Genomic DNA, 57671 nt, shown 5'->3' with positions numbered 1-57671 from the left:
GCCTAATACCCGCCGCCGCCGACTCCGATAATCGACCCCGTCGAAGGGCGGCATGCCGCTTCGCCACGGAGCGGCCATGTCCGAAGAAAGCGATCTCGAAAAAACCGAACCCGCCTCACCCCGGCGCCTGGAAAAGGCGCGCGAGGAGGGGCAGGTGGTGCGTTCGCGCGAGCTCGGCACCTTCGTGATGCTGATGGCCGGCGTGGCCGGCCTGTGGGGGCTCGGCGGCATGCTGGGCCGCAAGCTCGATACCGTGATGCGCGCCGCGCTGTCCTTCGAGCCCGCCGTGGCCCACGATCCGGCCCGCATGCTGGCCGGCTTCGCGCAGCTGGTCTGGGAATCGCTGCTGGGCGTGCTGCCCCTGCTGCTGCTGTTTGCCGCCGCGGCGCTGCTGGCGCCGATGGTGCTGGGCGGCTGGCTGTTCTCGACCAAGTCGCTGCTGCCCGATTTCTCCCGGCTGTCTCCGTTCAAGGGGCTGGGCCGGCTGTTCTCGGCGCAGTCGCTGGTCGAGCTGACCAAGGCCGTCGCCAAGTCGCTGCTGGTGGGCGGCGTGGGTTTCTGGGTGCTGTGGCGCCATCTGCCGGATGCCGTGGCGCTGATGAACGCGCCGGTGCAGGAGGCGCTGCTGCGCCTGCTCGAACTGGTGCTGCTGTGCTGCGCGCTGGCCGCCGGTTCGCTGCTGCTGGTGGCGGGCATCGACGTGCCCTGGCAATTCTGGGACTACTTCAAGAAGCTGCGCATGACCAAGGAAGAGGTCAAGCAGGAGCACAAGGAAAGCGAGGGCAACCCGCACGTCAAGGGCCGCATCCGCCAGCTGCAACGCCAGATGGCGCGGCGCCGGATGATGGCCGAAGTGCCGAAGGCCGACGTGGTGGTCACCAACCCGACCCATTTCGCCGTGGCGCTGCGCTACGAGGAAGGCCGCATGGGCGCGCCCCGCGTGGTCGCCAAGGGCACCGAGGAGGTGGCCGCGCGCATTCGCGAGCTGGCCGCCGAGCATCGCGTGCCGATCCTGTCGGCGCCGCCGCTGGCGCGCGCGCTGCACCGCCATGTCGAACTGGGCCACGAGATCCCGTCCGGGCTGTACACCGCCGTGGCGGAAGTGCTGGCCTGGGTCTACCAACTGAAACACTGGCACCACGCCAACGGGCCGCTGCCCGAGGCCCCGACCGGCCTGCCGGTGCCCGATGAACTTGCCGTACCGGAAAGCCGCGCATGAATGCATTGAACTCGCTGTTCCGACTGACGGGCGGGCAGTCCGCCGGCCAGCTGAAGGCACTGGCCGGGCCGCTGCTGATCGTGATGATCCTCGGCATGATGGTGCTGCCGCTGCCGCCGTTCCTGCTCGATCTGCTGTTCACCTTCAATATCGCGCTGTCGATCATGGTGCTGCTGGTCGGCATGTACACGCAGCGTCCGCTGGACTTCGCCGCGTTTCCGGCCGTGCTGCTGTTCTCGACGCTGCTGCGGCTGTCGCTGAACGTCGCCTCCACGCGCGTGGTGCTGCTCGAGGGCCATACCGGCCCCGACGCGGCCGGCAAGGTCATCGAGGCCTTCGGCCACTTCCTGGTCGGCGGCAATTTCGCGGTCGGCATCGTGGTCTTCGCGATCCTGGTGGTGATCAACTTCATGGTGATCACCAAGGGCGCGGGCCGTATCGCCGAGGTCGGCGCACGCTTCATGCTGGACGCGATGCCCGGCAAGCAGATGGCGATCGACGCGGACCTGAACGCGGGCCTGATCAACGAGGAAGGCGCGCGCAAGCGCCGCGCCGAGGTCGCGCAGGAATCGGACTTCTACGGCGCGATGGACGGTGCCAGCAAGTTCGTGCGCGGCGATGCGATCGCCGGCCTGCTGATCATGTTCATCAATGTCTTTGCCGGCATGGTCGTCGGCATGGTGCAGCACGACCTGGACTTCTCGACGGCGGTGCGCAACTACACGCTGCTGACCATTGGCGACGGCCTGGTCGCGCAGATTCCGGCGCTGGTGATCTCGACCGCCGCCGGTGTCATCGTCTCGCGCGTGTCGAACAACCAGGACGTCGGCGAGCAACTGACCGGCCAGCTGTTTTCCGATCCGCGCGTGCTGTACATCACCGGCGGCATCATCGGTTTGCTCGGCATCATCCCCGGCATGCCGCACATCGCCTTCCTGCTGCTGGCGGGTGCGCTGATCTGGTTCGGCACCTATGTCGGCAAGCGCCAGCAGGCGGCCAGGCAGACCGCCAAGCGCGAAGAACGTGCGCCGGCACTGGCCAACGAGAACACCGAGGCCACCTGGGACGACGTCACGCTGGTCGATCCGCTGGGCATGGAAGTCGGCTACCGGCTGATTCCGCTGGTCGATCGCGCGCAGAACGGCGAACTGCTGGGCCGCATCAAGAGCATCCGCAAGAAGGTGGCGCAGGAGATCGGCTTCCTGGTGCCGGTGGTCCATATCCGCGACAACCTGGAACTGAAGCCCAACGCCTACCGCATCACGCTCAAGGGCGTGGAGATCGGCTACGGCGAGGCCGTGCCCGGCCAGTGGATGGCGATCGACCCGGGCCAGGTCAGCGGCACGCTGCCCGGCACGCCGACGCGCGATCCGGCCTTCGGCCTGCCGGCGGTCTGGATCGACAGCGGCATCAAGGAACAGGCGCAGGCGCTCGGCTACACCGTGGTCGACGCCAGCACCGTGGTGGCCACGCACCTGAACCATCTGATCCATCAGCACGCGGCCGAACTGCTGGGCCGCCAGGAAGTGCAGCAGCTGCTGGACCGCATCGCCAAGGAATCGCCGAAGCTGACCGAGGACCTGGTGCCCAAGACGATCACGCTGACGGCGCTGCAGAAGGTGCTGCAGAACCTGCTGGACGAAAGCGTGCCGATCCGCGACATGCGCACCATCCTCGATGTGATCGCCGAGCATGCGCCGAAGATCAGCGACCCGAACGAGCTGACCGCGCTGGTGCGCATGGCGCTGGGCCGCGCGATCACGCAGCAGTGGTTCCCGAACGGCGCCGACCTGCAGGTGATCGGCCTGGATGCGGGCCTGGAGCGCGTGCTGTCGCAGGCTTTGAACTCGGGCGGCAGCATCGAGCCGGGCCTGGCCGATGCGCTGCTGCAGCAGGCGCAGGGGGCGGTGGCACGTCAGGAGCAGATGGGTCTCGATCCGGTGCTGCTGGTTCCGCATGCGCTGCGGCCGCTGCTGTCCCGCTTCCTGCGGCGGACCATGCCGCAATTGCGGGTGCTGTCGCATTCCGAGGTGCCGGACAACCGCAATATCCGCATCACCGCGATGATCGGCGGCGCGGGCTGAGTCCGCCCGGTTTCGCGTTTCGCGGCGGTACCGATCAAGGCGAGGGCGCGCTCACCGTAGCGTTCACAGCGGCGTTCACAGCGGCGCTCACTGCGGCGCCCCCTTCCGTTTGCGCGAGCCCGTCGCAACGGCGACGTCCTCGGCGGGCAACGCCCACATCTCGGCGAGCGACCGATCGCGCGATGGCTGGTCCTTCAGCAGGCGCTCGATCAGCGAACTGAGCATGAACGAAGACGAGGCGCGTGCATCGGCCGGCAGTGCCCGCACCGCGCTCTCCAGCAGCGGCAGCAGCGCGCGGGCGTCTGCTTCGTTGCGGCATCGCAATGCCACCGCGCGCAACACGTTGGCCACGATGCCGATGCCATGGTGCTGAAGCGGGGCAAGCTTCAAGGCCTCTTCCAGCAACCAGCGCGCACGCGGGACGCTCCACTGTTCGGCGCCCCAACGGCCCTGCATCGGTGACAGCGACAGCAGCACGGCGCCGCGATGGGCCAGCGGCAGCAGGGTCAGCATTTCCGACAGCGCGTTGAGCGCCTCGGCGAGCGTGCGAGGCATCCTCGCGCAGAGCAGCTCGCCCGGATCCGCGGCAACGTCATCCGATGCCTGCACAAAGACCCCCTGCGCCGGGTAGTCGAACAGCACGGTGGCCAGCTTGCTTGCAAGCATTCGCCGGGCGGCACGCGGCAGATCCTCCAGCTCGGCGATCTGCATGCGCCACCTGTGCGGCGTGATGTCGCGCGTGGTGGCCATCGCGGCGGACAGGCGGCCGCGCTCCTCCACAGGCAGCCGTACACCGATCCGGACCAGCGCGGCATGGCGCTGGGGCGGCAGCGGCGCCAGGCCGTGGCTGGCCAGTTCCAACAGGACCGGCAGCATGGCCCCCGGGTTCACGGCCGTCTCGGCGCAATGCGCCAGCGCATGCCAGCGGTTCTCCTGGATGTCGATGGGCAGGCAGGCGACCACGTTGGCCAGGTCGCTGTACACGGCCACGGCGTGCTCCGGCGGCACGGCCGCGGCGGCGACGAACACCTGATCCCATCGCGCGGCCATTCCCGGGTCGTCGGGCGGGGTGTAGCGCAGCACCCGCGCCAGCAACGTCACGCGCCATTCCCCGGGGAGCGCCTGGGCAGCCTGCGCGATCGCCTCGCGGATCGGTCTTTCCAGTTGGTTCGCTTCCGCCTCGTCGTCGTCGTCCAGGCCGTAGTCTTCCAGGCGGTTATGCTCGGCGAGCCGGCCGAGGATCATGGCGACGTCGGCCGGCGGCAGGTGCGAGCCCACGTAGCCGATGAACGCCTGCCAACGCGGGGCAAGCTGCGCCGGCCTGTCCGCCGGATCGGCATCGTCGCGATGCACGAATTCGGTGAGCTCGGCAAGGACGTTTCGCTGCGCGGGCAGCGGAAGGCGGCGCGTCAGCGATTCGATCTCGTCCCAGGCCTGCGCGAGCCGGGCGGCCTGATCGCGGGGCGCGTCCCAGACCAGCCGTTTGGCCAGGTTCGCCAGCACGTTGGCGTGGTCCTCCGGCAAGGGCATGCCGGCAGCAGCCGAGTTGCGCACCGCTGCCAGCACAATGGCCTGCGCGTGCGCGTATTCGGCTTCCTGCTTCGGTATGCCATTGGCCATCAGGGCCAGCATCCGGCCGCGCGCGTTCGGCGGCAAGGCGGACACGATACGGCTCCATTGATCGACCGTCGGCAACGGCGTGCCTGCCGTGCCGAACCACCGCAACAGCAGGCGTACCCGTGTCTCCGGCGGCGAGGCGAGCACCCTCTCGAGTAATTCGCCATGGGCCTCCGTGCAGCTGCGCGCCTGGGCGAGACGCTCCCGCGCCGGGTCCTCGGCCGCATAGAGCTCGTCCCACCAAGGCCTGGCGCACGCCTGCAGTTGGCGCGCCAGCAGCTCGCCCGACGGTTCCGTCAGCAGGGGGTGCAAGGCTTGCGCGCGCTGGGCAACGGCATGGAACAAGGCGGGGCGGCTTTCCGCCGGCGCCGCCAGCACGCCGCGAATCGCGCCCTGGACGCCGGTCAGGCTGTTGATCCATCGGATCCGCTCGCCAAGGCGCAGCGGCTCGATGACGTCGCGGCGCAACGCCTCGAATATCGGCCAGCAGGCGCGGCCAAGGGCCAGCGCCGCATTCGGCCGCAGGTAGCCGGCGATGCGTACAAGGATCTCGGTGGGCAGCAACACCAGCCGCAGATCGTCGGCGCCACGCCTGTGGGCCCGCATGACCCCGGATGGCGCGGTGGCAGTCGGGAGGCAGTCGCGCGGTGTCGAATCGCTGGGGCGGACGGACAAGGGGGGCGAGGTATCGAGCGGCATGGCGGGCTGGTCGCGATCGAGCGGTCGATCGGCGGGAATCGTGAAAAAGCAGCGAGTCTGTCAGGCACGAACGGTCCCCACTTCCAAAAAGATCCGCGCTGTCGACGCAACGGAGAGCCTTCCTTGCCGCCTGCCAGCCATCGTGGGCGAAATAAAACCGCATGGCTGCCGTTAACCGGTAATCAGACCGTGCTGCCGCGATTCGCCCGGCCGGCGGCACCGTCATCGTCCAAATAGCGCCGCAATCCCCCGCCTAATCGCCCTAATAGCGCCATGCCCCCGCTCGGATAATCGAGACGTCGAAGGGGCAGGCTGCCGCTTCGCCGAGCGGCGCGCGGCGACCACACGAGAGTCGCCCCACGGCCGCCGATTCGCCGGTGCACCGAAACACCGGCGCAGGGAAAGCGGGACGGCCGACCTTTCACCTCGATCCGAACCGCTTGCTTGCCGGCGGGCACATGGCCGCCGCGCAAGACGTTGTTCCGGCCCACCGTACCGGAGCCGGACCACCGGAAGATCGGAATCGTTGCCATACCGGCGTTGCCGCGGGAACCCACTGAATCAAGGGTCGCAAGACATGAGCGTAGCCAAATTTGTGGCGGCCACCGGCCGCGAAGCCTTGCGCCAGGTGCGCGAAGCCATGGGGCCGGACGCCGTGGTGCTGTCCAACCGCACCGTCGACGGCGGCGTGGAAATCGTGGCGATGCGCGATACCGATCTCGGTGCGATCTCCGACAGCGCGCCCCGGTTCCAGCCGCCGGTGCGCGAGCCGATCCAGGTCGCGGCCGCGGAAGACATCGACGGCATCCGCGGCGAATTGCAATCGATGCGCGCGCTGATCGAGCGGCAACTGTCGGGCATCGCGGTTTCCGCCGTGCCGGCCGCCGCCGCCGATCCGCTGCGCGAGTCGCTGTTCGAATGGCTGGTCGGCGCGGGCTTTTCCGCGCAACTGGCGCGCACGCTGCTGGCGCGGCTGCCGGCCGGCTACGACCGTCCGGCCGCGATGGGCTGGATCCGCCAGGAGATCGCCAGCAAGGTGCCGGTACTGGCCGACGAGGACGCGCTGTTCGGCCAGGGCGGCGTGCTGGCGCTGGTCGGGCCCACCGGGGTCGGCAAGACCACCACCACCGCCAAGCTGGCCGCGCGCTTCGTGCTCAAGCACGGCGCCGACAAGCTGGCGCTGCTGACCACCGACACCTTCCGTATCGGCGCGCACGAGCAGCTGCGCATCTATGGCGACATCCTTGGCGTGCCGGTGCATGCGGTCAAGGACGCGTCCGACCTGCGCCTCGCGCTGGGCGCGCTGTCGCAGAAGCATCTGGTCATCATCGATACCGTCGGCATGAGCCAGCGCGACCGCAATCTGTCCGAGCAGATCGCGATGCTGGCGGGCGCGCCCGCGCCGGTGCAGCGCGTGCTGCTGCTCAACGGCGCCAGCCACGGCGATACGCTCAACGAGGTGGTGCACGCCTACCGCCACGACGCCGCGCCGGGCGCCGGCATCGACGGCTGCATCATCAGCAAGCTCGACGAGGCCACCCATCTCGGTTCGGTGCTCGATGTCGTGATCCGGCATCGGCTGCCGGTGTTCTACGCCTCGACCGGCCAGCGCGTGCCCGAACATTTGGAACTGGCGCGCGGCGACGCGCTGGTTGAGCGCGCCTTCCTGATGCCGCGGCGCGGTTCGGTGTTCGCCGACGCGCAGGCCGCACGGCGTGCGCTGGCTGCCCAAGGTGCGGACGACGCCGCCGATGCGGGCCGGGGCGCGAGCAACGAAGCGCACGACGTGCTGCGCTCGATCGCCGACAGCGGCCATGCCGTGGGCGCCTGCGTCAACGCGCTGCGCGACGGCTCCTATGGCTTTGCGCTGCTGCGCGAGCTGTGGGCGAGCCGCGCCGCGCAGGCCGAGCTGCGTCCGCTGGTACGCCAGGTCCGCGATGCGATCTGCCAGGACGCAAGCCGGCATTGCGAACACTTCGTGCTGTCCGCCTCGGTGACGCTGCCCTGTGCGGTGCCGGGCCGGCGCGCGCCGCAGCCGTGGCAGCACACGCTGTGGCTCGGCGATCGCGACGGCATGCCGCTGATGGCCACCGTGACGCCGCTGGCGCGCGCGCAGCAGGCCGGCGGCTGGGATGCCGAGATGGCCGACTGGCGCGCCGCGCTGGCCGCGCGCCGTACCGTCGTCCATCTGCTCGACACGATACCGGCCGGCGCCACGCTGCAACGCTGGCAGTCGAGCGGCGAGCGCTGGCTGGCGTCCGCGCGCAAGAGCGCGCGCGTGCTGTGCGATGGCACGGCATGGAAGCTGGACGCGCTGGCCGACACGCTGACCTTCCACGCGCAGGCCGAACTGCGCTGGCGCGACCGCGACGCGGTGCAATGGATGGCGCAGACCCGCGTGCGCGTGGTCGAAGGGCAGGCGCGCGCGGCGCGCGGCGCCACCAGCGAAGGCGGCATCGATGCCGTGCTGCTGGCAGTGCGTACCATCGAGCGCGACAGCGGGCAGACGCTGGCCGTCGACTATCTGCTGGCCGATCCGGCGCTGGCCGGGGCCGGCGCGCAGCTCGCCCAGTGGGCGCGCTGGGGCGATGCCGCGGCGCTGCAATGCCGCACGCTGCGCCATGCGCTGGACCACCTCGGCCGCCCGGCCGGCACCTCGCCGCAAGTGTTCGACGTCGACGCGCTGGTCGCGCTGCAGGCCGGCATGACCGCCTTGCGGCTGGCCCATGCGCCGGCCGCGGCGGCGATCGATTGCCTGGCCGGTCTGGCCGGCCGCGCCGCCGCCAGGGACGCGGCGCCGGGCGCCGCCGCGCTGCTCGAAGGTCTGGGCCGTCTGCTGGCCTTGCTGGACGTGCTGGAGAACTTCCCGGGCCGCAACGCCGCGCCAGCGTCCAATGCGGTGGCGAACGAGAAGAAGACGGGGCTTGACGCCATCGCCGTCAACAACGCCCCCATGGACGCCGTGACTACCGCCGCCGCCACTGCCGTCACTTCGGCTGCCACTTCGGCCGCCACTTCGGCCGCCAGGCATGCCACCACGGAACCGATGCTGGCGACGCCGGCCTTGCCGGAATCCGCCCAGCATCTGGCGCAACGGATGACGCAGACGGCCGCGGGCGCGCAAGCCAACGCGTCGGCCAGGTTCGACCTGGCCGCGCTCGGAGACTGACCCAACATGCTCGCCGTCGATCAGGCCGAAAGCCTGCGCCGCATGCTGGCGCCGCGCGCCACCCGCCGTATCGCCGTGCTGGGTTGCGAGCCCGGCGCCGGTGCGACCACGGTCGCGCTGGGGCTGGCCCATGCGCTGGCGTTGCAGGGCGAGCGCGTGCTGCTGGTCGATGAAGACCTGGCGCACGCGCGCGCCACGCGCCTTGCCGGCGCTTCGCCGTCGGGCACGCTGGCCCAGGTGCTCGCCGGCGCCATCGCGGCCGAGGCCGCGGTGGGGCGCCGCGAAGCCGGCATGCCCGCGCTGCTGCCCGGCGATGCGTCGGCGTGGGGCCCGCTGCAGGCGCTGCAGGGCTTTCGCACCGTCGTCAGCGATGCGCGTCTCGGCGCCGATGGCGCGCTGTCGCGCTTCTCCGGCGCCGCGCACAACCTGGTGGTGGTGATGCGGCCCGAACGCGAATCGCTGACCGCGGCGTATGCCTGCATCAAGCGGCTGCATCACCGCTATGCCTGCCGGCAGTTCGAGCTGGTCGTCAATGGCGCCGCCAGCGAAGCGTCGGCGATGGCGATCGCCGGCAATCTGGCGCGCACCGCGGGCCAGTACCTGGGCGTGCAGGCGCGCTGCGCCGGCGTGCTGCCCGCCGACCCGCTGGTCGCGCGCGGCACGGCGCTCTCGCGCGGCGTCGTCGATGCCTTCCCTGGCGCGCCGGCCACCGCCATGCTGCGCCGACTTGCCGCCAGCATCGCTGGCTGGCCTCTTTCACCCGATCCCGAACCGATGCCCGCCGCGGGCGCGCCGGGCGCAGCGACTGCTGCCGCCGGCGCCGCGCCGCCCGCATCGGCGATGGCCTGCTAGCACTCGCGAGAATTCCACCATGTACACGATCCAGGGAAAGCTCGAACAGACCGACACCGTCCAGACCCATGCGCCGCTGGTACGGCGCATTGCCCTGCAACTGGCGGCGAAGCTGCCGGCCAGCGTGCAACTGGACGACCTGATCCAGGCCGGCATGATCGGCCTGCTCGACGCCGCCCGCCGCTACGAAGACACCCACGGCGCGCGCTTCGAAACCTACGCCAGCCAGCGTATCCGCGGCGCGATGCTCGACGAGGTGCGCGCCAACGACTGGCAGTCCCGCAGCCTGCGCCAGTCGACGCGCCGGATCGAGCGGACCGTGCGCGCGCTGGAGCAGAAGCTCGGCCGCACGCCGCTGGACTCCGAGGTCGCCGAAGAACTGGAGATGCCGCTGGACGAATACCAGAGCATGCTCAACGAGGTCTATGGCTGCCAGCTGCTGCACTACGAGGATTTCGAGCGCTCCGGCGAGGAGGATTTCCTCGATCGCCACCTGACCGTCAGCGAGGACGGCAATCCGCTGACGCTGCTGATGGAGAGCGGCATGCGCGGCGCGTTGATCCGCGCGATCGAGCGCTTGCCCGAACGCGAGAAGCTGGTGCTGTCGCTGTGCTACGACCAGGAACTGAACCTGCGCGAGATCGGCGCGGTGCTCGAGGTCACGGAGTCGCGCGTGTGCCAGATCCGCAGCCAGGCGATCAACCGTCTGCGCAGCCAGTTGCGCGGGCTGCTGTGATGGATCGCATGCCAGCTCGCCCGGTCCGGTGGTGCCGCGCGCTGCGGCGCCCGATCTCCCGGCCGATGGTGGCGGTTGCAACCGTGGCCGCGGCGATGATGGCGGCCCCCGTCGCCGCCTCGCCGCTGATCCACACCAACTTCGGCGGCGAGTCGCGCCATGCCTGGACCGCCTCGGTGGTGGCGCCCGCGCTGCATGGCCGCGGCGTGCGCGCCTTGTCGGCGCCTATCCTGCCCAGCGGCTATCTGACGCAGTCCGAAGGCGTGATCACCGCGGTGCGCTGGCGTTACCGTTTTGCGCGTGTGCCACCGCCAAATCTGCAAGCCTATCTCTGTAATGCCAATCGCTGCGTGCTGCTGCCCAGGGCCGAAGGCAAGACCGATGCCTTCCGCGGCGACGACGCCGACAAGGGCTTTGTGTTCGCGTTCCGCATACCGGGACAGGGCCCGCTGACCCCCGTGTTGCAAGGCCAGGCCAGCCAGGTCACGGTCAGCTATCGCTGAATGGCGGGCGCCGCGCGATGCGGCAAGGTGACCTGGAAGTCGCCGTCATGACGATGTGATTTGCGATGTTCTTGCCGGCCCCGAACGGGTGGCATTGAATGTGCTTGTTGCCTACCGAGAATATGGCAGCGAGACATCGAAATGAGCCCCAACCGAACCAGCGGTAATCGCATCCGCCTGCTGGAAAACGGCGACGAATATTTCCCGCGTGTGTTTGCCGCGATCGCCGCCGCGCAGACCAGCGTCCTGCTGGAAACCTTCATCCTGTTCGACGACCGCGTCGGCGTGGCGCTGCGCGAGGCCTTGATCGCCGCGGCCAGCCGCGGTGTGCATGTGGCGATCACCGTCGACGGCTACGGCTCGCCCGATCTGCCGCCGGAGTTCGTCTCCGGCATGGTCGCGGCCGGCGTGCGCTTCCATATCTTCGCGCCGCGCCGGCGGCTGCTGGGCGTGCGGACCAATCTGTTCCGCCGGCTGCATCGCAAGCTGGTCGCGATCGACGGGCGCATCGCCTTCATCGGCGGCATCAACTTCTCCGCGCAGCACCTGACCGATCACGGCCCGCAGGCCAAGCAGGACTATGCGGTCGAGGTCGAGGGGCCGGCCGCCGCCGAGGTACATCGCTTCCTCGTGCAGACGCTGCCGCCGGGCGATGTCGACGTACCCTCCGTACCGCCCGCGCCGCCGGCCGGCAACATGGCCGCCTGGCTCGTCACGCGCGACAACGACGCGCATCCGACCGACATCGAATGGGAGTACCTGCAGGCGATCCGCGCCGCGCGGCATCAGGTGGTGATCGCCAACGCCTACTTCCTGCCCGGCTATCGCCTGCTGCATGCGATCTGCGAGGCGGCGCAGCGTGGCGTCGACGTGCGACTGATCCTGCAGGGCAATCCCGACATGCTGTGGGTCAAGCGCATGGCCGACATGCTGTACGCCCATCTGCAGGACGCCGGCGTGCGCATCTTCGAGTATTGCGAGCGGCCGCTGCACGGCAAGGTCGCCGTGATCGACCGCGACTGGTCCACCGTCGGCTCCAGCAACCTGGATCCGCTGAGCCTGTCGCTGAATCTCGAGGCCAATCTGGTGATCCGCGACGCCGGCTTCGCGCGCGAGCTGCGCGCCAACCTCGACACGCTGATGGCCAATGCCTGCCGCGAGATCCCGCCCGATCGCGAGACGCCGCGCGCGCCGCTGCAACTGGCGGCCACCACGCTGATGTTCCACTTCCTGCGCCGCTTCCCCGCGTGGGCCGGCTGGCTGCCGGCGCACACGCCGAAGCTGGTGGTGGCCACCGCCGAGCCCCCGCGCCGGCCCTGGCGATTTCCCATCCTGAAGCGGGGCGCCGAATAGATGACGGCAAGACAGGCGAGTCATCCCACGGGAGCACGGCGGCGCAGCCGCTGGGCGCAGGTGCGCCGCATACTCGGCATCGCCTTCGTGGCGCTGGTGGTGGTGCTGGTGGTCAGGAAGCTGGCCGAGGTCGAATGGGCCGAGGTCTGGGTCACGCTGCAGGAATACGACTACCGCACGCTGACGCCGGCGGTGCTGCTGGTGATGCTCAGCTATTTCTGGCATTCGGCGTTCGACCTGCTGGGCCGCTGGTATGCGCGGCATCGGCTGTCGTCGCCGCGCGTGCTGGTGATTGCCTTCGTCAGCTATGCCTTCAACCTGAACCTGGGCGCGCTGGTCGGCGGCCTCGGCATTCGCTACCGGCTCTATTCGGGGGCGGGACTGTCGGGCGCACAGATCGCCTCGGTCTATACCATCGGCGTGGTCAGCAACTGGATCGGCTATCTGGCGCTGCTCGGCGCGGTGCTGGCCGCGCGCACGGTGGTGCTGCCGGTCGAATGGGGGCTCAATGCCACGTTGCTGCAGATCGCCGGATTTGCGCTGCTGGGCGTGGTCGCCGCGTATCTGGTCGCCTGCGCCAAGGCCAGGCGGCGCCGCTGGACGGTACGCGGGCATGCTTTCCATCTGCCGCCGCTGCGCTTCGCGGTGATGCAGTGCGCGCTGTCGATCACCAACTGGCTGACCATCTCGGCCATCATCCAGACCCTGCTGCCGTCGTCGGTGCCGCTGCTGGTGGTGCTGGGCGTGGTGCTGATCGGCAGCATCGCCGGAGCGGTGGCCCATATCCCGGCGGGCCTGGGCGTGCTCGAGACCGTGTTCGTGGTGCTGCTGGGCGACCGCGTCCCGCACCACGCACTGCTGGCGGCGCTGCTGGCCTATCGGGCGATGTACTACCTGTTGCCGATGCTGCCGGCGACGGTGGGATATTTCCTGCTGGAGGCGCGCGGACGGCGCGCCAGCACGGTGGAGCCGACCGCGTGAGGGAAGGGCGGACGCTTTAGCCGCTGGCCAGGCTGACGCCGCGCGGGCCGGCTTGCGCGCGGCCGTTGCGGCCGTAGACCGTCGCCGTGTCGCCGCGCTGGCGCAGCGTCTGCAGCGCGTCCTGCGTGTATTCCAGATGCGCGGACACCACGGCCCCGCTCAGCGCATTGGCCTCGGCCGCGCCGCGCGCGGTCAGCACCAGCGTGCGCCACGCGGTGGCGACGCCTTCGTCGATATGCAGTCCCACCAGCTGCCGGCCGCCGCCCACGCGAATGCCGAGCGCGGCCATCTGTGCCTGGCGCGCGGTGCCCAGCTGGGCGATCTGCTGTGCCAGTTCCTGCTTGTGCTGCACCAGCTCGCCCAGCGACTGGAAGTCGCCGGTGCGAATCGCGTTCCGTTCCTGCTGCAGGGCATCGACAAAGGCCGCGATGGCTTGCGTTTCATGCTGCATGCTGGCGATCAGGGCTTGGCTCATGGGCGCGAAGTCGAAGGAAGTCGGTGGGGAATCGGGGGCCGGGCGGCGCGGATATCGGGATCGAACGCAGGATCGACGCAGGATCAACGCGATATCGATGCCTGCTCAGCGGCCGTTGTCCTGCGTCAGTTCGCGCAGCGTGGCCAGCAGACCGTCGGCGATCCTGCTGGGGTCCATCTTCAGGCGGCCCTCGGCGATGGCCTGGCGGATCTCGTCCACCTTGGCCTGGTCGATATCGCCGTCGGCCTCATGGGCGAGGCGCGTGCCGATATCGCGAACCTGGGTGCCCAGCGGGCTCATGGTCAGGCCGCCCGCGGCCGGTGCGGCGCCCGCAACGGGGCTCGACGCGGTGCGTCCAGTGCTTTCAGCGGCACCTTCGCCGGTGCGCGGCAGAGTCGATTGGTGGATCTTCACGGGATGTCCTTGCTGGGTTTGCTCAGCTTAACGGCGCGGGGTCGCCAAACTTTAGGACGCGAATTGTGACACGCTGTAACGAAGTCGGGGGCTTCGGGGGCTATTGCTGCAGCACCACCGTGTCCGCGTCCCGGACGAGCCCGTTGACCACCTGGCCGCTCTTGAGCCGCACCTGCACGGTATTGCCCGCGGCGGCGTCGGCCAGGATCTTGCCCTCGCTGCGGATCTGGAAGGCCTCGCCTTCGATGGTCACCGAGACCATCTGGCCCTGCTTGACCGCGATCGCCTTCCTGACCATGTCCATCCGCAGCGGCGAGCCGGCGGCGATCCGGTTGGCCGTGACCGCGCCTTCGAGCTGGGCCGGGTCGGTGACGACCGCGCGCGGCAGGCCGGCCAGATCGCCCTGGCGCTGTTCCAGGTCGGCCGGACCGATCGGCTGGCCGGGCGCCAGCGCATGCGCGGCGACATAGTAATCGGCCACCACCGAGACGCGCGCCTGGACGTAGCGTGTCCACGGCCGCTCGCCGCCGCAGCGCACGCCGACCGAGACGCGGCCCCAGGCCGCCGCGCCGCCCGGCAGGAACGGCTGCGGCGACACGCATTCGCGCGCGCGCCCGCCCGACGGCGGCACCACCTGGATGCTGGCCTTGCCCGGCAGCCCGGCGGTCTCGCGCAGCAGGAACTGCTCGACCGCGACGCGCACCGGATCGTCGGTGAACGGCGACGGCTGCGCAGCCTGCCGCGGCGCGGACGGTGCGGACGGTGCGGACGGCACGGGCGTCGTCGTGGCGGTCGCCGCCAGCGCGGCGGTGCAATGCAGCGCCGCGCAGAGCGCCAGCAAGGCGAGGCGGGCCGGTGCCGATCGGTTCGAGCGATGGTGCGAGCGACGGAGCGAGCAGCGGGGCGAGCTGGACATGGCGTGATCCCGGCAGGCGGAGCGAAAAGGAAAACGGGGAAGCCGGGCGCAGGCACGCGCGTAGCGCGTGTGGGGGCGCGTGTAGACGCGATGAGCCCGGCAACGAGACCCCATTGTAGGCAGCGGCCCGCGCGCCCTCGGCCCGAAATGCGCAGATTTCCCCGTCCTATTCGTCCGATTGCACTGGCCACCCGCCACCTAAGATGGCACCCGTAAAGAAGGCCGGGTCCATTCCCGGCCGCCCTCACGCCTTTGCCGACGCAGGGGCGCGTGGTTTCGTCACACGTTCCTCGATAGCGAGAGATAGCGAGATACGGACATGATCGACAGACTCGATGCGTCGTTCCGTTTCCAGCAGGAAGCGTTGAACTTGCGCAATCAGCGGCAATCGGTAATCGCCGCCAATATCGCCAATGCCGATACGCCGGGCTTCAAGGCCCGCGACTTCGACTTTGCCAGCCAGCTGTCCGAATCGGTCGAGCGGGGGCGGCAGGCCAACGGCGTGTCGCTGTCGACCACGTCGACGCGCCATCTGCCGGGCCAGGCCTCGGTCGCCAGCGAGTTCGAACTGGCGTACCGCATTCCGATGCAATCGAGCATCGACGGCAACACCGTCGAAATGGACACCGAGCGGGTGGCCTTCGCCGACAACGCGGTCAAGTACGAGTTCGGCCTGACGGTGATGAACGCGAAGATCAAGGGCATGTTGTCCGCCATCCAGTCGTGAGGAAACCATGCCGGCAATGAATATCTTCGACGTGACGGGCTCGGCGATGGCCGCGCAGTCGCAGCGCATGAACGTCACGGCCTCGAACCTGGCCAACGCGGACAGCGCGGTGGCGCCCAACGGCCAGCCGTATCGCGCCAAGCAGGTCGTGTTCGGCCTCGCGCCGACGCCGGGCCAGGCCGACATCGGCGGCGTGCAGGTGCGTGGCGTGATGGAAGATCCGTCGCCGCCCCGCATGGTGCACAACCCCACCCATCCGCTGGCCAACGCCGACGGCTATGTGGTGATGCCCAACGTCAATCCGGTGGAGGAGATGGTCAACATGATTTCGGCGTCGCGGTCCTACCAGGCCAACGTCGAGGTGTTGAACTCCGCCAAGAACATGATGCTCAAGACGCTGACCATCGGTCAGTGATTCCGCCATATCAACGGGACCAACCGGACCAACGGGACCAACGATGACCACCACGCCACCCGTCAGCAACAACAACAGCGCGTCGAATCAGCTGGCCAACAGCGCGTCCAGCGCCGCCGACCTGCAGAACAACTTCCTGAAGATGCTTGTCACGCAGATGAACAACCAGGATCCGCTCAAGCCGATGGACAACTCGCAGCTGACCTCGCAGCTCGCGCAGATCAGCACGGTCAGCAGCATGCAGACGATGAACGCGACGCTGGGCCAGCTGCTGGCCCAGGTGAGCGCCGGCCGTGCGATGGACTCGGCCGCGCTGATCGGCCGCACGGTGATGGTACCGGGCAAGGAAGTCGCGGTTTCCGGCGGCAAGCCGAGCCAGTTCGGCATCGACCTGCCGGCCACCGCCGACGCGGTCACCGTCGACGTGCTCGACAAGGACGGCAACGTGGTGCGCACCATCGACCTGAAGGGCCAGACCGCCGGCGTGCACGACGTGACCTGGGACGGCAAGAACAACGCCGGCGGCACCGTGCCGGACGGCGAATACACGTTCAAGGTCAGCGCGACCGCGGACGGCAAGAGCGTGGAGCCGGTGGCGCTCGTCTACGGCAAGGTGCAGGCCATCAGCGGCGACGCCAATGGCGTGCTGGTCGATATCGGCGGCGGTCATACCGCGCTGGTCGACGACGTCCGCAAGATTCTTTAATCGGTAATCGGTATTCAACAGAACGCCAGCGCGGCGGTGCCATCGGCGCCGGCGCGGGCAACTTCGTACGACGCGTAACAAGGGGAAATCATGGGTTTCGGTCAAGGAGTCAGCGGCATCAATGCCGCGGCACAGAATCTGGACGTGATCGGCAACAACATCGCCAACGCGAACACCGTCGGCTTCAAGCAGTCGACCGCGCAGTTCGCCGACGTGTACGCCGGCTCGAAGGTCGGCCTGGGCACGCGTGTGAACTCGGTGGTGCAGTCGTTCACGCAGGGCAATATCGAGGCGAGCGGCCGCTCGCTTGACGTGGCCATCACCGGCGGCAACGGCTTCTTTCGCATGGTCGGCACCGACGGTTCGGTCTTCTTCTCGCGCAACGGCCAGTTCCTGCGCACCGACGACGGCCGCATCACCAATGCGCAAGGCCTGCAGCTGACCGGCTACCCCGCCGGCGTGCAGCCGGGCGGTGGCGTGCAGCCGCAACCGCTGGTGGTGTCGAACGCCCAGATGCCGCCGAAGGCCACCGACCGCATCACCGCGCAGTACAACCTGGACTCGCGCGGCACCGCGCCGACCGTGCCGTTCGCCACCTCGGCCGGCAACCCGCCGGCTGCGGCGATGTTCAACTACAGCAGCACCATCGAAGTGTTCGACTCGCTGGGCAACGCGCAGCAGGTCACGGCCTACTTCCGCAAGGGCGCCACCGACGCGACCGGCACCGACTGGCAGGTCTACGTGACCGACGCCACCGGCGCGCAGCTGTCGGGTCCGAACGCGATGCGCTTCGACCTGAACGGCGCGCTGGTCACGCCGGCGCCGGGCGCGACGATTCCGGTGACCGTGCCCGCCGCCGGCGGCGCCGCCGCGATGAACATCCAGCTGGATCTGGCCGGCACCACGCAGTTCGGCGACGACAACGATCCGAAGTCGATCGTGCAGAACGGCTATACCACGGGCGCGCTGCTGGGCTTCTCGATCGAAGCCGACGGCACCATCCTGGGCAGCTACTCGAACGAGGAAACCCAGGCGCTGGGCCAGGTCGTGATGGCTTCGTTCGGCAACGTCGAAGGGCTGAAGCCCGAGGGCGACAACGTCTGGAGCGCCACCGGCGCCTCGGGCCAGCCGCTGCTGGGCTCGCCGGGCGGCAGCATGGGCCAGCTGCAATCGAACGCGGTCGAGGCCTCGAACGTCGACCTGTCCGGCCAGCTGGTCAACCTGATCATTGCCCAGCGCAACTACCAGGCCAACGCGCAGACCATCCAGGCGCAGGACCAGGTGCTGCAGACGCTGGTCAACATCTGATCGGCATCACCGCGCAACCACGGAAAGCCGCAGCAGTGGCCGCAAGCATTGGATAGGAATCGCAGATGGACCGCCTGATCTACACCGCCCTGTCGGGCGCCAAACAGACGCTGGACCAGCAGGCCGCGGTGGCCAACAACCTGGCCAACGTGTCGACCACGGGCTTTCGCGCGCAGGTCAACATGTTCCGCGCGGTGCCGGTGGTCGGGCAGGAGACGCCCACCCGCGCCTTCACGCTGGCCAGCACGCCGGGCGCCGACATGAAGGCCGGGCCCCTGACCTATACCGAGCGTCCGCTCGATATCGCGATCAAGGGCAACGGCTGGCTGGCGGTGCAGGGGCGCGACGGCGCCGAGGGTTATACCCGCGCCGGCTCGCTGCAGGTGGGCCCCGACGGCCAGCTGCTGACCTCGAACGGCCTGCAGGTGCTGGGCGACGGCGGCCCGATCGCGGTGCCGCCCGGCTCGACGGTGACGATCGGCAACGACGGCACCATCACCGCGCGCGGCCCCGGCGAGACGGCCAATGGCCTCGCGCAGGTGGGCCGGCTGCGGCTGGTCAATCCGCCGCCCGATGCGATCGCGCGCGGCGACGACGGCCTGTTCCGGCTGCGGCCGGGCGCCGCGCCGCTGGAGACCGACCAGACCGTGCGCGTGATCGCCGGCGCGCTGGAAGGCAGCAACGTCAATCCGGTCGAGGCGATGGTCGACATGATCGCCAACGCGCGCCGCTTCGAGATGCAGATCAAGATGATCCAGGGCGCCGACGCCAACGAGCAGCGCGCCAACGCGCTGCTGTCGAACCGCTGATCGCCCGCCCTGAGCGCCCACGCCAGGCGCCCACCAATGAATCGACAGGGCACGCCGCCGCGCGTGCCCGCCACCAAGGAACACCATGAACCGCTCTCTCTGGATTGCGAAGACCGGCCTCGATGCGCAGCAGACGCAGATGGACGTGATCTCGAACAACCTGGCCAACGTGTCGACCACGGGCTTCAAGCGCAGCCGCGCGGTGTTCGAGGAACTGATGTACCAGACCATCCGCCAGCCGGGCGCGCTGTCGTCCGACCAGACCACGCTGCCGTCGGGCCTGCAGCTCGGTACCGGCGTGCGTCCGGTCGCCACCGAGCGCATCCACACGCAGGGCAATCCGCAGCAGACCGGCAATGCCAAGGACGTGGCCATCATCGGCCAGGGCTTCTTCCAGGTCACGCTGCCGGACGGCACCACCGCGTACACCCGCGACGGCTCGTTCCAGGTCGATCAGAACGGCCAGCTGGTGACCGCCAGCGGCTTCGTGATCGAGCCGGCCATCGCCATCCCGGCCAACTCGACCTCGCTGACGATCGCGCGCGACGGCACCGTGTCGGTGACGCAACCCGGCAATGCGAACAACGTGCAGGTTGGCCAGCTGCAACTGGCGACCTTCATGAACCCGACCGGTCTGGAAAGCCTGGGCGAGAACCTGTACGTGCAGACCGACGCGTCCGGCGCACCGAACCCGACCGTGCCCGGCCTGAACGGCGCCGGCATTCTGCAGCAGAACTACGTCGAAGCGTCGAACGTCAACGTGGTCGAGGAGCTGGTCAGCATGATCCAGACCCAGCGCGCCTACGAAATCAACAGCAAGGCCGTACAGACGTCCGACCAGATGCTGCAACGCCTGACTCAACTGGGTTGAACATGAACGCCATGCTGTTCCGTCTGGGCCGGTCGGCCTGCCGTCTGGCCTGCATTCTCGGGCCGCTGCTGGTCACCGGCTGCGCGCTGGTGCCGCGCGAGCCGCTGGTGCAGATGCCGACCACGGCCCGGGCCGAACAGCGGCCGACGATCGCGCCGACCGGCTCGATCTATCAGAACTCCTACGCCGGCAACCCGCTGTTCGAGGATCGCCGCCCACGCAATGTCGGCGACATCCTGACCATCGTGATCAGCGAGAACGTCAACGCGTCGAAGAACTCGGGCACCAACGCCTCGCGCACCAGCAACGCGGCGCTGGCCTTCGACGCGGTGCCCCGCGCGCTCGGCGGCCTGTTCGGCGCCAGCCAGAACGCCAACATCAGCGGCGAGAACGGGATCCGCTCCAGCGGCGGTTCCAGCGCGGCCAATACCTTCAACGGCACCATTACGGTCACCGTGATCGAGGTGCTGGCCAACGGCAACCTGGTGGTCTCCGGCGAGAAGCAGATGGCCATCAACCAGGGCGCGGAATTCATCCGCTTCTCGGGCGTGGTCAATCCCCGCACGATCACCGGCGACAACGCGGTGCCGTCGACCCAGGTGGCCGACGCGCGCATCGAGTACACCGCCAAGGGCTATATCGACGAAGCGCAGAACATGGGTTGGCTGCAGCGCTTCTTCCTCAACGTTTCACCGTTCTGAATCGCGTCATGTCTTTGCGCCTGGCTGTTTGCCTCCGCGGTAGTTTCCGCTCCAGCCGTCCCGGCATCTCGACGCCGGGCTTCCTGCCGCTGCTCGCGCTTGCGCTCGCGCTCGGCCTGCTGCTGCCGGCAGGCGCGGCCCATGCCGAGCGCCTGAAGAACCTGGCCACCATCCAGGGCGTGCGCGACAACCCGCTGGTCGGCTACGGCCTGGTGGTCGGTCTGGACAACACCGGCGACCAGACCATGCAGACGCCGTTCACCACGCAGAGCCTGAGCAACATGCTGTCGCAGCTGGGCATCACGTTGCCGGCCGGCCGCAACATGCAGCTCAAGAACGTGGCCGCGGTGATGGTGACCGCGACGCTGCCGCCGTTCGCACAGCCGGGCAGCCAGATCGACATCGTGGTGTCGTCGATGGGCAATGCCAAGAGCCTGCGCGGCGGCACGCTGTTGATGACGCCGCTCAAGGGCGCCGACGGCCAGGTCTATGCGATCGCGCAGGGCAATCTGCTGGTCGGCGGCGCGGGCGCGTCCGCCAACGGCAGCAAGGTGCAGATCAACCAGCTGGCGGTCGGCCGCATCGCCAACGGCGCCATCGTCGAACGCGCGGTGCCGGCGTTCCAGGCGGACAACGGCGTGCTGACGCTCGAGCTCAAGAGCTCGGACTACGGCACCGCCGAGCGCGTGGTCGAGGCGATCAACCGCAACCTGGGCGGCGGCGTGGCGAGCGCGCTCGACGCGCGCGTGGTGCAGGTGCGCGTGCCGCAGGCCTCGTCGCAGCGCGTGGCGATGCTGGCGCGCATCGAGAACATCGACGTCACGCCGGCCCGTGCCGCGGCCAAGGTCATCCTGAACGCCCGCACCGGCTCGATCGTGATGAACCAGGACGTCACCGTGCAGGACTGCGCGATCGCGCACGGCAACCTGTCGGTGGTCATCAATACGCAGCCGGTGATCAGCCAGCCGGCCCCGTTCAGCGGCGGCGAAACCGTGGTGGCGCCGGTCTCCGAGATCAACCTGAAGCGCGACGGCGGCTCGCTGCAGCTGGTGCGCGCCGGCGCCTCGCTGTCGGCGGTGGTGCGCGGCCTGAACTCGCTGGGCGCGACACCGGCCGATCTGCAGACCATCCTGGAAGCGATGCGGGCGGCGGGCGCGCTGCGCGCCGAGCTCGAAATCATCTGATCGCACGGGCCATCGCATGAGCCAACCGATCCACGCTCAAGCCGATCTGTCGCAGCGCTTCGCGCTCGACACGCAGGGATTCGAAGCGCTGAAGCAGAGCGCGCGCGACGGCAGCGCCGACACGCTGAAGGCGGCCGCCAGGCAGTTCGAGGCCGTCTTCACGCAGATGGTGCTCAAGAGCATGCGCGAGGCGACGCCGCAGGACGGACTGTTCGACAACGAGCAGACCAAGCTATATATGTCGATGCTGGACCAGCAGCTGGCCCAGCACCTGTCGTCCAAGGGCATTGGCCTGGCCGAAGTCATGGCGCGCCAGCTGGCGCGTGCCAGCGGCCAGCCGCTGCCGCCGGAGGCCACCGCCGCCAGCCGCATGGACGAGGTGGCCGGCACGCTCGGTCCTCTGCTGGACGGACGCAGCACCGCAGCCGCCGGCGACGACGAGCAGGTGCCGCGCGCCGGCACCGTGGTGCCCGGCTGCAACTGGAATCCCACCGCCGGCCTGCGCCAGTACCAGGCGCAGCAAACCGGCCAGTGGCAGGGCGGCGCGGCGATGCCCGAGGACACGCCCGCCCATATCAGCGCCTTCGTCAGCCGCATGGCCGGGCCCGCCGTGACCGCCTCGCGCGCCAGCGGCGTGCCGGCACGGCTGATCCTTGGCCAGGCCGCGCTCGAATCCGGCTGGGGCCGCCGCGAGATCACGCATGCGGACGGCAGCACGACCCACAATGTGTTCGGCATCAAGGCCGGTGCGAACTGGAAGGGCCCGGTCGCCGAGATCACCACCACCGAATACGTTGACGGCCAGCCGCAGAAGATCAAGGCGAAGTTCCGCGCCTATGGCTCGTACGAGGAAGCCTTCTCCGACTACGCGCGGCTGCTCGCGAACAATCCGCGCTATGCCGGCGTGGTATCGGCCGGCTCGGCCGAGGAAGCCGCCCACGGCCTGCAGCGCGCCGGCTATGCCACCGATCCCGAGTACGGCGCCAAGCTGGTCCGGATCATGAAGAAGGTGCCGGTCTAAGGCCGGCCGCCGGTGCCCTGCCGAAGGCCACCACCGGTTCTCGCCGCTCTCCCGTCCGCGGGAGAGCGGCGGGGAGAGGGCAAGTGACGGCCGCTGTGCCGCCAGGTCCAAAAAGCAAGCCCCGATCCCTAAAGTCCGCCGCCAAAACTGCCGTTACCACCCTCATCCACCGCCACGGTCGCGACTGCATCGCGCGGCCATGGCGACCAACAGAATCCGGGGCTAGTGCATGTCTCTCTTCAATATCGGCCTGTCCGGCCTGAACACGGCACAGAACGCGCTGACGACCATCGGCCACAACGTCAGCAACGCGGCGACCGCCGGTTACACGCGCCAGAACACCATCATCGCCTCGTCGGGCGGGCAGTACACCAGCCAGGGCTTCTTCGGCCAGGGCTCGACCACCACCACGGTGATGCGTGTCTACGACGAATTCCTGACCAGCCAGCTGCGCAGCGCCGAAACGTCGAGCGCCCATCTGGCGACGTACTCGGAACAGATCAGCCAGATCGACAGCCTGCTGGCCGACCAGAAGGGCGGCATCGCGCCGCTGATGCAGAAATTCTTCGCCGCGGTGCAGGGCGTGGCCGACAAGCCGGGCGATACCGCGGTGCGCCAGAACATGCTGAACGCCGCTCAGTCGCTGGCCGGCCAGCTGCGTTCCGCGGCCTCGTACTTCCAGAACCAGCAGGAAGGCATCAACAGCGAGATCCAGAGCTCGGTCACGCAGGTGAACGCCTATGCCAAGCAGATCGCCTCGTTGAACAGCGAAATCGCCAAGGCCACCGCGGCCAGCGGCGGCCAGCCCCCCAACGACCTGCTGGACCAGCGCGATGAAGTGATCGCGCAGATGAACAAGGTCGTCGGCGTCAAGGTGGTCGCGCAGGACGGCGGCAGCTACAACGTGTTCGTCGGCAACGGCCAGCCGCTGGTGGTCGGCGCCAACTCGTACGACCTGAAGGCCGTGCGTTCGTCGGCCGACCCCTCGCGCATGGGCATCGCCTATACGCTGCCGGACGGTACCGCGATCGAGATGGATGACACGCTCTTCAGCGGCGGCAGCATCGGCGGCCTGATGCAGTTCCGCAGCGAGACGCTCGACGCCGCGCAAAACGCGATCGGCCGCCTGTCGCTGGCGATCGGCCAGACCTTCAACGCGCAGCACCGCCTCGGCATGGACCTGAAGGGCCAGATCGGCGGCGACATGTTCGCGCTGGGCTCGCCGACGGTGATCGGCAACACCCGCAATACCGGCACCGGTACCGTTGCCGCCACGATTGCCGATGCGACCGCGCTGACCACCAGCGACTACACGGTGACGTACGACGGCACCAGCTACAGCCTGGTGCGGATGTCCGACAACGAGGTGGTCGCCAGCGGCGCCGGCCCGACCTTCACGGCTGACGGCCTGAGCATCACGGTCGGCGGCACCATGGGCGCCGGCGACAGCTTCCAGATCCAGCCGACCCGCAATGTCGCGGGTTCGTTTGACCTGATCATCACCGATCCCGCCAAGGTCGCCGCCGCCTCGCCGGTGCTGGCCGAAAGCAGCGCCTCCAATGTCGGCACGGGCACCGCCAAGGTCAGCAACGTCGCGCAGGGCTTCAACGTGCCGCCCTCGAAGATCGTCGCGACCTTCGACGGCACCGCCTATACGTTCGCCGACGCCGCCGGCAATCCGGTGACGCCGGACGCCGGCCCGGTGACCAACGGCAGCGCGGTCGAATATACGTTCGACGGCGTGACGGTCAGCTTCGACGGCGCGCCCAAGGTCGGCGACAGCTTCACCATCGGCTCCAATGTCGGCGGCTCGTCCGACAACGGCAATGCGCTGGTGCTGGCCAAGCTGCAGACCGCCAAGACCATCAACGGCGTGTCGAGCTTCAATGACGCCTACGCCCAGCTGGTCAACGACATCGGCAGCCGCACCAAGTCGATCAATATCGCATCGACCTCGCAGAACAGCATCACGACGCAGGTGCGTACCGCCCAGCAGTCGGTCTCCGGCGTCAACATGGACGAGGAAACCGTCAACCTGCTGCGCTTCCAGCAGCTCTATCAGGCGAGCGCCCAGGTGATCCAGACCGCCTCGTCGCTGTTCGACGCCATCATCAATATCCGCTGACGGGCCGCCCGCCTACCGAGACCAGGAAACCATCATGCGTGTCGCCACTTCCACGTTCTACCAGCTCGGCCTGTCCGCGATGAACGGCCAGCAGTCCTCGCTGCTGCACGTGCAGCAGCAGCTCGGCACCGGCCGCCGTGTGCTGAACCCGTCCGACGATCCGATCGCCGCCACGCGCGCACTGGGCGTGGCCCAGGCCGGCGCCGTCAACGAGCAGTACGCGACCTCGCGCACCCAGGCCAACATCAGCCTGGCGCTTGAGGAAAAGACGTTGCAAAGCGTGATCACCACGATCCAGAACGTGCAGACGCTGATCGTCTCCGGCGGCAACGGCACCATCAGCAACGCCGACCGGGCGTCGATCGCGGCCGAACTGCAGAGCAACTACGAGCAGCTGCTGGGCCTGGCCAATGCCGACGACGGCAACGGCCAGTACCTGTTTGCCGGCTTCAAGTCGGGCACGCCGCCGTTCGCTGCCAATGGCGGCACGGTGCAATACGTCGGCGACACCGGCTCGCAACTGCTGCAGGTCGACGTCGCCCGCCAGATGGCCGCAGGCGACAACGGCCGCGATGTGTTCCTCAGCGTCACCGGCTCGGCCGACTACGTGATGACCGCCGACGGCGGCAACACCGGCACGGCGCTCTACGGCGCGCTGTCGGTCACCGACCCGACCGACCCGCTGTACGGCCACGCGTTCTCGATCGACTTCGCCGTCGACGGCGCCGGCAATACCAGCTACACCGTCACCGACAACAGCGCCGTGCCGCCCACGGCCATCGTGCCCGCGACCCCGTACGTCGCCGGCGATGCGATCCAGTTCGGCGGCGTGTCGTTCACCGTCAAGGGCGCGCCGGCCAACGGCGACTCGATGACGCTGGCTCCGGCCAAGCAGGCCGGCACCGACATCTTCGCCAACATCAAGGCGGCCATCGATGCGCTGAAGCAACCTGTGACCACCGAAGCCGATCGCGCGCGGCTCGACAACGCCCTGGCAACCGCCAACCGCAAGATGTCCAACTCGCTCGACAACGTGCTGACGGTACGCGCGTCGGTCGGCTCGCGGATGCAGGAACTCGATGCGCTCGACACCATCGGTGCCAATCGCGACCTGAACTACGAGCAGACGCTGTCGGGATTGCAGGATCTGGACTATGCGTCGGCCATTGCCGAGTACTACCAGCGCCAGACGGCGCTGCAGGCGGCGCAGCAGTCGTTCATGCAGATTCAGGGGATGAATCTGTTCAATTACCTGCGGTAAGGAACTGTGTGCACGGGGCCGTTGGCAAAACGTCGCGGCCTCTGCATTATCGGATCTTTCAATTAGGAGGCCGGTTAGGGCCCTGAGAGCTATGACATTTCCGCGGGGGATGGGAGTAGCTCGGAGTTTTCAAGACGTCGCCTCGCCTCGCGAAGACCGCAGGCCGAATCAGGCCTGCGGTCTTTCCTTTTCAGGTCAACATCAGCGCGCGTACGACTTTCTGTCAGGTCTATCCGGTCGAGGTCGTTAGAACAGATTCGCCTCCACGCATTGCAGTACACGCCCACAGAAAGCAGTATTCCTCGTTCAGTTCGAGCCGCGGCGCACGGCGAGTAAGACCGGTGTGTTCAAAGCATCCAACTTGACGGTTGGTCGGCAGCTACGAAATAGCCATGCGTCGGGGGAATTTTTTACTTCGCACACCCCGAATGTGGTATGGAACGTGCGGCCAAACTGTGCCAAGATTCCCGCAGACTGGAAAATACCAAGATTCGGCCAGCGACTATGGTTCAGGCAATAATGTATTCGTTTGGATGCAATGCCTGAACGGTATCCAGCTTCGCCGATTTCAATGGGATTGCGGCTTCCTGTTCGTGCGCGGAACAGGTTAAGCATTTTGGGGCGGGCTGGAATGGACAACGTGAATATTGAGGAAGCGCCGGCGGCTGCAGAGCCGTCGGGCGTGAAGATCGCCGCTACACTGGCGGGCAAGATCAATCTGGCGGACTTTCAGAACGCCGTCCCGGCAATCCGCGAACTCACTGTATTAAACGACACGAAGGCCGACTATCAGTCATTGCGCCTAGTCGCCACCTCCGAGCCTGCTTTCGTCAAATCGAAGACGTGGCACCTTGATCGGCTTGGAGCGGAACAGGCTGTTCGCATCTCCGACCTCGATATCCCTATTGACGGACCGCTGCTAGGCAGGCTGACGGAAGCCGAGAAAGCGGTAGTAAGGTTCCAGCTCCTGAAAGAGGATCTTGAACTGGCCGTCGCGGAGTTTCCCGTTGAGCTACTACCCCGAAACCAATGGGGCGGAATCTCGTACCTGCCAGATATGGTCGCGGCATTCGTTCAGCCCAACGAGCCGGCTGTAGAACGGCTGTTGAAGCAGACATCGGAGGTTCTTCGCAAGGCAGGGAAGAGTGGCGCAATCGACGGCTACGTGAGCGGAGCTAAGCGGGCTTGGGAGCTCGCCTCCGCAGTGTGGACGGCCGTCGGATCCATGGGGTTGGATTATGCTCTTCCGCCAGCGAGCTTCGAGCAGAGCGGGCAAAAAGTACGAGGTCCCGCGCAGATTACAGAGTCCGGTTTGGCAACTTGCCTGGATCTCACACTGTTGTTCTGTGCCGCGCTGGAACAGGCGGGACTCCACCCTATCGTCGTTTTCACACGCGGGCACGCTTTTGCTGGCGTATGGCTGAAGGAAGAAGAGTTCACTACTGCCGTCGTTGACGATGTTACCGCCTTGCGTAAGCGCGTTCGGCTGAAGGAGTTGGTGCTCTTTGAAACTACGCTGGCGACGCATCGTCCGCTACCGAAGTTCAGTTATGCCGCCGAAAAGGGTGCAGAACATATCTCGGAAGTCGAAGAGGAGAAATTTGAGCTCGCCGTTGATGTTCGACGGGCTCGCCTCCAACGGATCAAACCTTTGGCAAGCAGCGAGGTGGTCGCGGCCAAGGACGTGCCGGCTCAGGAAGACGTTATAGAGCCCGAGTTTGAAGAAGCTCCGGACCTACCTGAAGATTTGCATCAGAGCTCAGCTAAGGTTGTTTCCGAACGGCCGGAAGACCGGCTGACGCGCTGGCAGCGCAAGCTGCTGGACCTCTCTTTGCGGAACAATCTGCTGAACTTCAAGGCGACGAAGAAGGCGGTCAAGCTGGATGCGCCGCATCCCAACGAGCTGGAAGACTTGTTGTCCGAGGGGCACGCCATCAAGCTGCTACCGCGACCGGACCTAATGGACGGTAACGATCCGCGCAGCCAGGCCATCCACGAAGCACGAGAGCGGGAGAATCTTCGCCGCCAGCATGCCCTGGATGCGCTCAAACGGAAAGAAGTCTTCGTCGGTATCTCGCCCGACGACATGGAGAGTCGGCTAACGGACCTATATCGCTCGTCTCGGGCTGCGCTTCAGGAGGGCGGCTCCAATACCTTGTTCTTGGCATTGGGATTTTTGTCGTGGACTCAGGACAACACTGATAGTAAGCGTTTCCGAGCACCACTCATTCTGGTGCCAGTGAGTCTCGAGCGTAAAAATGCGCGATCGGGTTTCAGCATCCTTCTACACGATGACGAACCGCGTTTTAATCCAACGCTGGTTGAGATGCTTCGCCAGGACTTTGACCTGTCGTTGGACGTGGTCGAGGGTGAGTTGCCGAAAGACGACGCCGGTCTCAATGTGGCGGCCATCTGGAACACCGTTTCGGATGCCGTTAAGGACATTAAGGGCTGGGAAGTAGTGGACGATGTCGTGCTTTCGACGTTCTCGTTCGCCAAGTACCTGATGTGGAAAGACCTGGTCGAGCGGACGGATCAACTGAAGCGGAACCCGGTCGTCAAGCATCTCATCGAGACGCCACGTGAAGTCTATCCAAGCTCAATTGAGTTTCCGCAAGCAAGGGACCTTGATCGGGAACTCCCTCCGCAGAACATGTTCTGTCCGCTCCCAGCGGACTCCTCGCAGCTGTCCGCTGTTGCCGCTGCAAGCAAGGGGAAGGATTTTGTGCTCATCGGTCCCCCGGGTACTGGCAAGAGTCAGACCATTGCAAACCTCATCGCGCAATGCTTGGCCGAACATAAGCGAGTGCTGTTCGTCTCCGAAAAGATGGCAGCCCTGGATGTTGTCTATCGGCGTTTGAGGGATGTCGGTCTTGGACACTTTTGCCTTGAGCTGCATTCCAGCAAGGCACGAAAGTTTGAGGTGCTTGAGCAGCTGCGAAAATCATGGGATGCAGCTAATGCAGTTGAGCCGGAGGACTGGCTCGCTGAAGCGGAACGGTTGGGCACGGTACGCGCACAACTGAATCGTTATGTCGAGCGTCTCCATGTTCGCCATTCCAACGGAATGAGCGCATATGAGGCAATTGGTTTGGTTGTGGGCGGAAATGGCCTACCTTTGATCGAACTATCATGGCCGGCTGCAGAGTCGCATGATCGCACCGCGCTGAACAAGCTACGCGAGGCCGCTGACCTGTTGGATGTTAACGTGACTGCGGTCGGTGAGCGCAATCTGACGACGTCGCCCTTGGCCCACGTAGTCCATAGCGAGTGGTCTCCGGGATGGCAATCGACACTGCTGTCCAAAGCAGCGGCTGTGCGGCCTGTGGTCGAGATGTATAACGAGGCTGCCGCGGATTACATTCGCGCGGCCGGATTGCCCGAGATTGCATTGGACGAGAAGGTCCGGTCCGCATTAGCGTTGCTGGCCAAGATACTTCCGGATGCGGCAGGGCGCGATTGGCAGTTTGTGTTGAAGCCGGACGCTAGGCAGATTCTTGAAGGCCTACACAAGAGCGTTGACCTGGTCCGGCAATATACCGAACTACACGCCGCACTGCCGGTGCCGCTTGATTCCCAGCGCGTGGAGAATATTAACCTGGCTATTGCGGCTCTCACCCGGCATTGTGAGCTCACCGCCCAACTTGCTGAGCCGTGGCCCGCCACGGTCGTCGATAGGCTTCAACGTGGTTTGGGGTTAGTTTCCGCGATAGCGGAAGAGATACGCAATCTCTCGGTGCCTTACAAGTCGAAGCTGACCACCGCCTTTATCAAAGGGCTTCAGGCTGACCTGCACGAGGTCGAAGCAGCCGCATGGCCCATGAGCTGGATAAAACGCAAGACTCTTATCAAGAAGCTGAAGGAGGCCGCAGACGGTCCCGGCGAGCCCAATGTCGAGAACGACGTTCAGCGCTTGGTCAAGATTGATGACCTTCGAACGCAGGTCATCGCTATCACGGACCTCAAGCACTCGACTGGTGGGGTATGGTCTTCACTGGAAACGGATGTGGACATCGCTCGCGCATCCATTTCTTTCCAAAATGCGCTTCGTGCGGCTCGTAGTCGATTGGAATGGGAAGACGTCGGACTTGAACCCGTTGCGCAGGGCGCCTGTGGTGACATTGCTCGCGCCGACCTTGTTCGGATGCGGGAGTTGCGGAATCTAGATGCTCAGCTTTCCCGCTTGGCATCCGTTGCAGCCGATATGCCGGGCGTGTGGGCCGGCTATCAGACGGACTTGACTGCAGCGATATCATTTGCTGCTTACCAGTCGGTTCTCCAAGATGCCAAGTCAGGGAGCAAATGGACGGACAGTGGCCTGAGCGCCGTGGAGACGGGAAGATGCGGTGAGGGACCCGCTCGGACCCTTGCTAGCATGCGCCAGCTCGTCCGCTTGGAACAGGAGCTCCACGGGTTCGCGGATCTGGCGTACAAAACCTCGAATCTCTGGAACGGACTCCGAACCAAGTCAGAAGACGTCGCTGCCGTTCAAGCCTTCTTCACGTCACTACTAACTGCCTTGGCGCCACTTGCCGAGACTTCGGAAGGAGCGACGGCGGTACGTGACAGCGTGGGCCGTCTGCTGGGAGCCGGTAACATGCTGTTGGAAGCGGGCGGCCCTGTGGCTGTCGCAGGCGAACGCTACGTGGAAGCCAAGGCTTCTCTTGATGCGGTAGTCAGCGACTTTGCAATTGCCAGCGGCCTAGCGGGCAACGATAGCGCTTTCCACGCGGTGGCTCCGGCGGAGATCGCCGAGAAGGCAGCGCGCGTGATCCATTCGCAAGGTCGGTTGAACGCGTGGTGCGCATGGCGCAAAGCGCGTAGCCACGCCATCGCACTCGGTCTCGCCCCTTTGGTTGCTGCCGTGGAGCACGGGGCTGTTGCGGGCGGAGATATTCGTGAGATGTTCGATGTGGCCTACGCGCGCTGGTGGCTAAACGCGGTCGTAGACGCCGATGACGTTCTTCGTAATTTCGTGTCCGCTGAACATGAGAAGCGTATTCGTGACTTCCGCGAACTTGACGAACGCTTTACCAAGCTAACTCAATCGTGGGTACGGGCGCGGCTTTCTTCCGGACTCCCATCACAGCAAAGCGTGTCTCGCGACTCGGAGTGGGGTGTCCTTCGTTACGAGATGAACAAGAAGAGCAAGCATTTGCCGTTGCGGGAACTGATGAGTCAGGCGCCCGGCGCAGTGTTGTCCTTGGCACCTTGCCTATTGATGAGTCCGTTGTCCATCGCTCAATACCTATCGTCTGACTCCGCCGATTTTGATCTCGTAGTTTTTGACGAAGCGTCGCAGATCCCGGTATGGGATGCCATCGGCGCCATCGCGCGCGGCAAACAGGTCGTAATGGTAGGCGACCCGAAGCAACTTCCTCCGACGAGCTTCTTCGATCGTGCCGAATCGGATTCGGAAGACATCGACGTCGAGAGTGACCTCGAAAGTATCCTGGACGAGTGTATTGCGGCGAACCTCCCCACACGAAATCTCTCTTGGCACTACCGTAGCCGCCATGAGAGCCTCATCGCATTCTCCAATCATCGCTATTACGAAGGTGGTCTCGTAACATTCCCGTCGCCCGTAACGACCGATCGCGCCGTCAGCTTCCACCTCGTCAGCGATGGTCTGTACGAAAAGGGCGGGGCGCGTATCAACAAGCCCGAAGCGAAGGCTCTGGTCGCTGACCTCGTCTCACGGTTGAAGGAGCCGGGATTCCGTGAGTCCGGTTTGACTGTAGGAGTTGTCACGTTTAACTCCGAGCAGCAAACGCTCATCTTGGACCTTTTGGACGAAGAGCGACGCAAAGACGCCACCATCGAATCGTTCTTCATGGATACCGAGTTGGAGCCGGTTTTCGTCAAGAATCTCGAGAGCGTTCAGGGCGACGAGCGCGACATCATGTACTTCTCGCTTACTTATGGCCCGACCGTAAGCGGCGAGCCCTCGATGAATTTCGGCCCTATGAACAAGCAGGGTGGCGAGCGCAGACTCAACGTTGCCATCACCCGCGCTAGACACGAGCTTCGGGTGTTCTCCAGCTTGCGTCCGGAGCAGTTGGACCTATCGCGTACCCAAGCGGCAGGCGTTCGCGACCTCAAGCATTTCATGGAATTTGCGGAACGGGGGGCTCGGGCCCTTGGCGAGGCAGTCGCTGGGAGCTTGGGCGGCTTTGACAGTCCATTTGAACAGGCTGTGCATGCAGCACTGACGGCGAAGGGATGGAACTTACATACACAAGTCGGGGTGTCGTCCTTCCGCGTGGACCTTGGCGTTGTAGACCCCGACGCGCCGGGTGCGTACCTCGCGGGCGTGGAATGCGACGGCGCGACCTATCATCGTTCGGCAACCGCCCGTGACCGTGACAAGCTACGTGAACAAGTGCTGCGCGGACTCGGATGGGGGATCGTTCGCATTTGGTCCACGGATTGGTGGATCGATGCAGACGGCACAGCTGAGAAAATTCATCTGCGTCTATCGGACCTTTTGACAAAAAAACGCGGCGCCCGTGCAGCTCAGGAAGAGCAAGCGGAGCGGCTTGCCGAGGCTGCAATCGAGGCCGCCAGAACAAAGTCCACTGTGGAGTTATCGGAAGCGTCTATTTCGGTTGGCGAGATCGTAGTAGGCAGCGAGATTGTCGAAAAGAGCCGATCGGTTTATGCGTTTAATCAAACGGCGACTTCTTCGCCTAGCATCGACGTGGACGCGATTTTTGTTGAGGCCGATTTGGCGTCTGCTGGCCACGCCATAGATCCGGATGCGTTTTTTGACGGGGCGTATGATTCGACTCTTCTTGGCATGATCGAGCATGTCATCAACGTCGAAGGCCCGGTCCGAGATGAGGTCCTTGCACGCCGCATTGCGCGCGCCCATAGCTGGACTCGTACGGGCTCACGTATTCAGGATCGGGTGGTTCGGCTTGCTGAAGTACACTTCGCCGCCCACAAGGAGGATGTCGGTGTGTTCTTCTGGCCGAAAGCCAGTGGCGGTGTCAGTAGTATCGGCTTTCGGCGATCTCCCCTCGGTAATGCCCGTTCCGTCGACGAGATATCAATTTCCGAGTTGACGTCCTTGGCCACTCGGTTGCGGCAAGAAGGGCACGATGAAGAATCGGCGCTTACCTTGATGGCGCGGGAGTTGGGTTTGCTCAAGCTGCGGGCGGCCAGTCGAGAGCGACTGATGGTAGCGTGGCGGAGCTCCGGAGAATCCAAGTAGGATTCTATTAGCTACGGACAAAAGGGCCGCATTCGCTTGTTCGGGGGCATAGCACACGCGCGCGACACGGTGAGCTGCCGACTGCAGCAAGCCTGCGATAGCTGGAATATCCCGGAAGCGCTCGTCGGGCACGATAGATCGAGCGGTGTTCGGCCGGCGACCGGCATGAGGTTCTGCTCATCCCCCGGACGTACCGGCCGACATCAGGCGCGCCTCGATGTAGATGCGCCTGACCGCAGGGTAGCGAGCGCGGATCTGCCGTTCGACGCGTTCCACCGCACGCGCCATGTCGTCGCGGCTGGCGTCGGCCATGAACTGCACATCGAGCGTGACCAGTACGTCGTCGGGGCCAAAATGCATGGTCAGCGGCCTGCCTGCACGTTCAATGCACGGATCCTCCTGCGCGAGACGCTGGATTCCCAGCGCCATCTCCCGGTTCACGCCCTCGCCGACCAGCAGGCTGCGGCTCTCCACCACCAGCACCGTCGCGACGCCGGCCAGGAGCACGCCGATCGCCACTGATGCGGCGCCGTCGAGGACTGGCATGTTCCAGCGATGACTGGCGTATACGCCGAGCGCGGCGAGCACCAGGCCCGCCAGCGCGGCCGCATCCTCGGCGAGCACGGTGACGGTGGTGGGGTCCTTGCTTGCGCGCAGGGCGGTCCAGAACGGCACGTCGCCCTTTTCGCGGTAGAACTGGCGCAAGGCGATGACGAAGCTGATGCCTTCGAACACCGCGGCGCTGGCGAGTACGACGTAGTTCCAGTGTGGGTCGCGCAACGGCTCGGGATCCATCATGTGCAGGACGCCCTCGTACGCCGAGATGCCGCCGCCGACGCCGAAGATCAGCACCGCCACGATCAGGCTCCAGAAGTACAGTTCCTTGCCGTAGCCGAAGGGATGCTGCGGATCGGCGGCACGGCGGCTGCGCGCCAGCCCGATCAGCAGCAGGACCTCGTTGCCCGTATCAACCGTGGAGTGAATGGCCTCCGAGATCATTGCCGAGCTGCCCGTGAGGCCGGCCACGATGAATTTCGTGATGGCAATGGCCGAGTTGGCCGCGATCGCTCCATAAATGGCGATGGGAGATTTCGCGGATTTGCCCGTTGACGACGGCGCGAGGTCGCGAGGCGGGGAGTCCTTGTAGCCGATCATGGTGCCCATTTGCCAATTGCCCATTTGCCCATTGCTCGGCGGCGCATTCGCGATGATGCCGCCGCTCGGTGTGCGAAGGTGGTCGTCCACCCTGATGAATGGGTCGTGATGCAACAGGCGTTCCCGAGCGGCCCTTGGCCTGCCGGTGCGGCACAGAGCGGGGCGGCACCGACTCAAGGCCGTCCGCCGCCCGGTAAATTGTTCTTGTTGCGATGTAAAACGTACGTCGGGGCAGGGCCTGCCCGTGTTCCGCGCGCCAAAATGACGGGCGGACATCTTCGACTTGCGCCGGTATTGCGCCCTGCGCGCAGGCCGGCGCCCCGCGGTTGATGGTCAGCTGGCTGCCTTTTCCTTGCGATGGGACTTCGCCTTTTGCACGGCATGGTGCGACCGCTTATGCTTCGCCTTCGCGGTCTTGGTGGCATGGTCTTTCGTTGCAGCCGGCGCAGCGGGCTTTGCCGGCGTGGCCGGGCTGGCAGGCGTGGCTGGTGTCGCCGGGGATGCCGCCTGAGCCTGGATCGTGCCAGAAACCAGGAAGGACATGGCGGCGGCGAATACTGCCAGTTTGCCGATGGACGGAATGCGCATGACGTCTTCTCCTTGGTCGAAGGGAGAACTGCAATACGAAACGGCCGACAGCGTCGGCTTTCGGATGTCGCGGGGAAGCGCCACGGGCACCGCCCACGCGCTCCGTCCCGCTTCGATGCCGAAATCGGGACCGACAGTCCGATAACGCGCGCGTCGCGTCGAACGTTGACGGCTTCCGCATGGCGGCGGCCCGCGGAACGCATCCGGGGCGGGTCTTGGCCCGCCCTCACCTCGGCGGCATTGGGGCCGCACGCCTGCGATCAGAACAACAGGATGCCCCCCAACGCGCCGCCCCGCTGTCTTGCCGACAGCCCGTCGAACGACTTCGATCGCGTCTCGCCGACCTCGGCGACCAGCGTGATGCTCTTGGTCAGGCTGTAGTACAGGCCCGCGGTGAGATTGGCGTTGGACTTGAGGCCGGTCCCGGGGTTGTCGCTGTTGCGGCTCTGGCCATAGCCAAGGCCCAGCTTGATCCGGTCCGTTGCCTTGTAGGTCCCTTGCACAAGGTAGGCCGAACTCCGCACGTCGCCCTGGTCGGCGTCCGAAAGGATGCCCAGGCCCTTGCCGGTCTGGAAGTTTGCCAGCAGACCAAAACGCCCCGCGTTCACGGAGCCGCCGACTTCCACTGCAGTCATGTTCAGCGATCTTCCGGCAGCATCTTCGAGCCGCTGGGACTTGCCGCCGAGCCACAGCTTGTACTGGTCGGTGCCGAAATTGACGCGGCCCTGGAACTGCGGCGTGTTCTTCGCCGTGTAGTCGGGTACGCCAATCACGGGCTGCTGGTCGACCGGGCTCATCACCGCCACGTCGACGGACAAGCCGCTGAAGGACGGCGTGGTGTAGACGAACTGGCCATAGGTGCCGACATAGGCGTAGCCCGCGCCGATATGACCCAGCGATACGCGACCGCGCTGCGTGGCACGCGTCGCGGCACCGACGCCGAGCAACGTCATGTCGTTGATGATCGCGTTGTAGCCGTACAGCCCATAGTCGCGACCGAGCTTGACCGTGCCCATGCTGCCATTGCCGAACGTCAGGTAGGCCTGGCGCACGTCCACCACGTTGTTCTGCGAGATGGCATCTCCGGTGGCAGCTGCGGCGCCGATACCGATCAGCGCGGCCACATCGTACTCGTCCTGGCGCGACTTCGCGCCAACGGACAGATAGCTCGGCAGCAGGCCATTGCCGATGACCGTGCTGTTGTCCTTGCCGCCGCAAGCGAGCGCGCGGCTGCCAAGCGCGAGGCCGCCGATGTTGTCGCCCGAGCACGAGTTTGTCGTATAGAAGGCATTGATGTTGCCGCCTACCGTCAGCGTCCAGTCGCCGGCCTGGAACTCCGCCGCGCCCGCATGGCTGGCGCAGGCAAGTGCGCCGATGACGCAGGCGAGACGGATGGATGGTTGGCCCGGTTTCGGTGTTGCGTGTTTCTTCTGCATGGATGTCTCCTCTTGTGTTGTTGATTTGATGCGGCCGGTTTGCCGGCGGGGCGCATTGCGCAAGCGGCGTGCCGGAGCAGTGGAAGAAGAGCAGCAGATCGAAGGGTTGTGGCGCGGTGAGGCAGCGATGTGCACGCTTGAAGCAGCCGTGCCGATCGATGCGGCAAAACGAAACAGGACACTCGCCATGGGCGTGGCGAGGCGCGGCGTTCGAGGACCGGTCGATGCGTCGTACGAGAACAGTTGTTGCGGAATCGGTCAGCGATGCGCCGACGGGGCCGCAACGCCGTCCGCCGCATGCCGTGTGTCATTTCCGCTCACTGTGCTGCGCAACGCCACAAGCCGGAACAGCGATGCGATCTGGCCAATCGGTTACAGTCACCGGATGGAGAAGCGGAGGGAGACATGACGGTCGCGAACCGTTCGGCGGGGCTGGTGGTGGTGCGTCGGATCGAAGGCCAATGGCGTTGCCTGGTCCTGCGCGCGTACCGCAATTGGGACCTTCCGAAGGGAAGGCCGGAGCCTGGTGAGGCGCTGTTGGAGACGGCACTGCGCGAGACCGCCGAGGAAACGGGTTTGTCGGCGCTGACATTGCCCTGGGGCGATGACTATCGTGAGACCGAGCCCTACGCCAAAGGCAAGGTCGCGCGCTTCTACATTGCCTTGTCCTGCGAAGGGCAGGTCAGCCTTCCGCTCAGCGCGGAGCTCGGACGGCCGGAACATCACGAATTTCGCTGGGTGTCGTTCGCCGCGGCGCTCGAACTGCTGCCGCCGCGCTTCGGACCGATTTTGCGGTGGGCGCAGAGCGTGGTAGCGGCAAGCACCGAAAAACACCGGCCGTAAGCGAATACCTGGCATGTCGGCAGTCCCACGACATGACGTCGCCGGCAGGATTCGTTTGACTCGCCCTTTTCGGCCGAAATGCCATCCAGTTTTCGTACCGATCCGGTCGATCGGATCGCTGCCAGCTTAGTTTTTTATTCCCGATCGGGCGGGTCGCGATCACGAATTCGTTTTGCCTGATGGTGATGATATCCTTTCGATCGTTTCAATATTGGTCAATTCGTCTGGCGGCGTGAATATGAGTTGCCATCCGCGAATACCGCATTGATTCGGACATCTATCAGGTATCCGTATTCGCCGATTTTTTCGGGGCTCGTTTGAATTGTTCGCTGCCAAACAGTCCGATCTTTGGCAGCGTGTTGATGAAAAAAGGGAGACGCATGCTTCAGGAGCAAATTGACAGCGGTCAGCAAAGAGACCAAAGCCCCCGAAGTGCGACAGCGAAAGTCGCCACGATATTGGGCGCGATTTTTTCCCTCGCTGCAGCGGTGGCGATTGTCGCCGGCGGGGAAGACTGGCACATGGGGGAGACGACGATTCTCAACGGCTGGCTGGTACCTGGGACCCTGGCTCTGGCGTGTACCGCCGTGGCGTTCGTCATCACCAAGTGGAAGCTGGGGCCGCGTGGTTCTGCCAATACGGTCCTGATTGCCCTCTGCTTGTGGTTGCTGTGTGTGCTGTTTGCGTTCCGTTACCCGGTCTCTTTTTCTGTTTTGCACTCGATTACCCGGGAGGGGGAACGGATCGAAACTGATTACCGCTTCGACCTCAGCTATCCCTCGGAGCCCATAAGGGTGATCCATTCCGATAAGGAAGGGACTCGGGAGCTGTGGGGTAGCCGGACCGCGTACCGGCTGATTTCAATGCGCAACGATGGCGCCAGGTGCTGGCGCGGCGAATACGGATGCCAGTACTTCGATTGTGAGGTTGCGAAAGCGTGGTGGTTCGCAGGTGCGAGGTACCAGCGAGAATGGCGAGAAGAGTGGAGCCCGGTGCCCAGCAGCCTCGACAAGGATTGCACGCCTGCCGGCTCCCGGCACATGGAGCAGTATAACGAGGAGGGTTTCCGGTTCGGGTGATCTGCGATGTCGCTGCTGCACGCGATTCTCTTCATCCTTGCCATCCTCATCCTGCCACTGGTGGGCGGCGGAATCGTCCATCAGATCGGCAGGCTGATGGTCGCATGCTGGCGACGTACACGAGCCCCACGTGCAAGGTCCCGTCAACATCGCCATGCGCTGGCCGTGGAACAACCGCAAGACAACCGATTCACTGCCATTTGGCGATGGGTGACGATCGCGGTGATCGTCGCCTTGGCGGTGGCGGTGTTTGTGCGATTCCCGAAGGAATCGCAGCTGCAGCGCGACCTGACGGCGCTGGTCGGCTACTCCGCTACGCGCGTCTCGGTGCGGCTGACGCATGACACGCCGGCAGATCGCGCGGCGGTGATGACGGCGCTGGCGCCGGTGCTGCGCGATGGCGGGCGAACGTTCGTCTACCGCTCCGGCAAGCGCCGGAGCGGTGGCCATTCGAATCGCGCCATGATGCCCGCAAGGTATCGATTCGATGCCGCGACGCTCGAGATCGTCATGGGCGGGATCTTGCCCAACGATCGCCTGGCTCCGATTCACGCCGCCCTGACCGCGGTCGCGGCCCATCGGTCGCTCGATGGCCTCGAAGAACGGTCTGCCGCTACGCTGCAGATCGGCGGGCAAATCTACCCAGTGACCGTACTGCCGCGCACGGCCCGGCTCAGTGGTCTGGCGTACTTCGATCCGGAATGGGAAAAGGACCAAAACGCGTGTCATCTGCGCATCCATGCCGAGGTGCCGCCTCAGCTTTCGGAGGTCGTGTTTTCGGCCAGGGCTTACGACGAGGCTTCCGATCTCGTCAGCTTGAAGATCGGCGAAGAACCCGGCGCGAAGTTTTCGGTTATCCGCATGATCGCCACGCAGATATGGATTCGCCGCCCCCACGTGCGGTCGGTCGTGCTGTCGCTCGTTCCGCAGTCGTTTGACGCACGGTCAAAATCGTGCGCTCTGGATTTCACCTCTTTCATCGATGTGCGGCTGGTGTCCGCTGCGGCGTTGAATGCGATGCCGGGCCTGCAGGGTCGCATTGCGGCGGTCCAGATCCCGCAGCATCGGATGTTCTGGCCGTTGCTCAATGGAGAGTTCGAACGGTCCGCCGAGGACGAGCGGGGTATCGCTGGCGGTAAGGCATGCACGTACGAGGATCGCGCGCTACTGCGAGCCAAAATCCAGTCGATCAAGGCCGGTTGCGGAAACGATCCGGCATCGGACGCATGTGCCGTCGCGGAGGCCCGTCGCACGCAACTTGCCGCGCACCTGTCGCAGTGCTTTACGCGAGTACGGGAAGGCTGGGAATTCCGTCGCAACTGAAACCGCATCGACGGAGATAACCGGTGACGGCCGAAGTCGCTGCATACCTGGAACCTCGCGCATCCCGAAATCGTCCAACCTGGATTTGGACCGAAATGGGCAATGTCATGAAAAAAGGATTCTTCAGTGCGGTGAGTCTGGTCTTCCTGCTGGGAGCGATAGTCGGCTGCACCAGCACCGGCGCCTCCGGCGACCGGCAATCAGGCATCACCATGTACGGCACGGTGGATGCCGGTGTCAGTGTGACGCGATAAGGCAGGAAGCTACCCTCGAGGCTGGTGTGGTGCCTTGCCCTTCAACCCCATCGTCGCCCGATCGAGCCATTCGCCGATGACGGCACGGGCGGCGCGCTCGAGTACCGAACCATGCCGCGCCGCATCCGCGCGGATCGCCGCGATGTCCAGCCGATGCGCCGCCAGTTCATGCGCATGGCCGATCAACCAGCGCTCGATCTGCCGGTGATCGGCCTCGAGATGAAATTGCAGGCCGAGAATATGCGGCCCTAGCGCAAATGCCTGATTGGGGAATCCCGCGGTTTCAGCCAAACGCGATGCCCTCTGCGGAATCGCGAACTGGTCGCCATGCCAATGCAGTACTGGAATTTCGCCGACATGCCGCAATGGCGAGGCTCGGCCTTCCCCGGTCAGAGTCAGTGCCCCGTAGCCGATTTCCACCTTGCCTGTCGGCGTCACCGTTGCCCCAACGCTGCCGCCATCAGTTGCGCGCCGAGGCAGATGCCCAGGGTCGGCTTGTCCTGCCTGAGCCGCGCCGCGATGGCGTCCTTCTCCGGGGCGAGAAAGGGGTAGCGATGGGTCTCGTACACACCGATCGGGCCACCCAGCACCACCAACAGATCCGCCGCCGTCACTGTCGCGCTGTCGATCGCGTCGACACCGGCCTCCAGATAGCGGACCGTATAGCCGGGCTCGATCAATAGCGGTTCAATGATGCCGAGGTCTTCAAAGGCAACATGACGGATCGCCAATGCGGTGCGATGCATGCGGCTCTGCTCCATTCAATCAAGCGATTTGCGATATTGGCTGGCAATTCGATCGGCGGGGCGGGGGCGGATGCTCCGGCCGCCCCGACGCCATGGCGAGCCCGCTTACGCCGCGGCGCGCAGCTTCACCGCCGGAAAGTCCACCGGCACGGCGAATGCCACATTGACGTAATTGGTGAACAGGTTCAGCGCCACGTGCGCGAGGATCTCGACGATTTCCTCGTCGCTGAAGCCTGCCTCACGAACGGCCCGCACATCGGCATCGTTGACCTGCCCGCGCGCCTCCACGACTCTCAATGCGAAGCGCAGGGCCGCGGCGGTCTTGGGATCGGTGGATTCGCCACCCTGCGCCGCGGACATTTCCTCGGCGCTGGCGCCCGCCTTGCGGCCCAGCGCCGTGTGGGCCGCGAGGCAGTATTCGCACGCATTGCGGTTCGCTATCGCCACGGCGATCTGCTCGCCAAGCCGAGCCGGAATGACGCCGCTGCCGAGCGCGCCGAAGCTGCCCCACATGCTCCGCGGCGCGGCAGGAGAGTTGGCCACGGCTTTGAACATGTTCGGCGTGGCGCCGAACGCGCCGTGGATCTGCGCCAGCAGCGCCTGGCGGTCCGCGGTGGTGTGATGGGGATCGATCAGCGGGACACGAGACATGTGGTCACTCCTTGAGGTGGAAGGCTGCCGTCCGAATGGAGCGGTCGGAATCAATGGTAGGTAGAATGTCTGGACGCAAGGTGCAATAACGTCCATGAAACTTGTCCTTCCATCCGAAACGCTCGCGCAGACCACGGCCGATTCGGTGGATCGGCTGACCGCATTGCTGGACCGGTTCCGTGTCCGTACCAGGCTGTTCCATACCGGCAAGCTGTGCGGACGATCGACCTTCGAGCCGCTGCCGGGGCGCGCCTTCCTGCACGTCCTTCGCCGTGGCGAGATGGAAGTGCGGCACCGGCCCGGCGACACAGACGTGCCGCGTGTCCACCTCGCCGAGCCGACGCTGCTGCTCTATCCCCGGCCCGTGCACCATCAGTTCGTCAATCCGCCCGAGGACGGCTCGGATTTCACTTGTGCGACGCTGGATTTCGACGGCTGCGAACGAAACCCGATCGTGCAATCGCTGCCGTCGCTGGTCCGGGTGCCGCTGGACACGGTGGAAGGGCTGCGGCCTGCGCTGGACCTGCTGTTCGCCGAGGCGGATCACGTCCGCTGCGGCTCCCGCGTGCTGGCAGACCGATTGTTCGAGGTCGTGCTGATCCAGCTGCTGCGCTGGATCATCGACCATCCCGCGGAGGTCGGTGTGACGAGCGGATTGATCATGGGGCTGTCCGACCCGCGCCTGGCGAAGGCGCTCGTCGCGCTGCATCGTTCGCCGTATGAGGACTGGTCGCTGGCACGGATGGCCTCGACCGCGGGCATGTCCCGCAGCGCGTTTGCCGCGGCGTTCAAGGACGCGACCGGTACGACGCCAGCGGCGTATCTGACGGACTGGCGGCTCAGCCTCGGCGCATCGATGATGCGCTCCGGGCGACCGGTGAACCTGATCGCCACGGAGCTCGGGTTTGCCAGCGCGTCGTCTTTCTCGAAGGCATTCCGGCAGCGGATGGGGATGTCGCCGCGAAAGTGGCTGGCGGAGTCCCTGTAGCGAGCGCCGCCGTCAATCGGGCGACGAGGCGGGCTTTCGCGTTCCGCCCACGCGTTGCCTTGCGAGTTTCTCTGCAGGCGAGCGCAATACCTGGGTCAGCGAACCACCGCGGCGCGGCCGCGTATGGCCGCCAGCACCAGCACGGTCGCGCACGCCTCCAGGAACGCCACGAAGTACAGGCCCGACGACAGCTGGCCGGTATTGGTCTTGAACCAGCCGATCATGTACGGCGCCACGAATCCAGCAAGGTTGCCGATCGAGTTGATCAGCGCGATGCCGCCGGCGGCAGCGGTGCCGGCGAGAAAGGCCGACGGCAGCGACCAGAACACCGGGAACGCGGCCAGGATGCCGATCGACGCCAGCGTCAGCGCCACCAGGGCCAGCATCGCACTGTGCAGCCATAGACCGGTCAGCGTCAGGCCAACGGCCGCCAGCAACGTCGCCATCGCGCAGTGCATCCGGCGTTCGCCGCTGCGGTCCGAGTGAATGCCGTTGAGGACCATGGCGATGGTGCCGGCGATGAACGGGATGGCCGATACCAGGCCGATTTGAAGATTGCCCTGCACCCCCAGTTCCTTGATGATCGACGGCGACCAGAACGCGATGGTGGCATTGCCGCTCACGACGCAGAAGTAGATCGCGGCGCAGATCCACACGCGGGAATTGGCGAACGCGGCTTTCAGCGTCGAGTGCTTGGCCGGATCGCGATTCTCGGCCTCGATGGTGCGCGTGACCAGTTGCTTCTCGGCGTCGGACAGCCAGCGCGCGTTTGCCGGCTTTTCCGGCAGGTACATCATCACGGCGATGCCGGCGAGCACCGACGGAATGCCTTCGAGCACAAACAGCCATTGCCAGTTGGCAAGCCCGTCGACGCCATCCATCGTCGTCATGATGAAGCCGGCCAGCGGGCCGCCGATCACGCCGGCGATGGCGAACGACGTCATGAACAGGCCGTTGATGCGCGCGCGCCGTGCCGCCGGGAACCAGTACGTCAGATACAGCACGACGCCGGGGAAGAAGCCCGCCTCGAACACGCCCAGCAGGAAGCGCAGCGCGTAGAACTGCATCGGCGTCTTGACGAAGATCATCGCCATCGACGCGAGTCCCCACAGGATCGTGATGCGAGCCAGCGTCTTGCGCGCGCCGATCTTCTCGAGCAGCAGGTTGCTCGGCACCTCGAACAGGAAATAACCGAGGAAGAAGATGCCGGCGCCGAAGCCGTACACCGCTTCGCTGAATTGCAGATCCTGCAGCATCTGCAGCTTGGCGAAGCCCACGTTGACGCGGTCGATCCAGGCGAGGATGAAGAGAAAGACCAGAAAGGGAATCAGGCGGATGGCGATCTTGCGATATGCCACTTCGCATTGCCGCGCCACCTCGGTGGGCTGCAAGTTCTCTAAGGCGCCCGCGGCGCCGCTCATCACGGAAGACATCGGTGTTGCTCCTTGGGTGTGGTGGGCGGGGCTGCGCTGCATTGGCGCAGCCCTCGGAGGGTCGCTGTGCTGGGGGGCACCGCAGTGGCGGCGCAGTCTTCTCTCTGCCGCGGCGTGCCGCGTGCGGCTGCTGGATCGCCGCGATGGGGCGCGACTGCGCGCCTGCCGCGCCTACCGCGGTTGACTGCGCGCCGACCGCACGCAGGGCCGCATCAGCGCAGCAGCGGTTCGATCGATCCGGCGACCTGCAGCACGCGGGCGTCCTGGCCATGCAGGCCGCAAACGCCGAGGCCGATGCCGGGTGCGACCGGCAATGACACCGCGCAGCCGTCCAGGAAATTGATCACGCTCGGGTTGCGCAGCACCAGTCCGTTGGTCGCGAAGAAGTCCTCGTCACGGTCCAACGCATCGAGCCGCGGCGGGCGCATCGCGACGGTGGGCATCAGCCACGCATCGGCATCGCGCAGCCGCTCGGCGGCTTGGCGCTGCATCGCGCGACGCTCGGCGAGCAGCGTGATGTAATCTGCCGCGCTCAGTTGCTCGCCGCGCCGGATGCGCTGCGCAACCCGCTGGTCGTAGCGATCGCCATCGCGCGACAGCCACTCGCGATGCAGCGCCCACGCCTCGGCCGCCGTCAGGCCGCCGGCCGCGTTGATCTCGGGCAGGCGACGCAGCTCGGGGAAGTCGAACGGCACGATGCGCGCGCCTTGCGCCGACAGCCGCGACAGCATGTCCTCGAATGCCTGGGCGACCTCGGCCTCCAGGCCATCGCAAACGAAATCGCGGGTCACGTAGAGGCGCAGCCCTGCCAGCGAAGCCGGACGCGCGTCCAGTGCTTCGCCGCTCAGCACGGCATCGATGGCCGCGCAGCACGCAACCGATCGGGCCAACGGGCCGGCAGAATCCAGCGACGTCGACAGCGGCACGGCGCCATCCAGCGGCACGCGGCGCGCGGTCGGCTTGAAACCGGTCAGGCCGCAGAACGCCGACGGAATGCGGATCGAGCCCCCGGTATCGGTGCCTAGCGCGGCCACCGCCATGCCGCCTGCGACGCTGACCGCGCCGCCAGAGGTGGACCCTCCGGCGATCCGCTCGGTGTCGAGAGGCGTGCGCGGCGTGCCGTAGTGGGGGTTCAGGCCCAGTCCCGAGAACGCGAACTCGCTCATATTGGTGCGACCGATCAGCACCGCACCGGCAGCACGCAGGCGCGCCACGGCGGGCGAGTCCGCGGTCGCCGGCGCATTGCCGTCGAGCACGCGCGAGCCGGCGCGGGTCACTTGTCCGCGCACATCGAACAGGTCCTTGATGGACACCGGCAGGCCGGCGAGCGGCGAGGCCACCAGCCCGGCGGCGCGTGCCTGGTCGGCGGCGCGCGCAGCGGCGAGCGCGCCGGCCTCGTCCACTTCGATAAAGGCAACACCGCCGGCACGGCGATGGCTGTCGATGCGCGCCAGCGCCTGCTCGGTCAGCGCGACGCTGGTGGTCTGTCCGGCAGCCAGCCTGGCCGCCAGCGCCGCAATGGTCGACTCGCTCATTCGGCCACCGCCAGGCTTTCGACGCGATACGCGTGGCGCAGCGTGCGGTTGCGCACCGGGTCATGCAGTTCGACCTCGAAGGCCTCGCCATGGCCGAGCTCGCCGATCACCGCCTGGGTTCCGCAGAACATCGCCGTGCCAGCCGGCAGCGACGACTCGCCGGTCAGGCGCTGGATCAGCTCTCGCGGGTCGAGCAGGCGCGTGACCTTGCCTTCCTGGTACAGCGCGCGCTCGCCGTCGCGCACGCGCCAGCAGCGCATCTCGAGGCTGTCCCAGTGGTCGGCCACTTCCTCGAAGCGCCAGACCTGCTTGCCGACCGGCTTGTCGCACATCTGCTTGGACACCGTCACGTCATAGGCCTCGACCTTGCGGTCGGTGTGGTCCGAGCCGACGCCGACGTACAGTCCATCGCCCGCCTGCAGCAGCACCACTTCGATTTCGCCGGAGGAGTCGTCGCGCGGCACCTCGATGACATCGGCCGTGGTCAGCAGCGACGCCGCCAGCGGATAGAAGGTCGGCACGCTGGCGGGCGGCTTCACGCCGATGGCCTGCAGCTCTTCGATATGGTGCTGGACGGCCTCGAGATCGCGCCCGGTCCATCCGGCGATGATCAGACGTTGAATGTCGAGGGCGAGTTCGCCCCCGCCGGCGACTTGGAAATGCAGTGTCGGCATTGCGTACTACCTTGATTGGGGAAAAGAGGGGGTTAGAGCGTCCGGATGATGTTCTTCCGGAATTCGTCGATATGCGTGCGGACCGCTTCCCGCACCGCCGGCACATCCCGGCGCTCCAGCGCGTCGACGATCTCCAGGTGCTCCTGGTAGACGTTCTCGAGATGCTGCGGGTCGGACAGCGACAGGAACCAGAAGCGCGCCTGCTTTTCGTGCAGGCCGCGCAGCAATTCGGCCAGTACCCGATTGCGGGAGGCGGCGGACATCGCCGTATGGAACTTCAGGTCCAGCGATGCCAGCGCGGGGATGTCACGACCGGCGATCAGCGGGGGCGAGCGATCGACGATGTCGCGCATTGCCTTGAAATCGCTGTCGTGGCCGCGCTCGCAGGCCAGCGTGGCGCACAGCACCTCGTTGGTAGCGCGAACCTCGATCATGTCCAGCACTTCGTTCAGGGACAGCGGGGTCACCAGCACGCCCTTGCGCGGCATGATCGACACCAGCCCTTCGACCTCCAGCCGATGCAGCGCCTGATGGACCGGCGTGCGGCCCAGCCTGAGCATGGCCGCGACCTGGGCCTCGTTCAATGGCTCGCCAGGCCGGAATTCGCATGAAATGATGCGCCGCTTGATTTCCGTATAGGCCAGCTCGCGCATGGCCGCCCCGGTCTGGGAGGCGGTCTGCTTGCCACTGTCGTCGTCGGTTCCTACCAGTCGAATGGATGTCGCCACGGTCCGGTTCTCGTTCTCTCTGAAGTTGGAGTGATACTAGTGTGATATTTCACAGAGAACAAGGGCCGGATTTATCAGGATTTACGCGGAGCTGCCTTCAGGCGGGCGGTTCTCCCCGCGCGGCGTTATGGGCGCCGAGGTCGATAAAGACCTTCCCGCCCTGGACCCGCACCGGATAGCTGCGAACGCCCTCCGTCACCGGCGCGCACACGGCCGCACCGGTCCGGACGTCGAACTTGCCCTGATGCAACGGGCATTCGATCTCGTGTCCGTCGAGGAACCCGTCGCACAGCCTCGCGTGGCCATGCGTGCAGAGGTTGTCGGTGGCATAGATCTCGCCATCGACGCCGTACAACGCTATCTCGCGCCCACTCACATCCACGGCGATCACGTCATCCTGCGGCACGCTCGCAAGCGGAGCGGCCTCGGTCCAGCCTTCGGTCATCGTTGTCTCCAGCATCAGATCGGATAGATCAGCGAGTTGGGGATCATCTCGCTGTCGAATATGCAAAGCCGCGAGGCGAAACGCAGGCCATCGGGCGTGCGCACGACGGTGTCGAGATAGCGGCCGGCGTTCAGCACATCGGTCAGCTGATCGGGTTTGGTGCGCAGTACCGCGTAATTGGCCTCGGATACGATGCGCTCGCCGTCGGCGCTGCGCACCAGCGGCGCGCCGACGATGTGGCGCTGGTAATAGGGGTCATGGAACAGCGTCTCGCGAATGCCGTAGATGCGATCGCGCAGCATGGCCTTGCTCTCGAACGACAGCGTCGCCAGCGGCAGGCCGCGTTCGTGGTTCTCTCGCGGCTGGACCTTGTAGACGCAGTCGTCGGTGAAGAAATCGGGCCAGCGGTCCCAGTCGCCGTTGTCGACGACGCTGGCGTAATTGGCGTACAAGGTCAGCAACGCGTGGTAGTCGGCGAATTCCATCTTCAGACCTCCATTACCTTGCGCCAGTAGGCGTACATGCCGCGAATCAGCGTCTCGGTCACCATATGGTCCGTGTTCTCCGCGGTGCGTCCGCCCAGTTCGGCCAGCACGCGATGCCATGGCTTTTGCGCAAAGCCTTGCTGCGAGCATTCGATGGCCTCGCCGTCGTCGGCAGAGACGAAGCCGGCGGGGCCGAACAGATTGGCCTGGCGCAGGCGGCGGCGCGTCATGGTCTCGTCGTCGTCCTCGAAGCCGAAGTGTGTCCAGACGAAATCGAAGGTATCGGGACCGCGCGGCTGGATATGCCGCGTGGACACCGAATTGACCTGCTGCTGGAAGATCACGCTCGGAAAGATGGTCATCATCACCGCGGTGGGTTCGCCCCACCAGGGCTCGTGCACGATGTCGAGCAGCCGGTCGTCCTGCAATGTCATCTGGTCCTTGAAGCTGGCGACGCCCGAAGTCACGTCGCTCTTTCCGCCCTGTCCGCGCGTCGAAACCATCGCGGCGTGACGCAAATGCTGGTCCATGACCAGGCGCGCCTTGTTGTCGGCGCGCCAGAGGCCGAAGGTCACGAACCACGTATGCAGCAGGCCGGGGTGGTAGGGGTCCTTGATGTTCTCCTGCATCAGCTTCCAATTGCCCGGGATGCGCTGCTTGTTGTAGCCGAGCAGCTTCAGCTTGCGGCCGTTGAACAGACGATCGAAGTAGCCGAGGATGTCCGGGCCAAGATAGGTCTCCAGCGGCTCGACCTCGTGATCGAACGACGCGAAGACCACGCCGCCGCGCGTCGCGACCTTCAGCCTGGTCAGGCCGTGTTCCTCCGGCCGGAAATCCGCGGGCATGCCGCCGTTGATCTTGCCGTCCTGCTTGACCCCGCGCCGAAACGGCACGCCCTGCAGATTGCCCTTCAGGTCGTAGTTCCACTGGTGATACGGACAGTGGAAGTCCTTGCGATTACCGCTGCGCTCGCGGCAGAACTTCATGCCGCGATGCGCGCAGACGTTTTCGACCACATTGATATCGCCGTCCGCATCGCGGATCACGATGACGGAGCGCTCACCGATCGCGGTGCGCTTGAAATCGCCGGGATTGGGAATCTCGGCCTCCAGGGCGACATAGTTCCAATGGCCGCGATAGAAGCAGCGTTGCAGTTCGCGCTGATAGAGCTGCTGGTCGGTGTAGACGCGAAATGGGATGCGGCTGATGCCGTCGTCTGCCCATATCGGGTCGCTGCGTGGGGCGTTGCTGTCCATGGGATGTCTCCTGCTTTTTGTGGATGGTTGGCGGTCGTTGGTCAGTGCATTCGGGGCGCGGGTGGATCAATCGTTCGATGCGTAGAAGGCGTCCGCGTAGATATGGTCGGCTTGGATGCCGCGATCGCGCAGCAGTACCGTCGCGGCCTCGACCATCGGCGGTGCGCCACATAGATAGGCACGCCATCCGTTCAAATCGGCGTAGTCGTGCGCGACCGCTTCCGTGACGAGCCCGGTGCGCAGATCGCGGTCGCTGCCCGTCTCAGTGGAAACCACATCGATTCGCAGGCGCGGATGCCGCTGTGCCAGTTCGTTCAACCAGTCCAGCCCATACGCGTCGCGCGGCGATCGAATGCCGAAGTACAGATGGATGGGATTCGAGAGCCCGGCGGCGATCGCGCCTCGCACGATGGCGAGCACCGGCGCCAGGCCCGTCCCTCCGGCAATGCAAAGAATGGGATCGTCGTTACGCGTGCGCAGATAGGACGTGCCAAGCGGCCCGCTGACGCGAACGGTATCGCCGACCTTCAGCTGTTCACGGATATAGCCGGTGACGCGGCCTTGCGGAACCATCCGCACATGAAATTCCAGTTCGCCATCGCCCGGCAGCCGTGCCATGGAGTAGGGGCGAATATGGTCCGGCGTGAATTGCAGCGTCGCGTACTGGCCCGGAGAGAACGATAACGGCTTGGACGGCGCCAGTCGGATCAGCTTGATGTCGTGCGTCAGGTCCGCCAGTGCGGTCACCGTGCCCTTCACGATGCGAGATGGATGGACCACCACCTCGTCGGGCTCGGGGATCTCGATGGTACAGGGACCCATCACCATCGATTGGCAGGCGAGCAGGGCACGTCCGCCTTGCTCATCGTCGTTGATGGGGGCGTGGGCGCTGTCATCGCCGGCTGGCCGCACATCGCCCTCGAGCAGACGACAGCGGCAGGTGCCGCAGCGGCCCGCCATGCAGCTGTACGAGATCGGCACGCCATGCTGCTGCAACGCGCGCAGCAGATTCTCGCCCTGCGGCACGTCCAGACGCTGTCCATGGGGTAGGACGCGGACTTCCATGTCGTCTCCGGTTCGTCGTTGTTGTTGTGGTTGTTGTGGGTGTGGTCGTTATGGTCCGGACCCATCATCGGACATCACCGGTGATAAACCAATAGAATCCCGCTTATATGACCCATTCACCAAAGTGATAACGAGAAAGGGGGAGGCATGCGGCTGCAGGACGTCGATCTGAATCTGCTCGTCGTGTTCGAACACCTGCTGCGGCTGCGTACCGTGTCGGGAACGGCCCGCGAACTCGGCCTGACGCAACCGGCCGTCAGCAACGCGCTGGCCCGCCTGCGGCGAATCTTCGATGACCAGTTGTTCGTGCGCAGCGCCAAGGGGATGTTGCCGACGCCGGTGGCAGAAGACCTTGCCGAACCGGTCGCCTATGCATTGGACGCCCTGCAGTCAGCCCTGAACCGCAAGGTCGAGTTCGACCCATTGCGCAGCGACCGCAGCTTCCAGCTGGCGATGACCGATATCGGCGAGGTGCACTTCATTCCCAGGCTGATGAGCGCGCTGCGCGAAAGGGCACCCGGCGTGTCGATCGCCACCGTGCGCAATACCGCGATCGACCTCGCCGACGCGATGAGCATGGGACAGGTCGATCTCGCGGTGGGCCATCTGCCCGAACTGCCATCCGAGTTCTACCAGCGCCGGCTGTTTCGCCAGCGCTACGTCTGCATGTTTCGCGCGGGCCATGCGCTGGACAAGCGTACCGTGCGACTGCAGGACTTCGAGCGCGCGGACCACGTCGTGGTAACCGCGGCCGGCACCGGCCACGCCCGCGTCGACGAAATCCTCGCCAAGCTCGGGGTCCGCCGCAACATCCGCCTGCGCGTGCCGCATTTCGTCGCGCTGGCCGATATCGTCGCCACCACGGACCTGGTGGCGACCGTCACCGAGAAGTTCGCCGAGCGCAGCGCCGCGTATTTCGGCCTCAAATCGATCCGCCATCCGGTGGATCTGCCGGACATCCAGATCAATCTGTTCTGGCATGGGCGCTATCACCGGGATCCCGGCAATCAGTGGTTGAGGGATTTGATTTTTGAGTTGTTTGCGGAGGGGTGAGCGCGCCCCGCAAGGCAAGATCGGCGCCGCGGCTGAAGCATTTCGAGACCGGACTTCAGTAGGGAAAACTTCGTGACTTCGACACCGTTAAGAAGTTGTTGGGACAGACTCGGGACCGAGCAGGTCAAGATGCCGCAATACTATAGAGTTGCGCTCGATTGGAGATGATGCTTGTGAATGACGATATCGTCCGCGGATTGATTTCAGGTTTGATTGGGCCTCCCCTTTTCGAATGGGCAAAGAAGTATAGCTATCTATTGGTATTTATTGCGACAATTGTGATTGTGCAAGCCTGTTTGATTTTGTCGTTGGTTGACGCGCTTGGCTGGAGAACCGCTGTGCAGAAAGCGTGGGCGCCTGTTGCAATCGCTGTTTCAATAGGGTGCGGCGCATTGGCTGTAATTTGCGTCTTTGTTGGCCGGATAACGTCGCCAAAGGAACGACCGTAGGGCAGTTGCATGGCGAAGATTCGAGGATGGGTTGAGCAATTGAGATTGCAAAATGATGGAAAGCTGAAAGGATGGGTTATGACCGCCTTGGTCGTTCTGGCGGCATTGATAATGTTCCTGGCGATAAAGCTTGTAGCTGCCGGGACGTGGAGGGTAGTGGCTGCACACTCGACCTGACACTGACGGCGATTGGAGGATATGCAGCAAAAGCGCAGGCGCTTGGCCTTTGCCCATTCGAAGAATCCGCTTGGCGAAAAGCGAAGCGCACCTATGGCGACAATGATGAAAATACCTGAACCGAGCAAGCGCAATGTATGTGCCGATAACAGGGAGCGCGAAGATCGTGCACGAGAAATCGCAAATATGGGCGTATGGCGGCGGGCTGCCGTGGCATATATGGCGCTTCTTGGTTTGGCGGGTGTAATATTGATCTTTTCGCTTGCTCGCTGTGCGGGATGGAAGCCAGTATTGGTCGGACTGCCCGTACTTTGCACCATCTTTGTTAGCATCACGTACCAGCTCATTAAAGAACTTCGCATGACGAAACGTCATACGGAATTCGCGCAAGATAGCACAGAGATCTCCGAAGCATCGACGCAAATTAGTGGTAATAGTGATAATGACAATAATTGAGAGTCTTAATCAATTTCATCGGGTGAGAAGAAGAATTATTTTTTGATCATTTCATCTTCTTTGTCGCGTTCTTTATGGCATTGAAGTTCTCTGATGATCCAATTGGGGGCGGGTATTCTGATCGTGAACGGCAGAGCGGAGATCACAGCCGAACTGACGCACGAGGCCTTGCAACAACTCTCGCTGCGCTACCGCCTGGCGTGCGACGCGTGCGAAGCCTATGCCGATGCGGGCTTCACCGTGATCTATCAGGACGTGATACTCGGCGAGTATCTGAACGAGGTCCACACGAGGCTATCCGGATGGTCCCCCGGCGTACTGGTGCTCAACCCCGCGTTGGACGTGGTCGCGCGGCGCGATGCCGAACGGCGCAAGACCGCCTATGCCGGTGATTGGACCCCTGCGTCGCTGGCTGCAGGGCTGGAGCACACGCCGCGAATCGGCTTGTGGCTCGATACCTCCGCCATGACGGTTGACGAAACGGCCGACATCGTATTGCGCCATGCAGAGGCAACCAGGGCTGGCGAACAGTAGGGTGCGGGACGTGACCACCGTCGTCGCAATCAATCAATCCCATCGGGCCGCATCCCAACAAAGGCCCTCATCAACCAATTGCCTTACCATTCGATCATTGCACAGCGGACCAGCACGGGCTCCGCGTCCAAACGATCGAAGACAAGCCATGGCACTGACAATCACCCCCGGAACGACGACCCGCACGCTGATTCTTGGCGAGGCTGGCGATATCGAATTGCTGATCGACTCGCCGAAAGACGCGGTACAGGGCATTGCCGTGGTCGGCCATCCTCATCCCATGCAGGGCGGCACCGCTGACCACAAGGTGCCGCACCAGCTGGCCCGCGAATTGACCGCGCATGGCTTTCTCGCGGTGCGACCGAATTTCCGCGGCGTCGGCGCGACGCAGGGCGAGCACGACGCCGGTGTCGGCGAGACGAACGACATGCTGGCGGTGGTCGACCATCTGCGCGAGCAGTACCCGGGTCTGCCGCTGGCGCTGGCGGGCTTCTCCTTCGGCGCCTTCGTTGCGGCGTTGGCATCGGTCCAGCTTGCGCAACGCGGCATCGCGATCGATCATCTGATTCTGACCGGCATGCCGTCCGGCCCCGTTGCGAATCACCGCAGCTACGATACGCCGCCGGTCCCCGCCAATGCACTGGTGATTCATGGGGAGAACGACGAGCGCGTCGCGCTGTCGGCCATCTTCGATTGGGCCCGTCCGCAGCAGCTGCCCGTCGTGGTGGTGCCCGGCGCGGACCATTTCTTTACTGGCAAGCTGCCGGTGCTGAGGCGCCAGGTCGCCAGCTATCTGGAGCGCCCGCCCGCATCCGCCGAGGCGTGAATCGGCCGCGTGGGCCTCGTCAGCCCGGCCCAGCTGCGCCGATCAGCCGCATGGGCCTCGCCTAGCCCGGCGAAGCTCCGCCGATCAGCCTGACCCCCTTCCACTGCCCGCTCGCGACCATCTCGGACACGATGGTCTGCAGCGCGGCCTCGACGCTGCGGCACGCCAGGCTCAGGCTTGCCGACGACGACAGGCACAGGCTGACGCGCCGCTCCAGCGTCGCGTCGGCGATCGACATCGCCGCGAGCGCTTCATCTTCGTCGCCGGCCAGCGCCGACCACGGCAGGATGGTCCATCCCAGTCCCTCGCGCACCGCGGACAGCAGCACCGATACCGCGCTGGTCTCCGCGACCAGGCGGCATTGCAGGCCGGCACTGACCAGCGCGCGGTCGCACAGCACGCGGACCGAATTGGGGAAGCTGGGCAGCAGCAGCGGCAGCGCCGCGGCCTGCGCCAGCGTGATGGCGTGGGGATGTCCCGGATGTCCCGGACGTTCTGGAATTGGCCGGCCGACCAGCATCAGCTGTTCGTCGAGCAGCGGGGTCGACTGCATGTTGGGACGCTGCTGCACGTCCATTGCCACGGCGAGATCGAGCTTCTGCAGCGCCAACGATTCGGCCAGATCGGCGCTGGAGCCTTCGACGATCTCCAGCGTGATATCGGGGAAGTGCTCGGTCACATGCCGCAGCAGCGGCAGGGCCAGCACGCGGGAGGTGCTGGTCGGCAATCCCACGCTGACGTGGCCGCATGGCACGTCGCGGCCGTGCTGTACCGCGGCCTTGGCCTCTTCCATCTGCCGCAGCACCATCTTGGCGTGGCGGTAGAGGATAAGGCCGGTGTCGGTGGGTCTGGTGCCCGAGGGGCCGCGCACCAGCAATCTGGCGTCGAGTTCGGCTTCGAGGTTGGCGACGTGCTGGCTCAGCGAGGGCTGGGCGATATGGAGCGCATCGGCCGCGGCGGTGATGCTCTCGAGTTCGACGATGCGCGCGAAATAGCGCAACTGCTTCAGGTCCATATTCGGCGAGGCGGTGGCATGGTGGCCCACGCCAATCGGTCGCGAATGCGGCCGGATCGGTGGCGGGGCACGCCGGCAATGTAGCATCCGCCGGCGCCCCGCTGCGCGTTCCAGCAGCGGGGCCAGCCACGGACCCAGCCGCGGGACTAACCGAGGGATGAGCTGCGAATCGGCAGATCCAGATACGAAGCCAGCTCGCCGCCGAGCCGGATCGACAGCCGCGGCGGACGGCCATGTGGCACCTGCGGGAAGTGCCCACGGTCCGCGCCGGCGATCGACAGACGCAGCCGGCTTCCGGCGGCCAACGTCCACGCGACGGGCAGCATCGCAAAGTGCAGGCGCTCGGTCTGCCCCGGCACCAGACGCGCCGCGTCGGCCTTCGCGAACGTGCGGTAGGGCCACGTGGTGCGGTATTCCGGCGGGCACGGCGCGGTCCTGCGATGCAGCGCGCGCAGCATGCCTTCGGTGATGTAGCGCACTTGCCCGGACGCCTCGACCTCGGACAGGAAGACATGCAGCGCGGCGTCGGGCTGCGAGCTGGCGAGGCCAATGTTCAGCACGACATGGCCGGCGATCGACAGCGGCGCCGTCAGCACCGCGCCATCGAAGGACAGCAGGTCCTGCTGCCGTTCACTCCAGTCCGGGTAGTAGTCCTCGATATTGGCCGCGCCGAGCCGCTCATAGCGGGTTTGGCGGCCGGTGGACCAGTTGAAGTCGGCCATCGTGTCGCGGTCCGATTCCGCCGCGGGACATGCCGGCGACAGGCTTTCCGCATCCGCGCTCAGATACAGCCGCTGCGTGTCATCCACCGGCACCGGGGGCCAGGTCGCGGCCGCATGCCATTGCTCGTCGTGCACGCTGTAGTAGTGGACGCGGGCCTCATGCTCGAGCCCGGTGGGCAATTGCATCAGATGATGATCGAAGAAGCGCAGTACCTCGGCCAGCAGCGGGAAGTCGGAGGCGGCGTGGTTGCGCCACGGCGAGATATTGGTGCGAGCGCCGTGGTCCCAGGGTCCCAGCAGCAGTCGGCTATCGTGATCGGGCAGCGACAGGAAGCGCGTGATCGCGCCATTCGCATAGCCGCCGCCGTCGTACCAGCCCGAGATCGAATACACCGCGACATCCGGCGCAATGCCGTCGAGATAGCGATAGGGGCTGCAGCTCCCCGAATCGAGCGCCGGATCGTGCTGCGTGGCGCCATCGCGGAAGGCGAACTCCGGCGCCAGATCGGCCAGCGCGAAGTTGTTGCGGTGCTGTTCGATAGCCGCTTGTACCAGGCTGCCGTCGGTGTCGGTGTCGACCCGCTCCGGTCCATCGAAGCGCGGATCGTTGAAGTAGGGATAGCGGGCCAGCAGCGCGCGATCGTCCTGATCGAGCGCGACCATCAGTTCGTCATAGGCCTGCACCCAGACCTTGGACAGCAGGCCGCCCGGGTACAGCTGCTCGCTGTAGATGTCGGAGACCGCGAACAGCGGGGCGATCGCCTTGACCGCGGGATGGCCCGTGCTGGCCAGGAAACAGGCGGCCGCGCCCAGATAGGAGATGCCGGTCGAGCCGATGCGGCCATTGGACCAAGGCTGCGCCACGATCCAGTCCGCGATCTCGAAATAGTCGTCACGCTCGGTCGGCGAACGCAGCGCGTCACGCGTGCCGAAGCTGGCGCCGGTGCCGCGTACGTCGACCACCACCACGGCATAGCCCTTCGGTACGAAGGCGTCGCGGTATTTAGCGGTATTCGGGCTCGGCTCCGCACCGGGCTCGCGCAGCCGGAAACGGCGGAAATAGGGCGTGAAGATGACGATGGTCGGATAGCGCGCCGGCGCATCGTTGTCGCGGACCGGCCCTTCGGCCTCCAGCGGCTGCGGCACGAAGACATCGACCGCGAGCCGGCATCCGTCGCGCATCGTCACATAACAGGACAGCGGCGCATCGGGAACAGAAAAGCGCGAGGGGCGCGCTTCGAGATAGGCGCTGGCCGGCGTTTTCCAGGCATTGCCGCGGAGATCGATATCGGACATGAATCTTGCGTTGAGGTCGGTTGGCTTGCGGCAATGGTAAGCAGCGCCCCCCGAGCCCCGGAAAGACGAAATGCCGATATGGATATAGGGCTGGCCTATGGCATGCTGCGCCGCGGCGCGCAAGATCGGCCGCGAGCGCATCGAGATGCGCCAAAGCGGGGCCGAATGCCGATGCAAAACGCGGGGCATGCACCGCGGCGATTCCCGATGCCCCCGGGAGGGGCAGCCCGGAATCCGCCATAGGTTCGACCTATGGCGACATCGAGATTCCGTATTGGTTGGCACTCGCGCGAATTCTTACCATCGCTCTACAAGCCGGATCGATGGCGGCGCATTGCGCCGATGGGAAGGCGCGTGGCGCGCCGGTGCCAATGGAGCCAGCGAACGCAGCCAGCGAAACGCAGCCAGCGAACCGCAGCCGTCGAGACCATTTCAATTCGCATGATTGGGGAGAACTGCAGATGTACCGTTCCTTGATGAGCGCCGCGATGGCGGCCCTGATGACGCTGTCCGGCGCCGCGATGGCGCAGGATGCCTATCCCAACCGTCCTGTCCGGCTGATCGTGCCGCAGTCGGCGGGCTCGGGGGGCGACGTGGTGGCGCGGATGCTGGGCGACAAGCTGAGCCAGGAGCTGGGACAGTCCGTGGTGGTCGACAATCGCGCCGGCGCCAACGGCATCATCGGCACGTCCTTCGTGGCCAAGCAGCCCGCCGACGGCTACACGCTGCTGCTGACCGGTGTGTCGCAGGTCAGCTTCAACCAGCATCTGTACAAGTCGCTGCCCTACGATCCGCAGAAGGACTTCACCTTCATTGCTCCCGTGGTCGATACGCCGTTCGTGCTGGTGACCAGCAAGGCCAGCGGCATCACGTCGATGGCCCAGTTCATCGAGAAGGCGAAGGCCAAGCCGGGCGGACTGACCTTCGGCAGCGCCGGCGTCGGCAATTCCACGCATCTGGCGATGGAGATGCTGGCCGACAAGGCCGGCATCAAGCTGACGCATGCCGCGTACAAGGGCTCGGGTCCGGCACTGACCGGCGTGATCGCCGGTGAAGTCGATGCGATGGTCAGCGTGATCGGTTCGGCGCTGCCCCAG

49 protein-coding genes and 1 pseudogene (1 of these 50 running past the window's edge) are annotated in these 57671 nt (G+C 65.6%); 31 read left to right on the top strand and 19 right to left on the bottom strand.

What is annotated here, in order from left to right:
- Positions 1-76 precede the first annotated feature (76 nt).
- Positions 77-1219: a flagellar biosynthesis protein FlhB gene (flhB, locus tag KZ686_RS19005; RefSeq protein WP_150084627.1), complete on the top strand. Its 1143-nt coding sequence runs from the start codon at positions 77-79 to the stop codon at positions 1217-1219.
- Positions 1216-3303, top strand: a complete 2088-nt coding sequence (gene flhA, locus KZ686_RS19000; protein ID WP_149319453.1) for a flagellar biosynthesis protein FlhA — start codon at positions 1216-1218, stop codon at positions 3301-3303. The genes flhB and flhA overlap by 4 nt, the downstream gene beginning before the upstream one ends.
- Before the next feature lie 87 nt (positions 3304-3390).
- Here flhA and KZ686_RS18995 read toward each other — a convergent pair whose 3' ends face one another.
- A complete protein-coding gene (locus tag KZ686_RS18995) occupies positions 3391-5619 on the bottom strand; it encodes a hypothetical protein (protein ID WP_265634931.1) in 2229 nt (742 codons plus the stop codon).
- A gap of 577 nt (positions 5620-6196) precedes the next feature.
- Between KZ686_RS18995 and flhF the strand changes: the two genes are divergently transcribed.
- The 6 genes from flhF to KZ686_RS18965 all read left to right on the top strand — a co-directional run bounded on the left by flhF (position 6197) and on the right by KZ686_RS18965 (position 13213).
- Complete coding sequence (flhF, locus tag KZ686_RS18990) at positions 6197-8788, top strand: flagellar biosynthesis protein FlhF (protein ID WP_265634929.1); 2592 nt, start codon at positions 6197-6199, stop codon at positions 8786-8788.
- Between the two features lie 6 nt (positions 8789-8794).
- On the top strand, positions 8795-9640 hold the full coding sequence (locus tag KZ686_RS18985) for a P-loop NTPase family protein (RefSeq protein WP_226109389.1): 846 nt from the start codon (positions 8795-8797) through the stop codon (positions 9638-9640).
- A gap of 19 nt (positions 9641-9659) precedes the next feature.
- Positions 9660-10376 (top strand): RNA polymerase sigma factor FliA, encoded by a 717-nt coding sequence (locus KZ686_RS18980; protein ID WP_053824398.1) that lies wholly within the window; start codon positions 9660-9662, stop codon positions 10374-10376.
- A 95-nt stretch (positions 10377-10471) separates the two neighbouring features.
- Positions 10472-10879 carry a flagellar protein FlhE gene (locus tag KZ686_RS18975; RefSeq protein WP_265635306.1) on the top strand — a complete coding sequence of 136 codons (408 nt, stop codon included), beginning with the start codon at positions 10472-10474 and terminating at the stop codon, positions 10877-10879.
- Between the two features lie 141 nt (positions 10880-11020).
- Positions 11021-12232 carry a cardiolipin synthase ClsB gene (gene clsB, locus KZ686_RS18970; RefSeq protein ID WP_149319457.1) on the top strand — a complete coding sequence of 404 codons (1212 nt, stop codon included), beginning with the start codon at positions 11021-11023 and terminating at the stop codon, positions 12230-12232.
- Positions 12233-13213: a lysylphosphatidylglycerol synthase domain-containing protein gene (locus KZ686_RS18965; protein WP_223819821.1), complete on the top strand. Its 981-nt coding sequence runs from the start codon at positions 12233-12235 to the stop codon at positions 13211-13213.
- A gap of 16 nt (positions 13214-13229) precedes the next feature.
- On the opposite strand, the gene KZ686_RS18960 is transcribed toward KZ686_RS18965, so the two are convergent.
- The 3 genes from KZ686_RS18960 to flgA form a co-directional block, all read right to left on the bottom strand.
- Positions 13230-13688, bottom strand: a complete 459-nt coding sequence (locus tag KZ686_RS18960; RefSeq protein WP_150084622.1) for a flagella synthesis protein FlgN — start codon at positions 13686-13688, stop codon at positions 13230-13232.
- Positions 13689-13793: 105 nt separating this feature from the next.
- On the bottom strand, positions 13794-14102 hold the full coding sequence (flgM, locus tag KZ686_RS18955; protein WP_265634923.1) for a flagellar biosynthesis anti-sigma factor FlgM: 309 nt from the start codon (positions 14100-14102) through the stop codon (positions 13794-13796).
- A gap of 100 nt (positions 14103-14202) precedes the next feature.
- Positions 14203-15018, bottom strand: coding sequence for a flagellar basal body P-ring formation chaperone FlgA (flgA, locus tag KZ686_RS18950; RefSeq protein ID WP_265634920.1), 816 nt, complete (start codon positions 15016-15018; stop codon positions 14203-14205).
- 319 nt (positions 15019-15337) lie between these two features.
- On the opposite strand from flgA, the gene flgB reads away from it, so the two are divergent.
- The 12 genes from flgB (at position 15338) to KZ686_RS18890 (ending at position 33362) form a co-directional block, all read left to right on the top strand.
- Entirely contained in the window at positions 15338-15745 is a 408-nt protein-coding gene (gene flgB / locus KZ686_RS18945; RefSeq protein ID WP_149319460.1) for a flagellar basal body rod protein FlgB, read from the top strand.
- A gap of 7 nt (positions 15746-15752) precedes the next feature.
- The gene (gene flgC / locus KZ686_RS18940; protein ID WP_006579133.1) at positions 15753-16160 is read left to right on the top strand and encodes a flagellar basal body rod protein FlgC; all 408 of its coding nucleotides are present in this window, start codon (positions 15753-15755) and stop codon (positions 16158-16160) included.
- 43 nt (positions 16161-16203) lie between these two features.
- A complete protein-coding gene (gene flgD / locus KZ686_RS18935) occupies positions 16204-16866 on the top strand; it encodes a flagellar hook assembly protein FlgD (protein ID WP_149319461.1) in 663 nt (220 codons plus the stop codon).
- Positions 16867-16956: 90 nt separating this feature from the next.
- Positions 16957-18174, top strand: coding sequence for a flagellar hook protein FlgE (gene flgE / locus KZ686_RS18930; RefSeq protein WP_226109385.1), 1218 nt, complete (start codon positions 16957-16959; stop codon positions 18172-18174).
- Positions 18175-18239: 65 nt separating this feature from the next.
- Complete coding sequence (gene flgF / locus KZ686_RS18925; protein ID WP_006579130.1) at positions 18240-18983, top strand: flagellar basal-body rod protein FlgF; 744 nt, start codon at positions 18240-18242, stop codon at positions 18981-18983.
- Between the two features lie 85 nt (positions 18984-19068).
- A complete protein-coding gene (gene flgG / locus KZ686_RS18920) occupies positions 19069-19854 on the top strand; it encodes a flagellar basal-body rod protein FlgG (protein ID WP_023264122.1) in 786 nt (261 codons plus the stop codon).
- 11 nt (positions 19855-19865) lie between these two features.
- A complete protein-coding gene (gene flgH / locus KZ686_RS18915) occupies positions 19866-20555 on the top strand; it encodes a flagellar basal body L-ring protein FlgH (protein WP_407648614.1) in 690 nt (229 codons plus the stop codon).
- Positions 20556-20563: 8 nt separating this feature from the next.
- Positions 20564-21739, top strand: a complete 1176-nt coding sequence (locus KZ686_RS18910; protein ID WP_265634907.1) for a flagellar basal body P-ring protein FlgI — start codon at positions 20564-20566, stop codon at positions 21737-21739.
- Between the two features lie 16 nt (positions 21740-21755).
- Positions 21756-22760, top strand: a complete 1005-nt coding sequence (flgJ, locus tag KZ686_RS18905; RefSeq protein ID WP_265634905.1) for a flagellar assembly peptidoglycan hydrolase FlgJ — start codon at positions 21756-21758, stop codon at positions 22758-22760.
- A gap of 229 nt (positions 22761-22989) precedes the next feature.
- The gene (flgK, locus tag KZ686_RS18900) at positions 22990-24885 is read left to right on the top strand and encodes a flagellar hook-associated protein FlgK (RefSeq protein WP_226109381.1); all 1896 of its coding nucleotides are present in this window, start codon (positions 22990-22992) and stop codon (positions 24883-24885) included.
- A 34-nt stretch (positions 24886-24919) separates the two neighbouring features.
- Positions 24920-26146: a flagellar hook-associated protein FlgL gene (gene flgL, locus KZ686_RS18895; RefSeq protein WP_265634901.1), complete on the top strand. Its 1227-nt coding sequence runs from the start codon at positions 24920-24922 to the stop codon at positions 26144-26146.
- Between the two features lie 631 nt (positions 26147-26777).
- Positions 26778-33362 carry a DUF3320 domain-containing protein gene (locus tag KZ686_RS18890; RefSeq protein WP_265634899.1) on the top strand — a complete coding sequence of 2195 codons (6585 nt, stop codon included), beginning with the start codon at positions 26778-26780 and terminating at the stop codon, positions 33360-33362.
- A gap of 177 nt (positions 33363-33539) precedes the next feature.
- Here the strand turns inward: KZ686_RS18890 and KZ686_RS18885 are convergent, their stop codons facing one another.
- The 3 genes from KZ686_RS18885 to KZ686_RS18875 all read right to left on the bottom strand — a co-directional run bounded on the left by KZ686_RS18885 (position 33540) and on the right by KZ686_RS18875 (position 36730).
- Entirely contained in the window at positions 33540-34631 is a 1092-nt protein-coding gene (locus KZ686_RS18885; RefSeq protein ID WP_265634897.1) for a cation diffusion facilitator family transporter, read from the bottom strand.
- Between the two features lie 219 nt (positions 34632-34850).
- Positions 34851-35105, bottom strand: coding sequence for a hypothetical protein (locus KZ686_RS18880; protein ID WP_265634895.1), 255 nt, complete (start codon positions 35103-35105; stop codon positions 34851-34853).
- A 260-nt stretch (positions 35106-35365) separates the two neighbouring features.
- Positions 35366-36730, bottom strand: a complete 1365-nt coding sequence (locus KZ686_RS18875) for a porin (RefSeq protein WP_265634894.1) — start codon at positions 36728-36730, stop codon at positions 35366-35368.
- Between the two features lie 216 nt (positions 36731-36946).
- Between KZ686_RS18875 and KZ686_RS18870 the strand changes: the two genes are divergently transcribed.
- The 4 genes from KZ686_RS18870 (at position 36947) to KZ686_RS18855 (ending at position 40040) form a co-directional block, all read left to right on the top strand.
- Positions 36947-37384 (top strand): NUDIX domain-containing protein, encoded by a 438-nt coding sequence (locus KZ686_RS18870; protein WP_265634891.1) that lies wholly within the window; start codon positions 36947-36949, stop codon positions 37382-37384.
- 380 nt (positions 37385-37764) lie between these two features.
- Positions 37765-38463: a hypothetical protein gene (locus KZ686_RS18865; protein ID WP_265634889.1), complete on the top strand. Its 699-nt coding sequence runs from the start codon at positions 37765-37767 to the stop codon at positions 38461-38463.
- Positions 38464-38469: 6 nt separating this feature from the next.
- Positions 38470-39786, top strand: coding sequence for a hypothetical protein (locus KZ686_RS18860; RefSeq protein ID WP_265634887.1), 1317 nt, complete (start codon positions 38470-38472; stop codon positions 39784-39786).
- A 23-nt stretch (positions 39787-39809) separates the two neighbouring features.
- Positions 39810-40040: a hypothetical protein gene (locus KZ686_RS18855; protein ID WP_265634885.1), complete on the top strand. Its 231-nt coding sequence runs from the start codon at positions 39810-39812 to the stop codon at positions 40038-40040.
- A 9-nt stretch (positions 40041-40049) separates the two neighbouring features.
- Here the strand turns inward: KZ686_RS18855 and KZ686_RS18850 are convergent.
- Both KZ686_RS18850 and KZ686_RS18845 read right to left on the bottom strand, forming a co-directional pair.
- A pseudogene (locus tag KZ686_RS18850) lies at positions 40050-40786 on the bottom strand (glutamine amidotransferase).
- Positions 40787-40891: 105 nt separating this feature from the next.
- A complete protein-coding gene (locus KZ686_RS18845) occupies positions 40892-41437 on the bottom strand; it encodes a carboxymuconolactone decarboxylase family protein (RefSeq protein WP_265635304.1) in 546 nt (181 codons plus the stop codon).
- 145 nt (positions 41438-41582) lie between these two features.
- Between KZ686_RS18845 and KZ686_RS18840 the strand changes: the two genes are divergently transcribed.
- On the top strand, positions 41583-42425 hold the full coding sequence (locus KZ686_RS18840; RefSeq protein ID WP_265634883.1) for an AraC family transcriptional regulator: 843 nt from the start codon (positions 41583-41585) through the stop codon (positions 42423-42425).
- A 95-nt stretch (positions 42426-42520) separates the two neighbouring features.
- Here KZ686_RS18840 and KZ686_RS18835 read toward each other — a convergent pair whose 3' ends face one another.
- From KZ686_RS18835 to KZ686_RS18800, 8 genes are all read right to left on the bottom strand, one after another.
- A complete protein-coding gene (locus tag KZ686_RS18835) occupies positions 42521-43858 on the bottom strand; it encodes an MFS transporter (RefSeq protein ID WP_149319468.1) in 1338 nt (445 codons plus the stop codon).
- Between the two features lie 212 nt (positions 43859-44070).
- On the bottom strand, positions 44071-45393 hold the full coding sequence (locus KZ686_RS18830) for an amidase (protein WP_265634881.1): 1323 nt from the start codon (positions 45391-45393) through the stop codon (positions 44071-44073).
- A complete protein-coding gene (locus KZ686_RS18825) occupies positions 45390-46067 on the bottom strand; it encodes a DUF2848 domain-containing protein (RefSeq protein WP_150084615.1) in 678 nt (225 codons plus the stop codon). The genes KZ686_RS18830 and KZ686_RS18825 overlap by 4 nt, the downstream gene beginning before the upstream one ends.
- A gap of 32 nt (positions 46068-46099) precedes the next feature.
- Complete coding sequence (locus tag KZ686_RS18820) at positions 46100-46795, bottom strand: GntR family transcriptional regulator (protein WP_407648598.1); 696 nt, start codon at positions 46793-46795, stop codon at positions 46100-46102.
- Between the two features lie 97 nt (positions 46796-46892).
- Positions 46893-47240 (bottom strand): non-heme iron oxygenase ferredoxin subunit, encoded by a 348-nt coding sequence (locus tag KZ686_RS18815; RefSeq protein ID WP_265634879.1) that lies wholly within the window; start codon positions 47238-47240, stop codon positions 46893-46895.
- 14 nt (positions 47241-47254) lie between these two features.
- Positions 47255-47725 carry an aromatic-ring-hydroxylating dioxygenase subunit beta gene (locus tag KZ686_RS18810; RefSeq protein WP_265634877.1) on the bottom strand — a complete coding sequence of 157 codons (471 nt, stop codon included), beginning with the start codon at positions 47723-47725 and terminating at the stop codon, positions 47255-47257.
- 2 nt (positions 47726-47727) lie between these two features.
- Positions 47728-48981 carry an aromatic ring-hydroxylating dioxygenase subunit alpha gene (locus tag KZ686_RS18805; RefSeq protein ID WP_265634875.1) on the bottom strand — a complete coding sequence of 418 codons (1254 nt, stop codon included), beginning with the start codon at positions 48979-48981 and terminating at the stop codon, positions 47728-47730.
- A gap of 66 nt (positions 48982-49047) precedes the next feature.
- A complete protein-coding gene (locus tag KZ686_RS18800; protein ID WP_265634874.1) occupies positions 49048-50046 on the bottom strand; it encodes a 2Fe-2S iron-sulfur cluster-binding protein in 999 nt (332 codons plus the stop codon).
- A gap of 147 nt (positions 50047-50193) precedes the next feature.
- Here KZ686_RS18800 and KZ686_RS18795 point away from each other — a divergent pair, with 147 nt between their 5' ends.
- From KZ686_RS18795 to KZ686_RS18775, 5 genes are all read left to right on the top strand, one after another.
- Positions 50194-51099 (top strand): LysR family transcriptional regulator, encoded by a 906-nt coding sequence (locus KZ686_RS18795; protein ID WP_265634872.1) that lies wholly within the window; start codon positions 50194-50196, stop codon positions 51097-51099.
- Positions 51100-51272: 173 nt separating this feature from the next.
- Positions 51273-51548 carry a hypothetical protein gene (locus KZ686_RS18790; RefSeq protein ID WP_265634870.1) on the top strand — a complete coding sequence of 92 codons (276 nt, stop codon included), beginning with the start codon at positions 51273-51275 and terminating at the stop codon, positions 51546-51548.
- A gap of 198 nt (positions 51549-51746) precedes the next feature.
- On the top strand, positions 51747-52181 hold the full coding sequence (locus KZ686_RS18785; protein WP_265634868.1) for a hypothetical protein: 435 nt from the start codon (positions 51747-51749) through the stop codon (positions 52179-52181).
- 93 nt (positions 52182-52274) lie between these two features.
- A complete protein-coding gene (locus KZ686_RS18780) occupies positions 52275-52715 on the top strand; it encodes a P-loop NTPase family protein (protein WP_265634865.1) in 441 nt (146 codons plus the stop codon).
- A gap of 148 nt (positions 52716-52863) precedes the next feature.
- Positions 52864-53541, top strand: a complete 678-nt coding sequence (locus KZ686_RS18775) for an alpha/beta hydrolase (RefSeq protein WP_265634863.1) — start codon at positions 52864-52866, stop codon at positions 53539-53541.
- 61 nt (positions 53542-53602) lie between these two features.
- Here KZ686_RS18775 and KZ686_RS18770 read toward each other — a convergent pair whose 3' ends face one another.
- Entirely contained in the window at positions 53603-54586 is a 984-nt protein-coding gene (locus tag KZ686_RS18770; RefSeq protein ID WP_265634861.1) for a LysR substrate-binding domain-containing protein, read from the bottom strand.
- A gap of 116 nt (positions 54587-54702) precedes the next feature.
- A complete protein-coding gene (locus KZ686_RS18765) occupies positions 54703-56574 on the bottom strand; it encodes a CocE/NonD family hydrolase (RefSeq protein WP_265634859.1) in 1872 nt (623 codons plus the stop codon).
- 461 nt (positions 56575-57035) lie between these two features.
- Here KZ686_RS18765 and KZ686_RS18760 point away from each other — a divergent pair, with 461 nt between their 5' ends.
- Positions 57036-57671, top strand: partial view of a Bug family tripartite tricarboxylate transporter substrate binding protein gene (locus KZ686_RS18760; RefSeq protein ID WP_265634857.1) — the 5' portion only. Its footprint extends 336 nt past the window's final position; the window shows 636 of its 972 coding nt (coding positions 1-636); its start codon is at positions 57036-57038; its stop codon lies off the right edge, out of view.

The sequence above is a fragment of the Cupriavidus cauae genome (genome assembly GCF_026210475.1).
Lineage (GTDB): Bacteria > Pseudomonadota > Gammaproteobacteria > Burkholderiales > Burkholderiaceae > Cupriavidus > Cupriavidus cauae.
Note: the sequence above shows the minus strand (reverse complement) of the source record. Positions and strands in the feature narration are given on the sequence as shown.

What these genes read in the sequence shown, in the direction of transcription:
- KZ686_RS18865 (WP_265634889.1), top strand. Translation starts at nt 37,765, where the DNA reads ATGCTTCAGGAGCAAATTGACAGCGGTCAGCAAAGAGACCAAAGCCCC.
- KZ686_RS18785 (WP_265634868.1), top strand. Translation starts at nt 51,747, where the DNA reads ATGCAGCAAAAGCGCAGGCGCTTGGCCTTTGCCCATTCGAAGAATCCG.
- KZ686_RS18985 (WP_226109389.1), top strand. Translation starts at nt 8,795, where the DNA reads ATGCTCGCCGTCGATCAGGCCGAAAGCCTGCGCCGCATGCTGGCGCCG.
- KZ686_RS18875 (WP_265634894.1), bottom strand. Translation starts at nt 36,730, where the DNA reads ATGGCGAGTGTCCTGTTTCGTTTTGCCGCATCGATCGGCACGGCTGCT.
- flhA (WP_149319453.1), top strand. Translation starts at nt 1,216, where the DNA reads ATGAATGCATTGAACTCGCTGTTCCGACTGACGGGCGGGCAGTCCGCC.
- KZ686_RS18910 (WP_265634907.1), top strand. Translation starts at nt 20,564, where the DNA reads ATGTCTTTGCGCCTGGCTGTTTGCCTCCGCGGTAGTTTCCGCTCCAGC.
- flgB (WP_149319460.1), top strand. Translation starts at nt 15,338, where the DNA reads ATGATCGACAGACTCGATGCGTCGTTCCGTTTCCAGCAGGAAGCGTTG.
- KZ686_RS18765 (WP_265634859.1), bottom strand. Translation starts at nt 56,574, where the DNA reads ATGTCCGATATCGATCTCCGCGGCAATGCCTGGAAAACGCCGGCCAGC.
- flgD (WP_149319461.1), top strand. Translation starts at nt 16,204, where the DNA reads ATGACCACCACGCCACCCGTCAGCAACAACAACAGCGCGTCGAATCAG.
- KZ686_RS18800 (WP_265634874.1), bottom strand. Translation starts at nt 50,046, where the DNA reads ATGGAAGTCCGCGTCCTACCCCATGGACAGCGTCTGGACGTGCCGCAG.
- flgK (WP_226109381.1), top strand. Translation starts at nt 22,990, where the DNA reads ATGTCTCTCTTCAATATCGGCCTGTCCGGCCTGAACACGGCACAGAAC.
- flhF (WP_265634929.1), top strand. Translation starts at nt 6,197, where the DNA reads ATGAGCGTAGCCAAATTTGTGGCGGCCACCGGCCGCGAAGCCTTGCGC.
- KZ686_RS18870 (WP_265634891.1), top strand. Translation starts at nt 36,947, where the DNA reads ATGACGGTCGCGAACCGTTCGGCGGGGCTGGTGGTGGTGCGTCGGATC.
- KZ686_RS18995 (WP_265634931.1), bottom strand. Translation starts at nt 5,619, where the DNA reads ATGCCGCTCGATACCTCGCCCCCCTTGTCCGTCCGCCCCAGCGATTCG.
- KZ686_RS18975 (WP_265635306.1), top strand. Translation starts at nt 10,472, where the DNA reads ATGATGGCGGCCCCCGTCGCCGCCTCGCCGCTGATCCACACCAACTTC.
- KZ686_RS18830 (WP_265634881.1), bottom strand. Translation starts at nt 45,393, where the DNA reads ATGAGCGAGTCGACCATTGCGGCGCTGGCGGCCAGGCTGGCTGCCGGA.
- KZ686_RS18815 (WP_265634879.1), bottom strand. Translation starts at nt 47,240, where the DNA reads ATGACCGAAGGCTGGACCGAGGCCGCTCCGCTTGCGAGCGTGCCGCAG.
- flgG (WP_023264122.1), top strand. Translation starts at nt 19,069, where the DNA reads ATGAACCGCTCTCTCTGGATTGCGAAGACCGGCCTCGATGCGCAGCAG.
- flgA (WP_265634920.1), bottom strand. Translation starts at nt 15,018, where the DNA reads ATGTCCAGCTCGCCCCGCTGCTCGCTCCGTCGCTCGCACCATCGCTCG.
- KZ686_RS18860 (WP_265634887.1), top strand. Translation starts at nt 38,470, where the DNA reads ATGTCGCTGCTGCACGCGATTCTCTTCATCCTTGCCATCCTCATCCTG.
- flgC (WP_006579133.1), top strand. Translation starts at nt 15,753, where the DNA reads ATGCCGGCAATGAATATCTTCGACGTGACGGGCTCGGCGATGGCCGCG.
- KZ686_RS18835 (WP_149319468.1), bottom strand. Translation starts at nt 43,858, where the DNA reads ATGTCTTCCGTGATGAGCGGCGCCGCGGGCGCCTTAGAGAACTTGCAG.
- KZ686_RS18965 (WP_223819821.1), top strand. Translation starts at nt 12,233, where the DNA reads ATGACGGCAAGACAGGCGAGTCATCCCACGGGAGCACGGCGGCGCAGC.
- KZ686_RS18845 (WP_265635304.1), bottom strand. Translation starts at nt 41,437, where the DNA reads ATGTCTCGTGTCCCGCTGATCGATCCCCATCACACCACCGCGGACCGC.
- KZ686_RS18780 (WP_265634865.1), top strand. Translation starts at nt 52,275, where the DNA reads ATGATCCAATTGGGGGCGGGTATTCTGATCGTGAACGGCAGAGCGGAG.
- KZ686_RS18805 (WP_265634875.1), bottom strand. Translation starts at nt 48,981, where the DNA reads ATGGACAGCAACGCCCCACGCAGCGACCCGATATGGGCAGACGACGGC.
- KZ686_RS18775 (WP_265634863.1), top strand. Translation starts at nt 52,864, where the DNA reads ATGGCACTGACAATCACCCCCGGAACGACGACCCGCACGCTGATTCTT.
- KZ686_RS18960 (WP_150084622.1), bottom strand. Translation starts at nt 13,688, where the DNA reads ATGAGCCAAGCCCTGATCGCCAGCATGCAGCATGAAACGCAAGCCATC.
- flgJ (WP_265634905.1), top strand. Translation starts at nt 21,756, where the DNA reads ATGAGCCAACCGATCCACGCTCAAGCCGATCTGTCGCAGCGCTTCGCG.
- flgL (WP_265634901.1), top strand. Translation starts at nt 24,920, where the DNA reads ATGCGTGTCGCCACTTCCACGTTCTACCAGCTCGGCCTGTCCGCGATG.
- flgE (WP_226109385.1), top strand. Translation starts at nt 16,957, where the DNA reads ATGGGTTTCGGTCAAGGAGTCAGCGGCATCAATGCCGCGGCACAGAAT.
- KZ686_RS18810 (WP_265634877.1), bottom strand. Translation starts at nt 47,725, where the DNA reads ATGGAATTCGCCGACTACCACGCGTTGCTGACCTTGTACGCCAATTAC.
- KZ686_RS18980 (WP_053824398.1), top strand. Translation starts at nt 9,660, where the DNA reads ATGTACACGATCCAGGGAAAGCTCGAACAGACCGACACCGTCCAGACC.
- KZ686_RS18890 (WP_265634899.1), top strand. Translation starts at nt 26,778, where the DNA reads ATGGACAACGTGAATATTGAGGAAGCGCCGGCGGCTGCAGAGCCGTCG.
- flgH (WP_407648614.1), top strand. Translation starts at nt 19,866, where the DNA reads ATGCTGTTCCGTCTGGGCCGGTCGGCCTGCCGTCTGGCCTGCATTCTC.
- KZ686_RS18880 (WP_265634895.1), bottom strand. Translation starts at nt 35,105, where the DNA reads ATGCGCATTCCGTCCATCGGCAAACTGGCAGTATTCGCCGCCGCCATG.
- clsB (WP_149319457.1), top strand. Translation starts at nt 11,021, where the DNA reads ATGAGCCCCAACCGAACCAGCGGTAATCGCATCCGCCTGCTGGAAAAC.
- KZ686_RS18825 (WP_150084615.1), bottom strand. Translation starts at nt 46,067, where the DNA reads ATGCCGACACTGCATTTCCAAGTCGCCGGCGGGGGCGAACTCGCCCTC.
- flgF (WP_006579130.1), top strand. Translation starts at nt 18,240, where the DNA reads ATGGACCGCCTGATCTACACCGCCCTGTCGGGCGCCAAACAGACGCTG.
- KZ686_RS18795 (WP_265634872.1), top strand. Translation starts at nt 50,194, where the DNA reads ATGCGGCTGCAGGACGTCGATCTGAATCTGCTCGTCGTGTTCGAACAC.
- flhB (WP_150084627.1), top strand. Translation starts at nt 77, where the DNA reads ATGTCCGAAGAAAGCGATCTCGAAAAAACCGAACCCGCCTCACCCCGG.